Genomic DNA, 57,671 nt, shown 5'->3' with positions numbered 1-57,671 from the left:
CGCAAGTGCGATGCACTCGCCTATGCTGGTCAATCCAGCATGCAGATCGTGTCGATCGACGCCGTGCATGGTGGAATGCCGGCGTTTCGAACGCGTGGATTCGCGCGGGCCGGCGCAGCTGTCATCCTATGCGGCATGCCCGCCTCCGCCAGCACCGACGCCGCATTCGACGGCGCCTCGACCGCGCCGTCCGGCCCGCCGGACACCGCCCTCGTCCTCGTGAACCTCGGCACGCCCGACGCGCCGACGCCGGCCGGCGTGCGTCGCTACCTCGCGCAGTTTTTGTCCGATCGCCGCGTGGTCGGCCTGCCGCGCTGGCTGTGGCTGCCGCTGCTGCACCTGGCGGTGCTGCCGCTGCGCTCGAAGGTGGTCGCGGAGAAATACGCCAGCATCTGGATGCGCGGCGAGGACGGCGGATCGCCGCTGGCCGTGTACACCCGCCGGCTCGCCTGGGCGGTGCAGAACGAACTGCCGCACCTGCGCGTGATCGACGCGATGCGCTACGGCTCGCCGTCGCTGGCCGCGCGCCTTCGCCAGTTGCGCGAGGCCGGCGTGCGACGCGCGCTGGTGCTGCCGCTGTACCCGCAGTATTCGACGACGACCACCGCGTCGGTCGGCGACGTGCTCGCACGCGAGGCGCTGCCGACGCGCATGGTCGAGGAATACCACGTCGACGCCGGCTGGCTCGACGCCGTCGCCGGCTCGATCCGCGAGCACCGCGCGCAACACGGCGCGGGCGAGCACCTGCTGTTCTCCTTCCACGGCCTGCCGCAGCGGCTGGTGGACGCGGGCGATCCCTACGCACGCCAGTGCGAGGCCGGCGCGCGCGCGATCGCGCAACGGCTGGGCCTCGCCGACGACGCGTGGACGCTGAGCTACCAGTCGCGGTTCGGACGCGACAAATGGCTGGAGCCGGGCACGCAGCAGACGCTGCATGCGCTTGCCGCACGCGGCGTGCGCAAGGTCGACGTGGTTGCGCCGGGCTTTGCGGTGGACTGCATCGAAACGCTGGAGGAGGTGGCGATGATGCTTGCGGAGGACTTCGCCGCGCACGGCGGCACGCTGCGCTACATCCCCTGCCTCAACGACACGCGCCCGCATGCGCGCGCGCTGGCCGACATCGCGCGCGTCGAGCTGGAGCGCTGGACCTGATGCCCGCGCGCGGCCTGCACGAATTCACCCTCGACACGCCCATCGGCCGCATCGCCGGCCTGCGCGGGCAACCCGGCGGCCCGCGCGTACTCGCGCTGCACGGCTGGCTCGACAACGCGGCGAGCTTCGTGCCGCTGGCCGAACACCTGCACGGCATCGAACTGGTCGCGCCCGATCTGCCGGGCCACGGCGCCAGCGCGCACCTCGCGCCCGGCGCGGACTATTCGTTCGCCGCCGCGGTGAACGCCGTGCTCGACATCGCCGACGCGCTGGGCTGGGACCGCTTCTCGCTGCTCGGCCATTCGATGGGCGCGGGGATTTCCAGCCTGGTCGCCGCCGCGTGCCCGCAGCGCGTGGAGCGGCTGGTGGCGATCGAAGCGCTCGGCGCGCTCGCCGAGGTGCCCGAGCGCACGGTGTCGCGCCTGCGCGACGCCATCGCCGCGTATCGCGCGCTGCGCGGCAAGTCGCTGCGCGTGTTTCCCGACCTCGCCATCGCCGTGCGTGCGCGCATGGCGGCGGGCGCGCAGGTCGGTAGCCGGCTCGAGGAGCGCGCGGCGCGATTGCTGGTCGAACGCGGCGTCGTGCCGGTGGAAGGCGGCTTCACCTGGTCGAGCGACCCACGCTTGACGCTGCCGACGATGCATCGCATGACCGAGCCGCAGATCCGCGATCTCGTGTCGGGCATCGAGTGCCCGGCGCGCGTGATCTTCGCCGAACCGGCGCAGCCCTATCTGCCGGATCCGCTGCGGCGCGACCGCGCCGGATTGCTGCCGGCGGGCGAGCTGATCGTCATCGACGGCGGGCATCACCTGCACATGGAACAGCCGGAGCGGATCGCCGACGTGATCGGGGACTTCTTCGTTCGCGGGTGATCGCAAACCGCTGTCGTAGCCCGGGTAAGCGAAGCGCACCCGGGGTGACGACGCGGATACGCGAACCCGGATGCGCTTCCAAAAGGGCGACGGCGTTACGTCTTACCGCACAACGCGCGCAGCGTCGCCTTCAACCGCCGCCCTTCGGCATGGAAATAATCGCGCTCCTCGCGCCACTGCGGGCAGCGCGATTCGACTTCGCGCCAGAACGCGCGCGAATGATCGGCATGGATCAGATGGCAGAGTTCGTGCACCAGCACGTACTCGAACGCACCCGGCCGCGCGAGCACCAGCGAGAGATCCAACGCCATCGAGCCGTCGGGCGCGAGCGAGCCCCACTGCGACGACATGATCTTGAACGTCACCCGGCGCGGCGCGCGCGGCAATGCGGGCAGGTAGCGCGGCATCCAGCGGCCGACGTCGGCGCGGCCCTGCGCTTCGAGGAAATCGCGCACCGCGCGGCGCACCGCGGTGTCGCCGGCGCGCGCCGGATGGGTGAACACCAGTTCGCCGCTGCCATCGCCCGCATGGTCCAGCCGCGTGAAACGTCCGGCTTCCCAGCGCACGTCGTGCAGCTCGCCGCGCAGCGGCAGTTGCGTCGCGACGCCGGGCTCCAGCGTCGGCATGCCGTCCACGGCGAAACGCTCCAGCTGCGCGGCGAGCCAGTCGCGATGCTGCGCGACGAAGCGGTCGGCGGTGGCGAGGCTGGCGCGCATCGGCACGGTGAGGCGTGCGCCGCGTTCGTCGACCGACAGTTTGATCCGGCGCGCACGCGGATCGCGCACGCGCTGCAGCGGGATGGTGCGCCCGTCGCCCAGCTCGATGTCGAGTGTTTCGCGCTCCACCGTGCGCGGCGTGGGCGCGAACAGGCGGGCGAGGGGGCGGGGCGGCGATGGCATGGGTGCATCTTAGCGATGCGAGGTGACGATGCGGCGCGAAACGGCGTCGCGCCTCGCATTGCCATGTGCGGGACGCGAACCGGAGCGGCGGACGCGGCGGCGCGCCCGCATCCGCGTGCCGCGTCGGCAGGCTCAGGCTTCGGCTTTCGACAGCTTCAGCGCGCCTTCCAGCACCGTGAACAGGCGGCGGAACTCGCCGGCCATCAGCACGAAACGCGCGTCGAGCTCGGCGCGCAGGTCGTCGCGCTCGGTCGATTCCAGCTCGTCCACCGCGCCGTCGAGCAGCTTGAACTTGCGCACGACCAGGTCCTCGCCGAGCACGAACGACACGTGGTCGTCCAGGTTCAGCGCCAGGCGCGTGACCTGCTTGCCCGATTCCAGGTGCTTGGTGATCTCGTCGCTCTGCAGCTCCATGCGCTGCACCTTCACCACCGCGCCCTGGTCGATCGGATCGCGCAGCTCGCATTCATCGCCCAGCGACAGGCCTTCCGGCAGCGGCTCGCCCGCGACCCAGCCGGTCAGGATCGAGCGCGGCGCGACTTCGGCGTTCAGCGGCAGCGCCGGGAAGCTGCCGAGCGCGCGGCGGATCTCGCTCACCACGTTCTCGCCGGACTTGCGGCTGGAGGTATCCACCGCGACCACGCCCAGCCCCGCGTCGATCAGGGCGTCGGTGCGGCTGGGCTTCACGAACGCGCGCGGCAGCAGGTCGGTGATGAGTTCGTCCTTGATGCGCTTGCGCGTCTTGCCGCCGGGCTTGCGGCCTTCCTTCTGCTCGATCTCCGACAGCTTCTTGTTCAGCATGTCGTTGACGACCGAACCCGGCAGGATCTTGTCCTCGCCGCCGACGGCGAGCCACGTCGCATCGCTGCGGTTGTGCAGCATTTCCTCGGAGCCGCGCCCGAACGGCGAAATGAAACCGCGGCTGGACAGTTCCAGCGGGCCGACCGGCTTGAGCTGGCATTCGCCCAGGCCGCTTTCCAGTTCGTCGAGTTTGGTGGTGGTGGGGAAGCGGAACAGTGTCAGGTTGCGAAAGAACATTCGGGAGCCGGAAATAGGGAATGGGGAATCGGGAATCGGAACAGCAGGCGCGGGGAGCGTGAGCGTTGGTCGGCTTCTACGATTCCCCATTCTCCATTGCCGGTTCCCGGGTGTCGCCCGCCAGCCACGCATGCGCGTCGGGCATCGGCGCGTCGCCATGGCGACCGAGCGCGAGGAAATCGAACAGCTTCGGATCGCTCAGCTGCGACGGGCGGATGTCGCCCAGCGCGCGCGCGATGGTTTCGATGCGGCCGGGCGTTTCGCGTTCCCAGGCATCCATCATCCTCGATACCTGCTTGCGCTGAAGGTTTTCCTGCGAGCCGCACAGGTTGCACGGGATGATCGGGAAGCCCTTCGCTTCGGCGTAGGCACTGATGTCGTCCTCGCGCACGTACGCGAGCGGTCGGATCACCACGTGCTTGCCGTCGTCGCTGAGCAGCTTGGGGGGCATGCCCGAGAGCTTGGCGTGGAAGAACAGGTTCAGGAAGAACGTCGCGACCAGGTCGTCGCGATGGTGGCCGAGCGCGATCTTCGTGAAGCCATTCTCTTCGGCGTACGTGTACAGCGCGCCGCGCCGCAGGCGCGAGCACAGTGAACACATGGTCTTGCCTTCGGGCACGACGCGCGTGACGACCGAATACGTGTCCTGCTCGATGACGTGGTACGCAACGCCGATCGATTCCAGGTACTGCGGCAGCACGTGCCCGGGGAAATCCGGCTGCTTCTGGTCCAGGTTCACCGCGACCAGTTCGAACTTCACCGGCGCCTTCTGCTGGAGTTGCAGCAGGATGTCGAGCATGGTGTAGCTGTCCTTGCCGCCGGACAGGCAGACCATCACCTTGTCGCCGTCCTCGATCATGCCGAAGTCGGCGATCGCGCGGCCGACCTGGTGGCGCAGGCGCTTGGCGAGCTTGTTGTTCTCGTGCGCGCGACGCTGCGCGCGGGGCTGGGGTTCCAGCAGGGGCAGGACGGTACTCATGGACCGGCCATTCTACCGGCGCGGGCGCGGTGACGCTGGTCGCCGCGGCGCGTTAAGCTTCGGGGATGACCGAAAGCGACGATCCCGCCGTGCTAGCGCGCCAGCTGGCCGAACTGCGGCTCGAACACCGCGACCTGGACGCGGCGATCGAACGTCTGGGCCAGGCGTCCGACGTGGACGAGCTGACGGTCAAGCGCCTGAAGAAGCGCAAGCTGTGGCTGAAGGACTGCATCGCGCGGCTGGAGAGCGCGTTGATTCCGGATGAGCCGGCGTGAGGGCCGGTCGGATCTGACGCATCTTCTTGCGTAGCCCGGGCAAGCGAAGCGCACCGCGCCTCGGTGCAACTCAGTTGCGGTGGCGATGAACGCGCCGCAGCGCGCTGCACCATCAACGTGCACGTGTCCTTGTGGAACTCGCCATGGCACCCCGGGTGCGCTTCGCTTACCCGGGCTGCAAACGCAGCGGAAGGTATTTACGCCTTGTCGCCCGGCGCTTCTTCCGCCGAAGGCTTCACGCTCTCCGGGCTGATCTTCTCGATCGTGTGCCGCAACTCGCGGCCGAGGATGAACTTCGCGTCCTTCGCCCAGGTGTCCAGGCGGCTGTCGAAGGCGAGCTTGCTGTTCTCGTCCAGCCACACCAGCTTCATCTCGCGCAGTTTCTGGATGAAGCCGCGGAACAGCGTCTTGTCGAAGAACTCCGGCGCGGCCGGCGCGTACAGCAGCGACAGGCGCTGCGCGGCGAGCTGGCACAGGCTTTCCAGTTCGGCGGCGGTGAGCGTGCCCGGGCCGTTCTTCACCAGCACGCTGATGGCGATGTAGTAGCGCTCGAACGCCTGCTGCAGCGAGTGGCCGATCGCGCGAAGGCGGAACACTTCGTCGGTCTGCCCGGCGTTGCGCGCGAGGATGCCGCCTTCGTCCTCGCTGATCCGCTCCAGCAGGCCTTCGCGCACGAACACGTCGACCGTGCGGGTCAGGCGGTCGGCGAATTCCTCTTCCGTCCACGGCAGGAACAGCTCGGCCTGCAGGAACGGATACACCGCGCGGCCCAGGCGCAGCACGCCGTTCATGCTCATGCGGCGGTTGTTCTGGAAGCAGCAGGCGATCCACGACGCCGCGGTGAACAGGTGCAGCACGTTGTTGCGGAAGTAGCTCAGCAGCACCGCGTTGTCGCCGCTCACGCCGAGCACGTCGCCCAGCGGGTGGCGGATGCGCGTGAGCACGGCGATCTCCTCGCCGTGGGCGATGATCTCCTCGACCGGATGCGGCGTGACCGTCACGCGGTCCGAATACGGAAGCTCCGCCAGCAGCGTCTTGCTCAGCGCGATCTGCGCGCGCAGGTCGGCCTCGCCCATCGCGTGCTTGGGCGTGGACAGCAGCGCCAGGGCGAGCAGGTTGATCGGGTTGACGTCGGCGGCGCGGTTGACGTTCACCTGGATGCGCTGCGCGAGCGCGTCGACGGTGTCGGACAGCCACGCGGGCTTTTCCTCGTCGCTGACCGGCTGGCCGTTCCAGTCCGGGGCATGCTCGGCGAGCACGTCGTTCAGGCGGATCGGTTCGCCGAAGTTCACCACCACCTGGCCGTAGTTGCTGCGCAGCACCTTCGGGATGCCCATCAGCAGCTGCCAGATCGATTCCTTTTCCTTCGGTTTGCCGGACAGCTCGTCGAGGTAGCTGTTGCCTTCCATCAGCTTCTCGTAGCCGATGTAGATCGGCTGGAACAGCACCGGCCGCGTGGGCTGGCGCACGAAGGCGCGCACCGTCATCGCGACCATGCCGCCCTTCGGCGGAAGCAGCCGGCCCGTGCGCGAACGGCCGCCTTCGACGAAGTATTCGATCGAATATCCGCCGGCGACCAGCTGCGCGACGTATTCGCTCAGCACCGCCGAATACAGCGCGCTGCCGCGGATGCTGCGGCGGATGAAGAACGCGCCGCCCTTGCGCAGCAGCGTGCCGACGACCGGCAGGTTGAGGTTGATGCCGGCCACGATGTGCGGCGGCACGATGCCGCGCGTGTACAGCAGGTAGCTCAGCAGCAGGTAGTCCATGTGGCTGCGGTGGCAGGGCACGTAGACCACTTCGAAGCCGGGCGCGTCGTCCTTCAGCTTGTCCAGGTGGTGGACCAGCACGCCGCGGTAGATGCGGTTCCACACCGGCGTCAGCAGGAAGCTCGCCGAACGGACGACCGGGTGCGAGTAGTCGGCGGCGATCTCGTAGGCGAAGCCGTGCGCCTTCTTCCAGGCTTCGGCGAGCGAGCTCTTGTCGCGCGCGGCCTGGTCGGCGATGGCTTCCTTCACCGTGGCCGAGGACAGCACCTGGTCGACCAGCAACCGCCGCGTCGACAGGTCCGGCCCGATCACCGCCGCGCGGATGCGGCGGAAATGCGCGCGCAGCACGCGCGAGAGCTTGCGCACCGTGCGTTCGGATTCCAGGCCTTCGTCGACGATGTCGCGCAGGCTCACCGGCGGGGCGAAGCGCACCAGCGTGTCGCGGCCGTTGAGCGCGATCGCCAGCAGCCGGCGGAAGCGGCCGACCAGCGTCCAGTTTTCCGAGAACAGCACCGAGAACCAGCCGCTGTTCTTGTCCGGCGCGCGGCCAACGAAGATCGACACCGGCACCAGCTGCACGTCCAGCGACGGATCGGCGCGGTGCGCGTCGAGCAGGTGCGCGAGCGAGCCCGAATGCGACTTCGGCGAGGCCGGCGCGGTGCCCAGCGACTGCTGCAGCTGCGCCAGCGTGTTGACGTTGCGGCGCGACAGCGCGAGGTAGGCGCGCTTGCGCCTGAGCGGATCGCCCGGCAGCGGCTGCAGCGGCGAGGGCAGGCCGGCCTCGCGGCAGGCGCGTTCGAGGATCAGCGCGTTGGACAGGCCGTAGTCCTCGAGCACGTAGCAGACCGGCCGGCCGCTCCATTCCTCGGGGATCTCGGCCGCCGGGTTGCGCGGTTCGACGGTGATCTGCACCCACGGCGCCATGATCCGGCCAAGCAGCTTCGCCCACCACGGACGGCGGGCGGCCGAAGCGGGACGACGCGGGCCGCCGCCGCGGCGATCGTCGCCCGGCGTGCCGGCGGGGGCGGCGATGGGGAGTTCGGCCTGGGCCGGATCGGGTTCCGGACGCCCGGCGTCCACGGGATCCGCGTCGAGTGCGGCGGTCGGGTCGGTCGCGTCCTGCGCCGGTGCGTGCGGAGGCGTTGCCGCGTTGTCGCGGCTGGACGGAGGGGCGGCCGTCGCGTCCTTGTCGGCGTCCGGAAAAGGCAGGGGCGTCTGGTTCGGCATCGCGGGCATTATGCCCTTCACGCCTTGGGCGCGTTCAGGGCGCCGCCGGCGCGAGCGGGGCCTTGGCGGCCGGCGGCAGGACCTTCGGCGCCTTGCCGCTCGCAGCCGCGGGGCGTGCGGCTTCGACCTCGGCGTGGCGCAGGGCGTCGGTGAGATACCAGTGGCCGTCGCGGCGCTCGACCGTCAGTTCGGCCTGGATCGCCTGCCCGGCCAGCGTGTAGTCCAGGCGGATGCGGGCGCGGTCGCCGTCGCGTTCGAGCAGGGTGGCGCGGGCGGTCGCCAGGTCGGCGTCGATGTCCAGTCCGTAGGCCAGCAGCACCCGCTTCATCCGTTCGAAGAACGGGCCCATGTGCTCCAGGCTGCGCTGCATGCCGAGCTGCCGGAAGCGCTCCGGCCCGCCGGCCAGCCCGGTGTGGCGGGCGCCGGCGACCAGCGAGGGGATGGCCTGCCGCGCGAGCTGCACATCCCCCAGCGGCGCCTTCTGCGCCCAGCGGCTGATCGCGCCGACCAGCTGCACGTAATGGGCGCGTTCCTCGTCGCTGTAGTCGCCTTCGCGGCGCAGGTACTGGGTCGCGAACAGCCCCAGCGTGGCGGCGGCCGAGCGCAGTTCGGCGTTCGCGCCGGAGAACTGGCGCTGGTAGACGGTGAGCAGCTGCTTCTCGGCGCCCGGCGCGGACAGGGCGTCGATGAAGGCGGGCAGGCGGTCGTCGAGCGGCAGGTCGGTCAGCGGCCAGCGGGTGCGGCCTTCCTTCCATGCAAGATCGAGCCGCGCGTGCAGCTCCGGTGGGACGGCGTGGCGCGAGTAGCTCACCAGGTCGTTGCGGCGCAGGTCGCGGATGAGCTGCTCGACGGCCTGCGTCGGTTCGGTCGGCGTGGGCTCGACCACGGGCGCGGGCGCGCGCTGGCAGCCCGCCGCCATCAGGGCGGCCAGCAGCGTCAGCGCGGCGGTGGCGCGTGCGATCGATGTCATGCGGGTGCGGCTCCCCCCAAGTCGCTGCCGGCATCTTGGCGGCGAGGCCGGATGCCGGCAAGCCAAGGCGGTCTCGGAATCGGAATGCGTCGGAATATCGGCACCACGTCACAAATCAATGGGTCAAAAACTGACGTTGAGTGTCAAAATCATCAAAAACTGTGATCAGTATCGCGTTGGATGTTGGCTGATCCTGCCCTTTCACATCCCCGTAACGGGCCGCAGGTCGTTTTGAGACGGTTGGCACAGTTTCTGCTTTCCATGCCCAGACCCGGCCGCGTGTCGCCGCCGGCGGACACCATACAGGGACTCATTCCATGAAGAAGCTTCTTCTCGTCGCGGCCACCGCCGCCGGCCTCGTTTCCATTGCGCCGGCCTTCGCCGCCGACGGCACCATCACCGTGACCGGCACGGTCGCCGCCAACACCTGCCGCATCGCCGGCACCAGCGGCACGAACGTCAACGTCGCGCTGCCGAGCGTGCCGACCACCGCGCTGGCCGCCGCAGGCGAGACCGCCGCGACCACGCCGTTCGCGATCAACGTCAGCGGCTGCACCGGTGGCACCTCGGCGCAGGCCTTCTTCGAGCCGAGCGCCTCGATCGACCCGACGACGCACGGCCTGCGCAACAGCACCGCCGCCGGCTCGGCGAGCAACGTGCAGGTCAAGCTGCTCAACAGCGACCTGACCCAGATCCAGCTGGCCGGCGTGCGCGGCGCGCAGGCGTCGCAGTCGGTCGTCACCGACACCAACGGCGCGGGCACGCTGAACTACTACGCCCAGTACTACGCCACCGGTGCCGCCACGCCGGGCAGCGTGAACACCAGCGTGCAGTTCACGATGATCTACAACTGAGCACCACCCCGCGGGCGCGGCCTGGCCGCGCCCGCCTCCGGCATTCGCCCGGCCGCTTCCAAGGCAATCCCATGAACACTTTCCTTCGCGCCATCGGCATGGCGCTGCTCGCGGCGTGCGTCTTCGCGCCGGCGAGCGCCAACGTGCTGATCGGCGGCACGCGGGTCGTCCTGCCGGCCAGGGAAGGCGAAGTCACCGTGCGGCTGAGCAACGAGAACGACCGTCCCGCGCTGGTGCAGGCGTGGATCGATCGCGGCGACGCGAAGTCCACGCCCGATACCGTCGACACGCCTTTCCTGGTCACGCCGCCCATGTTCCGGATGGAAGGCGGGCGCGACCAGAGCCTGCGCATCCTCTACACCCGCGAGCCGTTGCCGGCCGACCGCGAGTCGCTGTTCTGGCTCAACGTGCTCGAGGTTCCGCCCAAGCCGGCCGACCTTGAAGCGGCGGGTGCGAACTACCTGCAGCTGGCCGTGCGTTCGCGGCTGAAGCTGTTCTTCCGGCCGCAGGGGCTGTCCGGCGATCCGCTCAAGGCGCCGGGCGAGCTGACCTTCCGCGCGACCGCCGGCAACGCCGGCACCGTGCTGCTGGTCGACAACCCGACGCCGTACCACGTCACGCTGAACGACTTGGCCGTCGAAGTGGCCGGCAAGTCGTACAAGGCGACCGTCGGCATGGTCGCCCCGCTTTCGCAGCTGCGCATCGACGTGCCGGGGCTGGCCAAGCCGCCGGGCGCCGGCGCCGTCGTCCGCTTCACCGCCATCAACGATTACGGCGCGATCGCCCCGTTCGAAGGCGTGCTGGCTCCATGAGATCCGCCGCCGGCCCGCTCCCGCCGGCCCTCCTGCGAGTGCCCGCGCGTGCGCTGCTGGGTACCGCGATCGCGTGCTCGCTGCTGACCGGTGCGGCGTACGCCGCACCGACCACGCCGGCGGACGCCGAGTTCGACATGAGCCTGCTGGCCGGCGCGCGGCAGTCGTCGGTCGACCTGTCGCGCTTCGAGCGCGGCGAAGTGGTCCTGCCCGGCGTGTACCGCGTGGACGTCTATCTGGACGGTCGCTGGAGCGGTTCGGGCGAAGTCCGCTTCGAATCGCCGGAGCCGGACGCCAACGCCGTGCCCTGCTTCACGCCGGAACTGATCGAACTGCTCGGCCTGCCGCTGGAGAAGATGGACGCCGACGCGCGTGAGCGACTGAAGGCGCAGCCGGGCTGCCTCGCGTTGTCCGACCTGATCCCGGGTGCGACCGCGACCTATGACCAGTCCGCGCTGCGCCTGGACGCGACCGTCCCGCAGGCATGGCTGGGCTACCGCGCGCGCGGCTACGTCGCGCCCTCGCAGTGGACCGAAGGCGTCACGGCGGGACTGCTCAACTACAACGCCAACGTGTATCGCACGCGTTCCGGTGGGGTGGAGCAGACGTCGGGCTACGTCGGACTGAACGCCGGCCTGAACCTCGGCGCCTGGCGCCTTCGTCATGGCGGCAACTACACCTGGCAGTCGGGGCTGGACGGACGCCCGTCGGATCACCGCTACCAGGCCACAGCGACCTACGTGCGCCGCGACATCACCGCATGGCGCGCGCAGCTCACCCTGGGCGACACGTTCACCAGCGGCGAACTGTTCGACAGCGTCGGCGTGCGCGGCGTGCAGTTGACCACCGACGACCGCATGCTCCCCGAGTCGCTGCGCGGCTACGCGCCGACCGTGCGAGGCGTGGCGGAAACCAACGCGCGCGTGACCATCCGCCAGAACGGCGTGCTGCTGTACGAAACCACGGTCACGCCGGGGCCGTTCGCGATCAACGATCTCTATGCCACCGGCTACGGCGGCGACCTCGATGTCGTGGTCACCGAGGCCGACGGTCGCGTGCGCGAATTCTCCGTGCCGTACGCGGCGGTTCCGCAGCAGCTTCGCCCGGGGTCGTCGCGTTTTTCCGTCGCCGCGGGCGTGATCAGCGACGACGCCTTCGAGGGCGATCCCGCGCTGGTGCAGGCGACCCTGCAGCGCGGGCTGACCAACACCGTGACCGGCTACGGCGGCGTGCTGGGCAGCGAGGGCTACGTCTCCGCGCTCGGTGGCGTCGCGCTGAATACCCGCGTGGGCGCGATCGCGCTGGACGTGACCGCCGCGCGCACCAAGCTGCCGGGGCAGGCGGCCAGCGACGGCCAGAGCGTGCGCGCCACCTACAGCAAGATGTTCCCCGATACCGGGACGTCCTTCAGCCTCGCGTCGTACCGCTATTCGACCAGCGGCTTCTACAGCCTGCGCGAAGCACTCGCGGCGCGCGACTTCGCGCAGGGCCGCGCCGCGGACAGTTTCCTGGACGAGACCGATCCCTTCGCCAACCTGCTCACGCCCGAACAGCGTGAGGCATTGCGTGGCGAACGCGAGGTCGACGTGCTGGCGAACAACGATGGCCTGGATCGCCAGCGCAACCGTTTCGATCTGAACCTCAACCAGCAGCTCGGCGAGCACGGCGGCACGCTGTACGCCACCGCGTCGGCGCGCGACTACTGGACCCGGACCGGCACCGACGTGCAGTTCCAGGTCGGCTACAACCATCATTTCCGCACGCTCAGCTACAACGTTTCGGCCACGCGGCTGCGCGACATCGACGGCCGCTTCAGCAACCAGTTCTACCTGAGCCTCAGCGTGCCTCTGGGGAGCGCCGCGCGTGCGCCGAGCCTGACCGCGGGCGTCGTGCGCGACGATGCCGGCCGCACGCAGACCCAGGCCAGTTTGGCCGGCACCGCAGGCGCGGACGGACAGGCCACGTACGGCGCGACGATGAGCCACGACGAGGACGTCGGCACGTCCGGCTCGCTCAACGGTACGTACCGGGGCGGCTACGGCATCGCCAGCGCGAGCTATGGCGAGGGCGAGGGTTACTGGCAGGCTTCGCTCGGCCTGTCCGGCGCGCTCGTCGCGCACCCGCGCGGCGTGACGCTCGGTCAGCCCGTGGGCGACACCGTCGCCATCGTATCGGCGCCGCACGCCACCGGCGCGCGCGTGCTCAACGGCCAGGGCATCCGGGTGAACCGCTTCGGACAGGCGCTGGTGCCGTACCTCACGCCGTACGCGATGAACACCATCGAGCTGGATCCGAAGGGCCTGCCGCTGAACGTCGAGCTGGCCTCCACCAGTGCGCGCGTCGCGCCGCGGGCGGGCTCGGTCGCCCTCGTCACCTACGCGACCTCGCACGGCAACACCGTGCTCGTGCGCCTGCACACGGCGGGCGGCCAGCCGCTGCCGTTCGGTGCGGAAGTGAACGACGCGACCGGCCGCAGCCTGGGCTTCGTCGGCCAGGGCGGGCGCGCGCTGCTGCGTGGCGTCGAACCGGCCGGGCAGCTGCAGGTGCGCTGGCAGGAAAACGGCGAAACCGCCCGCGCCTGCCGCTTCGAATACACCGTGCCCGACGTCGACGGCCAGGGCGCGGACGCGCTGCCGCGCACGCAGGCCACCTGCACGGACGTGGCCGTGCCGACCGAAACGAGGAAGAGCTGATGCCCGTCACGTCCCTGTTCCGCGCTCGCATCGCGCTGGCGATGCTCGCGTTGCTGCTGCTGATGCCGTGGGGCCAGGCCTGGTCGCATTGCCCCTACAACGGCAGCGGCGTCGATGTGCGCTTCAGCGTGCCGGACACGATCGTCGTGCCCTACGACGCCCAGGTCGGCGACGTCCTGTACGAAACGCCGCAGGTGCCTCCGGCGGAGCCGCTCAGGCTCAGCTGCTCCGGCAATACGGATTACGGCATCTCGAACTCGGTCGGATCCACGCCGAACACCCGCACGGCGATCTATCCCACCGGCGTGGACGGCATCGGCTACCGGCTCCTGCACGGCGACAACAGTCCGTCCAACTACATGTACCCGTTCCCGTGCTGCCGCCTGAGCAGCGGTACGTACGACTTCTCCGTGAGCACCGCGCTGCAGTTCGTCAAGACAGGGCCGATCGCCAACGGCAGGAGCCTGCCGAGCGGCAGGCTGGCGCGATGGCTGTACGAACGGACCGCTTCGGGCAACACGGCATCGGTGCAGAACTACGTGCTGGCCAACCGGGTGACCTTCGTGCAGGCCGCCTGCCGGCTGAACACCGCCAACATCGCGGTGACGCTCCCGACCGTGCCGTCGCTGTCGCTGCCCTCGGTCGACGCGACCACCGGCAGTACGCCGTTCCGCATCAACCTGACGTGCAGCGCCGGTTCCAGGCTCAACATCATGTTCGACACGGACGCGGCGGTGCCCGGCAAGACCGGCGTGATCGCATCGACTACCGGCAACGGGCGCGCAACCGGCGTGGGCGTGCAGATCGTCGATTCCGGCGCGGTGCCGGTGGACTTCAAGCGCGAGTACCTCGTCGGCGCCACGCCGCAGGGCGCGCTGGAACTCACCTACAACGCGCGCTACTACCGGACCGGCACCGCGATGCAGCCGGGCACGATCAGCGCGACGGCGACCTTCACGCTCAGCTACGACTGACGCGCGCGCTAAAGCCGCGCGCGTCGCGGCCGTAAACCCTTCCGCTCAGTCGTAGGTCTGCGTCGCCACCCAGACCGGAGCGCCGCCGGCGGCCTGCACGTAGCCGGCGTAGTAGCTCACCAGTTGCGAGCGCGCGTGCGACGCGGCCGGTTCCAGCCGCAGGGTGTACGGCACCGGAGCGGACGCTCCCGGACACTGCGTGCGCAGGTGTAGCGGCACCGTCTGTGCAGGGGTCCGGATCGCGGCCGGGGCGCAGGTGGGTGTCGCCACGCTGCCCGAGAACGCGATGCGGCCGTCGGCCGCGTGCGCGTTCGCGCCCGCCGTTGCCGCGGTTACCACCAGTGCGCAGAGCACGGCGCCCACCGTGGCTCTGACTCGTTTCATGGCCTTCCCTTGCGCCTGCATGCGCGTAGTTCGCCTGTTCGCTCCATCGGCCGCGCTGAACCTTTCTGAAGAGGATCGCGTCGCCGGTGATGTGGAACTGGAAGCGGCGTCACACTTCCTCGGCCGAGTCTCCCGGGGAGTGAAGCGCGGTGCAGGTGGTGGCGGCGTGTTCGCCGAGGTGTCGCGGCCTGCAATCTCCGGCGTGGGCGCGCCGGGCGAAGAAAAAGGAGGCCGGGGCCTCCTTCAAATCCGGCCGAAACCGGAGGACTTCGAGTTGTGGCATGGCTCCGGCTCGCGCCGGACGGAAGGCAGGTTAGCGGCCCTTCGAACTTAACGCAACCCCTTAAGAGTTGCGCTGCAAGTATTTGAATCGAAAGGCGCAGAAGTGAGTGGACAGGAGTGAGAAACGAGGGGACGGCTCCGCTCTGCCCACTCCTTCCTGGGAACTCATTCCGGCCGCAACGCAGCCCGCTTCGCCTCGCGGCGCGATTCGCGCGGCTGCGCCCACTGATTGTTGAATACCGCTGGCTCCCAGCTGCCGTAGCTCGGGTTGGGCAGCATGAACCAGCGTTCGCCGAACCAGTCGCCGTATTCGTCCAGCAGCTGCGCACGACCTTCCGGCGTGTTCGCGGTGATCTGCACGAAATCGCCCAGCTGGTCGCCGAACTGCATCAGCACGCGATACTGCTGGCCGGCGAGGCGGCGACGGCAGTTCTTCTCGCTGCCGTTCTGCTCGCAGCCTTCCACCACCGTGCCCAGGCCGAGGAACACGCTGTCGTCCTTCACCGGCATGCCGACCGCCTTGAGGTTGGCGATCGTCGCGTCCTTCAGGTGCACGGCGCGATTGGACAGGTACACGATGGTCACGCCCTTCGCGGACGCAGCCTTGGCGAATTCGACGACACCCGGCACGGCGCGGGCCTTCTTCTCGGCGACCCAGCCGTCCCAGGTCACTTCGTCGTACTCCTTGCCCTCGCGCACCAGGCGCGCCTGGTAGGGCGAGTTGTCGAGCACGGTCTCGTCCACGTCCATGATCACCGCCGGCGGCAGGCCCGTGGCCGCGTTGCCGCGTTCGTCGGTGACCAGCGCGTCCCAGTGCTTCTCCTTCAGCGCGGCATCGAGCTTGTCCGCCGCGGCGCGATAGACCGTGGTCGTCACCGCCGGGTACTCGGCGCTGGCCTGCATCCAGAGCACCGCGTTGAGGTTGTCGTCGGCGGGCGTGGCGGGCTTGGCGACGGCCGCGGGCGCCGCTGTCGGCGTCTCGCCGGGCGCGAGCGTGTCGGCGCGTTTGCAGCCGCCCAGCGCAATCGCGCAGGCGAGGACGGAAAGGGTGAGGACGCGAGGCGACATGGCGATCCGGACTTCGAACAGGACGCGCGATTCTAGCCGAGCCATGCGACGCCGCCGTTTCACGGACGGGCGGTTCGCCTCACGCGCGCGCCACCTGCAGCGACACCTGTTTGCGCCCATCGGCGACCCATTGCGAACCGACTTCCTCGAAGCCGAATGCCGCATGGAAACGTCGCGAGGCTTCGTTCGGCGGCACGGTGTAGAACTCGCAGGCCACGGTGTCGACATCCGAGGCGCGCGCGAACCCGAACAGATCGCGATACATCAGCGGGCCGAGCTTGCGCCCCTGGTGCGTGCCCGCCACGACGATCCGGTCGACGTACAGGAAGCGCGGATAGCGCTGTGCGAACCAGACGTAATTCGGGCTGTCGTACGCCACGCCTTCGCGGAACGCGAGCAGGAACGCGACGACCGCATCGCCTTCGCACGCAACGCGGTGGTACGCGGCCATCGCATCGAGTTCGCGCAGGCGCGTCGCGTCCATCGGGCTCAGCATCTCCTCCGATTCGAGGTTCAGCGCGAGGATGCGGGTGTGGTCGGCGGCGGTCGCCGGACGCAGGGTGAAGCTCATGCGGCGGCCTCGTAGAGCTCGATCGGCAGGCCGTCCGGATCGGCGAAGAAGGTGAAGCGCCGGCCGGTGTATTCGTCCACGCGCAGCGGTTCGACGTCGATGCCCTGCGCCTGCAGTTCCGCTGCGCCGGCGGCCACGTCGGCCACTTCGAATGCGAGGTGGCGCAATCCGCACGCCTCCGGTCGGGATGTGCGCGGCGGCGGCGACGGGAAGGAGAACAGTTCGATCTGCGTGCCGTCCGGCAGCGCGAGATCGAGCTTCCACGAATCGCGCGCCTCGCGATAGACCTCGGCGACCACGCGCAGGCCGAGCACGCGCGTGTAGAAGTCCTTCGAGCGTGCGTAATCGGACGCGATGATCGCGACGTGGTGGATGCGATGGAGGTTCATGCGCGCATCGTCCCGTTCACGCCTCGCCCAGCAACGCCTTGATCGCCGCGAAGCCCGCCGCCGCGCGCTCCTGCTTGCGCGCGGCATCGGCCACGGGGTCGGCGCCATCGCGCTGGATTTCCGCCGTCGGCAGTTCGTCGAAGAAGCGGCTCGGTTTCAGGCGGATCTTGTCGCCCCACTTCGACGCCTCGCGCGAATGCGACAGCCACAGCTGTTCCTTCGCGCGCGTGATGCCGACGTACAGCAGCCGACGTTCTTCTTCGAGCGAACCTTCCTCCAGCGCCATCTCGTGCGGCAGCGTGCCGTCTTCCATGCCGACGATGAAAACGTAGCGGAATTCCAGGCCCTTGGCCGCGTGCAGCGACATCAGGCGCACCTGGTTGCCGGCCTCGCCCTTGTCGGCGTGCGACAGCAGCGCGAGCTGCGCCGCGAGCTCGCCCGGGCCCGAGCCCTTGCCGCCGTCGAACCATTCGGACAGCTCCTCCAGGTTCTCCTTGCGACGCTGGAAGCTGGCTTCGTCCTTGCACTGCGCGCGGATCGACGCGAGCAGGCCGCTCTTCTCGGCCAGCACGCGTACCAGTTCCGCCGGCGAGATCCTGAACGCCTCGCCGCGGAGATGACGCACGATGTCGACGAAGCCGTCCAGCGCGTTAGCCGCACGCGGCTGCAGTTGCTTCAGCACGCCGATCTGCTCGGCCGCGCGCGACATCGGCATGTGCGCGTGCTGCGCCAGTTCGGCGAGCTTCGCCAGCGTGGTCGCGCCGACTTCGCGCTTGGGCGATTGCACCGCGCGCAGGAATGCCGCGTCGTCGTCGGGATTGGCGATCAGCCGCAGCCATGACAGCGCGTCCTTCACTTCGCCGCGTTCCAGGAACGCCGTGCCGCCGCTGAGGTGGTACGGCACGCGCAGCAACTGCAGCGCCTTCTCCAGCGCGCGGCTCTGGAAGTTGCTGCGGAACAGGATGCAGAAATCGCTCCATGGCGCCTGCTTGGCCGCGGCGAGGAAATGGATCTCCGCGGCGACCTTCTCCGCCTCGTGCGCGCCGTCGCGGCATTCCCACACGCGGATGCGCTCGCCGTCGGCCTGGTCGCTCCACAGCGTCTTGGGATGCTCGTGCGGGTTGTGCGCGATCAGCGCGTTCGCCGTGCGCAGCACGCGGTTGGAGCAGCGGTAGTTCTGTTCGAGCTTGATGATCTCAAGCGTCGGATAGTCCTTGCCGAGCTGCAGCAGGTTGTCCGGATTCGCGCCGCGCCAGGCGTAGATCGACTGGTCGTCGTCGCCCACGCAGGTGAACAGGCCCTTGTCGCCGGCGAGCGCCTTGAGCAGGCGGTACTGCGCGTCGTTGGTGTCCTGGCATTCGTCGACGAGCAGGTAGCCGATGCGCTCGCGCCATGCCAGGCGCAGGTTCTCGTCGGCTTCCAGCATCTGCACCGGCAGGCGGATGAGGTCGTCGAAATCCACCGCGTTGAACGTGGAAAGCCGCGCCTGGTAGCGCTGGTACATCAGCGCCGCTTCCATCTCGCGCGGGCTTTTCGACACCGCCAGCGCCTCCTCCGGCGACAGCCCCGCGTTCTTCGCGCGCGAGATGAGGTTGCGCATGTCGTCGATCGCGTCGGGCTTGCTGCCGGCGGGCATCAGGTCCTTGATCTGCGCCGTGCTGTCGTCGCTGTCGAACACCGAAAAGCCGCGACGCAGGCCTGCCTTGGCGTGGTCGATCTGCAGGAACTTCAGGCCGAGCGCATGGAAGGTGCACACGGTCAGGCCCTCGGCCGCATCGCCCTTGATGCGCTTGGCGACGCGTTCCTTCATCTCCTTCGCCGACTTGTTGGTGAAGGTGATGGCGGCGATGCGTTTGGCCGGCATGCGGCCGGAGGCGATCAGGTGCGCGATCTTCTCGACGATCACGCGCGTCTTGCCGCTGCCCGCGCCGGCGAGCACGAGCAGGGGGCCGTCGGTGTGCAGGACGGCGGCGCGTTGCGGAGGGTTGAGACCGTGCATGGGGCGTGTTTGCGGCCTTGGAGGCGGCGGCGTATTGTGCCGCAAGCGCCCCGCGTCCGCCGCCCGGCGGACCAAAGCCGCCCTTTTTTGCCCGTACTGGCGAAATCGCGAGGAGTTAACGATTTCATCCCACGGTATCACCTGTCGCGGGGTAGCTTCGCGATGCCGGGCCAAGGCCGGCGGCCTGCAGGGGGGACGTCCGGATCGGGCGCCCGAATCCCGCCCGCGCTGTTGAAATGGACTCATCGACAGGAGACGCCATGGAACTGCTGACTTCGATCCTCCTCGCCGCCGGACTTGCCGCCGGACCTGCCGCGCCCGCTGCGTTCGAGGCGGTCGTCGCGCCGAGCGACCGCATGCACGCCAGCGAGCTCGACGAGCGCACGCGCAAGTCGATCAACTTCCCGAACGAGCTGCATCGTCTCTACGGCAGCGAGAGTGCCGCGAAAGGAGACTGGAGTGACGCGCTGCGCCAGTTCTCGAAGGCGGCGCGATATGCCGACAAGTATTCGCAACACCGCATCAGCCTGATGTACTGGCACGGCGTTGGCGTCCCGCGCGATCCCGCGGTGGCCTACGCCTGGGCGGACCTTGCCGCCGAACGCATGTATCCGGCGTTCCTCGTGTTGCGCGAGAAGATGTGGATGGAACTTGACGAAGCCGATCGCGCACGCGCGCTGCGCGAAGGCGAGGGGCTGTACGCACAGTACGGCGACGCGGTCGCCAAGCCGCGGCTGGCGGCGGTGATCATGCGCCAGAACACGCAGATCACCGGCACCCGCACCGGAAGCATCACCAGCAAATTGTCGACGCACGCAGGGGAGCCGGGCGAGGTCAAGATGTGGAAGTCCACCGGCACCGACATGCGCGACATGTACGCCTCCTGGCGCTTGAACCCCGATCGTTACTGGGCCGTCGAGGACGCGATCTGGACCGACGGCAGCGTCGAAGTCGGCGAGATGGAGACCACCGGGCGCTGACGGCCCTACGCCGGCGCGGTCGGCCGTGCACGAAGGAGGCTGCATGGACGTTCATCTTGCAATCGCCCTGGCCCTGGCCGCCGCGGCCGGCCCCGCCCCTCCGGCTTCGTCCGACACGCAGGGTGTGGTCGCGACCACCGACCGCATGGCCGCGCGCGAGTTCGACGAACGCACGCGAATGTCGCGCGAATTCCCCAACGAACTGTGGCGCCTGTACGGCAGCGATGCGGTCGCCAAGGGCGATTACGGCGACGCCGTCCGGCATTTCAGGCACGCGGCGCGCTACGGCGACAAGTATTCGCAGCATCGCATCAGCCTGATGTACTGGCACGGCGTGGGCGTCGAACACGATCGCGCGCTGGCCTACGCGTGGGCGGATCTCGCGGCCGAGCGCATGTACCCGAGCTTCGTCGTGCTGCGCGAGAAGATGTGGATGGCGATGGACGACGCCGAACGCGCGCGCGCGCTGCAGGTCGGTCAGTCGCTATACGACGAGTACGGCGACGAAGTGGCCAAGCCGCGCCTGGCGCAGGTCATCGCCGCCAGCACGCGCGACATCACCGGCAGCCACACCGGCTTCCATGACGAGCGCCTGCAGGTCATCGGTCCGAGCAGGGGCGGCGGCCTGATGGGCGACCTGGGCAACTTCGACCTCTCGCCGATGTACGCCAGCTGGCGTCGCGATCCGGCCCGCTACCGGGCCGTGGAAGACGCGGTGTGGTCGCACGGCCATGTCGAGGTGGGCGAGGTCGAAACCGACGGGCGCTGACGGATGCGGGGCCGGCGTGTCTCGCCGGTTCCGTTGATTGCGACTCCGGCGACAGCCGCGGCTAGACTGCGCGTTCCGCCTGTCGACGACGGATTTCCCATGCGCCTGGGCTTGGCCGCCAACCGCCTGCACCACCTTCGCGAAGATTCCGCACTGTTCCGCTGGCTGCATGCCTGCGAGCCGGGCATCCGCGAACTCGGCCTGGAACTGCACACGGTCGGGCGCACCTTCGACGCCATCGCAGCGGCCGGCCTGCTTCCCGGCTACACCGGACTGCGCCGCTATCCGTATGGCCGCGAGGGCGGGCTGATGAAGCTGGTCGCCGAAGTCGTGGGCCTCGGCAGCCCCGAACGCACGCTCGACGGCGCGATCTACCTGATCGACCCGGTCGATCCCTCGTCGGTGTTTCCCGAAGCCGTCGCGCTCAAGCGTCAGTGCGTGATCCACGGAAAGCCGTTCATCTCGACCGTGGCATCGGCGCGCGACTGGATCGAAGTGGAGCGCATGCATGCCGGGTTCGCGCCGGACCCGGGGATGGACGCGCTGCACGCGTTCGAAATCCAGACGCTCGCACTGATCGCGCACGACGCGATGAAGCCGCAGATGATGGCTTACGCCGCCGAGCACTTCGACGTGCTGTCGCGCTTCCAGCGCCGCGTCGCGACCGGCACCACGGGCCAGCGCCTGAACGAACTGGCGTGGAGCCGCGGCTGGCCGCAGGGGCAGGCGTGGGTGCAGCGGTTCGAGAGCGGCCCGATGGGCGGCGACGCGCAGATCGCCGACCTGGTGCTGGAACGCCAGTGCCAGCGCGCGATCTTCTTCGAGGACCCGCACGTCGCGCGGCAGCACGAAGCCGACATCCAGCTGCTCGAACGCGCCGTCACCACGGTCACCTTCGACGCGGTCTGCATCACCTCGCCGGCGGTCGCGCAGCGCTGGGCGACGGCGGTGCGGTTGCGGTCGCAGCGCGGCGGCTGAATGCGTGGCGGCGCCCGCGCCGCGCGGCGCCGACATCGCATCGACGCCTGATTTCAAGCCTGTGGCGCGTGCCGCGCGCGCCGTACACTGCGCGCATGGCGAAGCTCTACTTCTATTACTCGGCGATGAACGCCGGCAAGACCACCACGCTGCTGCAGTCGGCGCACAACTATCGCGAGCGCGGCATGCGCGTGGCGATCCTCACGCCGCGCCTGGACGATCGCGCCGGCGCCGGCGTGGTGGCCTCGCGCATCGGCTTGCGGTCGGAAGGCATCGCGTTCGAACGCGACGACGACCTGGAAGCGATCGTGCGCCGCGACATCGCCCAGCACGGCGCGCTGCACTGCGTGCTCGTCGACGAAGCGCAGTTCCTCACCCGCGCGCAGGTGTGGCAGTTGAGCGAAGTGGTGGATGCGCTGCGCATCCCGGTCCTGTGCTACGGCCTGCGCACGGACTTCCGCGGCGAACTGTTCGAAGGCAGCCAGTACCTGCTCGCGTGGGCGGACGAGCTCACCGAGATCAAGACCATCTGCCACACCGGCAAGAAGGCGACGATGGTCGTGCGCGTGGACGCGCAGGGCCGCGCGGTGCGCGAGGGCCCGCAGGTCGAGATCGGCGGCAACGACCGCTACATCTCCGTCTCGCGCGCCGAGTACAAGAAAGTCATGAGCGGCGAGGGCACGATCGAGCCGTTGCAGCCGCCGCTGCCGTTGTAGCCAAACGCCGTTGTAGCCAAACGCTTTTGTGGCCCGGGTGAGCGGCGTACCCGGGCTGCCGTGGCGAGTTCCACAAGAACGCGTGCACGTTGATGGTGCGGCACGCTGCGGCGCGTTCATCACTACCGCAACCGAGTTGCACACAGGCGCGGTGCGCTTCGCTTACCCGGAAAACTACCGGCGCGTGATGCCTTACGCCCGCAGCAGCGTCGCCGCGCGGGCGAGCGCTTCGATCGCGCCCCATTCCTCCGCCGCGACCAGTCGCGACGGCGTCAGCCACGAGCCGCCCACGCAGGCGACGTTCGGCGTGGCGAGGTAATCGCGCGCGTTGTGCGCGCCGATGCCGCCGGTCGCGCAGAAACGGATCTCCGGCAGCGGACCGTGCAGCGAGCGCAGCGCGGGCGCGCCACCGGCGGCTTCGGCCGGGAAGAACTTCTGGAAGATGAAACCGTGCTCGGACAGCGTCATCGCCTCGCTCGCGGTGCCGGCGCCGGGCAGCCACGGCAGCGCGGAATCCTTCGCGGCGGCGATGAGGTCCGGTGTCGAGCCCGGCGAAACGGCGAAGCGCGCACCGGCGGCTTCCGCATCCTTCAAGTCCTGCGGCTTGCGCACGGTGCCGACGCCGACGATCGCGCCGTCGACCTCGTTGGCGATCGCGCGCACCGCATCGAGCGCGGCGCGCGTGCGCAGCGTGATCTCGATGGCGGGAATGCCGCCGGCCACCAGCGCGCGCGCCAGCGACACCGCGTGCTTGGCGTCTTCGATCACCACCACCGGCATCACCGGCGCAACGTGCAGTACGGATTCGAGCAGGCCCATCTTGTTCTCCGAAAGGTAAGTGCTGGCGTCTCCCGGGTGCGCTTCGCTTGCCCGGGTTACAAAACGATCAGGCAGGCGGATTGAAAATCCCGCCGCCCAGGTGCGCGGGCGCGGCTGCGTTGCGGAACACCGCGAACAGCTCGCGCCCCATGCCGAAATGGCTGGGCGTGAGGTCCGTCGTCGCGTTCTCGCGCGAGGCCCATTCGTCCGCCGGAACCTGCAGCTGCAACGTGCCGGCCACCGCATCGACGCGAATGACGTCGCCGTCGCGGACCTTCGCCAGCGGTCCGCCGACCGCCGCTTCCGGGCTCACATGGATCGCCGCCGGCACCTGGCCCGAGGCGCCCGACATGCGGCCGTCGGTCACCAGCGCCACGCGATGACCGCGCTTCTGCAGCACGCTCAACGTCGGCGTGAGCTGATGGAGTTCCGGCATGCCGTTCGCGTGCGGCCCCTGGAAGCGCACCACCACGACGACGTCGCGATCCAGTTCGCCGCGATCGAACGCCGCCTTCACCTGCGACTGGTCGGAGAACACCCGCGCCGGGGCTTCGACGATCCAGCGGTCTTCCGGCACCGCCGACACCTTGATCGCCGCCGTGCCCAGCGGCCCATGCAGCACGCGCAGGCCGCCATCGGGACGGAACGGCTCGGCCACCGGACGCAGGACCGTGGGATCGCCACTGCGTCCGGTAGCCGGCACGTATTCGATGCGTTGTTCAGGCGCCAGGCGCGCTTCGACGCGATAGCGGTCCAGGCCCGGTCCGGCGATGGTTTCCACGTCGCCATGCAGCAGCCCGGCGTCGAGCAGTTCGCCGATGAGGAAGCCCAGGCCGCCGGCCGCGTGGAAGTGGTTCACGTCCGCGCTGCCGTTCGGATACACGCGCGCCAGCAGCGGCACGACGGAGGACAGCGCGTCGAAATCCTCCAGGCGCAGCTCGATGCCCGCGGCGGCGGCGATGGCGATCAGGTGCAGCAGGTGGTTGGTCGAACCGCCCGTCGCATGCAGGCCGACGACGCCGTTGACGATCGCGCGTTCGTCGATGATGCGGCCGACCGGGCGGTAATCGTCGCCGAGTGCGGTGATCTGCGCGGCGCGTCGCGCGGCCTCGGCGGTGAGCGCGTCGCGCAGCGGGTTGTCGGGGTTGACGAAGCTCGAACCCGGCAGGTGCAGGCCCATCAGCTCCATCAGCATCTGGTTGGAGTTCGCCGTGCCGTAGAACGTGCACGTGCCCGGACCGTGATAGCTCTGCGCTTCGGCTTCCAGCAGTTCCTCGCGCGTCGCTTCACCCACGGCGTAACGCTGGCGGACGCGGGATTTCTCGTCGTTCGGCAGACCCGACGTCATCGGCCCGGCGGGCACGAAGATCGCCGGCAGATGGCCGAAGCTCAGCGCGCCGATCAGCAAACCCGGCACGATCTTGTCGCACACGCCCAGGTACAGCGCGGCGTCGAACATGTCGTGCGACAGCGAAACGGCGGTGGACAGCGCGATCACCTCGCGCGAGAACAGCGACAACTCCATGCCCGCGCGGCCCTGCGTCACGCCGTCGCACATCGCCGGCACGCCGCCGGCGACCTGCGCGGTCGCGCCGACGTTGCGCGCGGCGTTCTTGATCAGGAACGGGAAGCGCTCCAGCGGCTGGTGCGCGGAGAGCATGTCGTTGTACGCGTTGACGATCGCGAGGTTCGGCGACACGCCACCGCGCAGCGCCGCCTTGTCGGTGCCGCACGCGGCGAAGCCGTGCGCGAGGTTGCCGCAGGAAAGCGTGGCGCGGTGCGGACCGCGCCCGCACGCGGCTTCGATGCGCGCAAGGTACGCGGCGCGGCGATCGTGGCTGCGCTTGCGGATGCGCTCGGTGACGTCGGCGATGACGGGATGCAGGTTCGGCATTTCGATCTCGTGTGTGGCTTTCCTTCCGCGGACGGAAGGATGGCTACGGACTCCAGTACAGCATCGGCACCACCGGTGCGCCGGACAGCACCGAGCGGATCGGCAAGGTCGAGCGCGGATCGCGCGCGGCGTTGTCGAGGACTTCGCGCTTCTTCGCGCCTTCGATATGCAGGTACAGCGACGGTGCGGTGAAGATCGCGCTGAGCGTGAGCGTCATGCGCGGTTCCGGCTGCGATGCGGTGCGGATGGCGAGCACCGGCGCGCGACCGCGGGGTTGCAGGCCGATGTCGCGACGCACCAGGTCGGGGAAGAGCGACGCGACGTGGCCGTCGTCGCCCATGCCGAGCACGACGACGTCGAGCGGCAGCGCTTCGTTCGCCACCTGCGTGAGCACCGGCAGCAGCGCGGCTTCCGGCGTCGCGGTCGGACGACGCAGCGGGAGCAGCGTCGCCTGCGCGGCAGCGCCCTGGAAGAGCGTTTCGCGCAGCAGCCGCTCGTTCGAGCGCGGATGGTCCGGCGCGACCCAGCGATCGTCCACCGGCACCACCGTCACGTGCGCCCAGTCGAGCGTCTGCTTCGACAGTTCGGTCAGGAACGCGCGCGGCGTGGTGCCGCCGGACACCGCCAGTCGCGCGGCGCCGCGACGCGCGATCGCGCCGCGAAGATCGGCCGCGACGGCTTTCGCCAGCGCGGTCGCGAGCTCCGCCTTGTCGTCGAACAGGTGCTCGCGCACGGGCAACGGATCGGGTGTCAGCACGGTCAATCGCTCCGCCAGCGCGCTCTTAGACTGCGTCCTCATGCCACGTCCTTCCGTCGCGTTCGATCAGGGCCACGGCCGAGCTGGGACCCCAGCTGCCCGCGGTGTACGCCTTGGGTGATTCGTTGCTCGACTGCCACGCGGCGAGGATCGGATCGATCCACGACCACGCGGCTTCCACTTCGTCGCGACGCATGAACAGCATCGGATTGCCGCGCACGACGTCCATCAGCAGGCGCTCGTACGCTTCGGGCTGACGCCCGCCGAAGGTCTCGGCGAAGCTCAGGTCCATCGGCACGCGGCGCAGGCGCAGCCCGCCGGGGCCGGGGATCTTGTTGACGATCCACAGCTTCACGCCTTCGTCGGGTTGCAGGCGGATCACCAGCTGGTTCTGCGCGACCGGTTCGTCGCCGAAGATCGAATGCGGCACCTTGCGGAAGGTCAGCACGATTTCCGACATGCGATCGGCCAGCCGCTTGCCCGTGCGCAGGTAGAACGGCACGCCGGCCCAGCGCCAGTTGCTGACTTCGGCCTTCAGCGCGACGAAGGTTTCGGTGCGCGAAGTGTTGGTGCCGAGCTCTTCGAGATAACCCGGCACCGGCCGGCCTTCGACCGCGCCGGCGCGGTACTGGCCGCGCACGGTGAGGTGCGAGGTCGCGCCGTCGGCGATGGGCTTGAGCGAATGCAGCACCTTGAGCTTCTCGTCGCGGATCGCGTCGGCGGCGAGCGACGACGGCGGCTCCATCGCGACCAGGCACAGCAGCTGCAACATGTGGTTCTGCACCATGTCGCGCAGCGCGCCGGACTTGTCGTAGTAGCTCGCGCGACGCTCAAGGCCGACGGTCTCGGCCACGGTGATCTGCACGTGGTCGATGTGCTCGGCGCGCCACAGCGGCTCGAACAGCGCGTTGCCAAAGCGCAACGCGGTGAGGTTCTGGACCGTTTCCTTGCCGAGGTAATGATCGATGCGATAGATCTGCGACTCGGCGAACACCTGCCCGAGCGCGTCGTTGATCGCCGCCGCGCTGGCGCGATCGTGGCCGATGGGCTTTTCCACCACCACGCGCGTATTCGCGCCGGTCAGGCCGTGCGCCTGCAGTCGCGCGCCGACGCTGCCGAACAGGTCGGGGCCGACGGCAAGGTAGAACACGCGAACGCGCGATTCGTCGGCGAGTTCGCCCGCCAGCTCGCTCCAGCCGTCCTCGGCCTGCAGGTCGATGCGGCGGTACGAGAGCAACTGCAGGAACGGCTCCAGCATCGTTGGCGCGCGCAGGTCGAAGGCGAGGTGCTTCTGCAGCGCTTCGCGGACGCGTTCGCGATAGGCGTCGTCGCTCTGGCTGTCGCGCGCCAGACCGAAGATGCGCGTGCCGGCGACGATCTGGCCGTCGACATAGCGATGGAACAGGGCCGGCAGCAGCTTGCGCAGGGCCAGGTCGCCCGTGCCGCCGAAGATGATCAGGTCGAAGGGCGCCATCGGCGCGATGGAGGGGCTCACGGGGCGTTCCGGAAGGAAGGGGTTTTGAAGACCACAGGCATACCAGTGAAGATACCAGTCAGATACCACTGGTGCAAATGCAGTGGACATGGTCGGACAGCGGGCCGTCAGTGCGGCCGTTTCACAGTCCGGCCTTCAATTTCAACGACTTGAGGTTACGTTCGCGCGAAATCCGGGCCGCGAAGTGCCCAGGGGCGGCCCGATGCGACTTTCGTCGTAATCCCGGCATCCGGAGCCGGGAAGGGCGGCGGGGCGCATTTGCCCGAACTGGTATTCGACTGGTATTCTCATCCGGATGCAGGACTACCTGGTCAACGAGTTCCGCCGACAGGCCGACGCGCGCCGCGCGCCGGCTTACCAGCACCTGCGCCGGACGCTCCAGCACGCCATCGAGAACGGCGAACTCACGCCGGGCCAGGCGCTGCCCAGCGAGCGCGAGCTGACCAAGCTGCTCGACCTGTCCCGCGTCACCGTGCGCAAGGCCATCTCCGGCCTGGTCGCCGACGGCCTGCTGATGCAGCGCCAGGGTTCGGGCACGTTCGTCTCCGAGCGCATCGTCAAGTCGTTCTCCAAGCTCACCAGCTTCACCGACGACCTGCGCGCGCGCGGGCTCGATCCGAAATCGCGCTTCATCGAGCGCGGCACCGGCGAGGTCACGCCGGACGAAGCGATGGCGTTGAACCTCTCACCCGGCGCGCAGGTCGTGCGCTATTACCGCCTGCGCATCGCCGACGACATGGCGCTCGCGCTGGAGCGCACCGTCGTGCCGCAGACCGTGCTGGCCGATCCCTCGCTGGTCGAGAATTCGCTGTACGAAACCTTCCAGAAAATGGGCCTGCGCCCGACGCGCGCGCTGCAGCGGCTGCGCGCGATCGCATTCGACGCCGAACAGGCCCGTCTGATGAACCTGCCCGAAGGCAGCCCGGGACTGTTCATCGAACGTCGCACCTTTCTCGACGACGGCCGCGTCGTCGAATACACCCGATCCTTCTACCGCGGCGATGCGTACGACTTCGTCGCCGAACTCCAGAGCGAGTAACCCCGTGAGCGAAACCCTGACCGTCACCGCCACGCGCATGCATGCCGAGGCGGCCGAAACCGCCGATGCCGTCGCGCGGCAGTTCGAAGCCAATGCGCCGATCATCGACGCACTGGTGCAGCGCCTGAAGGCGCAGCCGCCGGCGTTCATCGTCACCTGCGCGCGCGGCAGTTCCGATCACGCGGCGACCTACGGCAAGTACCTGTTCGAAACCACGCTCGGCCTGGTGACCGCGTCCGCGTCGCCGTCGGTCGGTTCGGTGTATGCGGTGCGCCCGCATCTGCAGGGCGCGTTGTTCGTGGCGATCTCCCAGTCGGGCAAGAGCCCGGACCTGGTACGCAATGCGGAAATCGCGCGTGCCGCCGGCGCGCTGGTCGTCGCGCTGGTGAACGTCGAGGATTCGCCGCTGGCGCAGATCGCCGACACCGTGATCCCGCTGCGCGCCGGCCCGGAAAAAAGCGTCGCGGCGACGAAGAGCTACCTGTGCTCGCTCGCCGCGCTGCTGCAGCTGGCCGCGCGCTGGAGCGGCGACGCGAAGCTGCTCGCCGCCGTCGACGCGCTGCCCGCCGCGCTGCGCGAGGCGTGGAAGATGGACTGGTCGCCGGTCGTCGATGGTTTGAAGGACGCACGCAACCTCTTCGTCGTCGGCCGCGGCCTCGGCCTCGGCGCAGCGCAGGAAGCGGCGCTGAAGTTCAAGGAAACCTGCGGCCTGCACGCCGAAGCGTTCTCCTCGGCGGAGGTGAAGCACGGACCGATGGCGATCGTGGGCCCGGGCTTTCCGGTGCTCGCGTTCGCGCAGGACGACGACACGTGCAGCAGCACGATGTCGGTCGCCGAGGAATTCCACCAGCGCGGCGCGCCGGTGTGGATCGCGCTGCCCGGCGCGCAGGGTCCGGACGTGCTGCCGATGCCGGCCTCGCCGCATCCCGCGTGCACGCCGCTGCTCACCGTGCAGTGCTTCTACAAGGCGGTGAACGCGCTGGCCGTCGCGCGCGGCCACAATCCGGACGTGCCGCCGCATCTGAACAAGGTGACGGAAACGGTGTGATGTCCCGTGATTCGTGATTGGAGATTCGTGATTCGCGAAAGCAGAAGCGAGCCAGCCCCATTCACCGTCACCAATCACGAATCGCAAATCACGAATCACAAATCACGACCATGACCATCGCCTTCAGTAACGGCCGCATCCTCACCGACAACGGTTTCGAGTCGAACGTCAGCGTGCTCGTCGAGGACGGCCACATCGTCGCCGTCGTGCCGGGCGAGCCGCCGAAGGGCGCGCAAGTGGTCGACCTCGCCGGACGTTATCTCGTGCCCGGTTTCATCGACACGCAGGTGAACGGTGGCGGCGACGTGTTGTTCAACGACGAACCCACCGCCGACGGCCTGCGCCGCATCGCCAGCGCGCACCGCAAGTACGGCACGACCGGCATGCTGCCGACGCTGATCAGCGATGACGTCGACGTGATGCGTCGGGCGATCGACGCCACGCGCGAGGCGATCGCACAGCGCGTGCCGGGCGTGCTCGGCGTGCATCTGGAAGGCCCGTACCTCAACGCCGCGCGCAAGGGCGTGCACGATCCGTCGAAGTTCCACACGCCCGACGCGGCCGAGCTCGACCTCGTCGCCTCGCTGGGCAAGGACGGCGTGACGCTCGTGACGCTCGCGCCGGAGCGTTTCGAATCAGCCACGTTGCGCGCGCTGACCCAACGCGGCGTCATCATCGCGGCCGGCCATACCGCCGCGACGTACGAACAACTGCGCGACGGCTTCGCCAACGGCATCACCGGCATCACGCACCTGTTCAACGCAATGACGCCGATGAATTCGCGCGAGCCCGGCGCGGTCGGTGCGGCGCTGGAAAATCCCGACGCGTGGTGCGGGATCATCGTCGACGGCTACCACGTGCACGACGCGTCGCTGCGCGTGGCAATCAACGCACGCCCGCGCGGGAAGATGATGCTGGTCACCGACGCCATGCCCCCGGTGGGCGGCGAGCGTGAGGCGTTCTCGCTCTACGGCGTGGAGATGATCTGCCGCGACGGGCAATGCACCACGACCGACGGCACGCTCGCCGGTTCGGCGCTCGACATGGCCTCGGCCGTGCGCAACACCGTGCAGCGCCTCGGCCTGCCGCTCGACGAAGCCTGCCGCATGGCCTCGCAGTACCCGGCGCAGTTCATCGGCCTGGGCGGCGAGCTGGGGCGCATCGCACCGGGGTATCGCGCCGACCTCGTGGTGCTGGACGACGCCTTGGACGTGCAGGGCACCTGGATCGCTGGGCAACCCTGAGCCGTTGTAGCCCGGGTAAGCGCAGCGCACCCGGGTTGAGGTTTCCGCCACGTTCCCCGGGTGCGGCTCCGCCTTACCCGGGCTACAAAAGCGAACGGCGCCGCGTCGTCTTGATGAACAGGGCGCCCCGCGTCACCTCCCGCCCCTTCCCAGCACCCGCCGGGCGGTCGAAGCGTGCCCAACTGCTACAATTCCGAGTCTTTGCTCGGGATTCCGACCTCGCGGCCACGTGCCGTGAGGCGTGACGCCGGGCGTCCGCAGCCACCCCCGCGACCCCCGTCGCGCCGGAGCCACGCATGACCAGCACCGCCGAACTCAGCTCGCCGTCCTCGGCGAACCTCGCGCTCACCAACTCGGTGCTCGACACCGACTACACGCTCGAACACAAATACAGCCGCGAGAAGGGCCGCATCTACCTGTCCGGCGTGCAGGCGCTGGTGCGACTGCCGCTGATGCAGCGCCTGCGCGACGAAGCCGCGGGCCTTAACACCGCCGGTTTCATCTCCGGCTATCGCGGTTCGCCGCTGGGCGGTTTCGACCTGGAGCTGTGGCGCGCGCGCAAGTTCCTCGAGAACGCCGGCGTGAAGTTCACCCCGGGCCTCAACGAGGACCTCGGCGCGACGATGGTCTGGGGCACGCAGCAGACCAACCTGTTCCCCGGCGCGAAAGTGCAGGGCGTGTACGGCATGTGGTACGGCAAGGGCCCGGGCGTGGACCGCACCGGCGACGTGTTCAAGCACGCCAATGCCGCCGGCACGTCGCACTACGGCGGCGTGCTCGCGCTCGCGGCCGACGACCATGCCTGCCGTTCCTCGACGCTGCCGCACGGTTCGGAAGACGAATTCGTCAGCGCGATGATGCCGATCCTCAACCCGGCCGGCGTGCAGGACATCCTCGACATGGGCCTGGTCGGCTGGGCGATGTCGCGTTACACCGGCCGCTGGGTGGGCTTCAAGACGATCGCCGAAACGGTGGAATCGTCGGCCTCCGTCGACGTCGATCCGATGGCCACGCGCATCGTGCTGCCGGAAGACTTCGAGATGCCGGAAGGCGGGCTCAACATCCGCTGGCCCGATCCGCCGATGAACCAGGAAATGCGCCTGCACAAGTACGCGGTGAAGGCCGCGCAGGCGTTCGCGCGCGCCAACGGCATCGATCGCGTCGTGATCGACTCGCCGCGTGCGCGCCTGGGCATCGTCACCACCGGCAAGTCGTACCTCGACGTGCTGCAGGCGCTGGAATACCTCGGCCTGGACGAGCAGGCCTGCGCCGACCTCGGCATCCGCGTCTACAAGGTCGGCATGACCTGGCCGCTGGAGCCGGTGGGCATCACGCGTTTCGCGCAGGGCCTGGAGGACATCGTCGTCGTCGAGGAAAAGCGCGCCTTCATCGAGCGCCAGATGAAGGAGTACATGTACAACTGGAGCGGCCAGCGCCCGTCCATCGTCGGCAAGTACGACGAGAACGGCGAATGGATCCTGCCTTCGACCGGCGAACTCACGCCGGCCACCATCGCCGGCGTCATCGGCCGCCGCATCCAGCGTTTCCACGATTCCGAACACATCCGCAACGTCATGGCCTGGATGGCCGAGAAGGAATCCGAACTCGCTCTGCCGCGCGCCGTGTTCCCGCGCGTGCCGCACTACTGCTCGGGCTGCCCGCACAACACCTCGACCGTCGTGCCGGAAGGTTCGCGCGCGCTGGGCGGCATCGGCTGCCACTACATGGTCACGTGGATGGACCGCAGCACCGACACCTTCACGCACATGGGCGGCGAAGGCGTGACGTGGTCGGGCCAGGCGCCGTTCACCGATACGCCGCACGTGTTCCAGAACCTCGGCGACGGTACGTACTTCCACTCCGGCTCGCTGGCGATCCGCCAGTCGGTCGCGACCGGCGTGAACATCACCTACAAGATCCTCTACAACGACGCCGTCGCGATGACCGGCGGCCAGCCCGTCGACGGCACGCTGTCGGTGCCGCAGATCGCGCACCAGGTGCGCAGCGAAGGCGTGCAGACGATCATCCTGGTGTCCGACGACATCGCGAAATGGAGCAAGCGCGAGATCTTCCCCGGCGACATGGAATTCCATGACCGCAAGGAACTCGATGCCATCCAGAAGCGCCTGCGCGAGACCAAGGGCACCTCGGTCCTCATCTACGACCAGACGTGCGCGACCGAGAAGCGTCGTCGCCGCAAGCGCGGCAAGATGGTCGATCCGCAGAAGCGCGTGATGGTCAACTCGCTCGTGTGCGAAGGCTGCGGCGATTGCGGCAAGAAGTCGTTCTGCGTCTCGGTGCTGCCGAAGGAAACCGAGTTCGGCCGCAAGCGCGAGATCGACCAGAGCAACTGCAACAAGGACTACAGCTGCGTCAACGGCTTCTGCCCGAGCTTCGTGACGGTGGAAGGCGGCGGCCTGCGCAAGGGCGCGCCGAATAAGAGCGGGGGCTCATCCGCGAAGGATCGCCTCGCTGATCTTCCGATGCCGAAGATCGCCAGCGACCTCTCGCAGCCCTGGAACATCCTCATCACCGGCGTCGGCGGCACGGGCGTGGTGACGATCGGCGCGCTGCTCGGCATGGCCGGCCACCTGGAAGGCAAGGGTGCGACCGTGCTCGACCAGACGGGCCTGGCGCAGAAGGGCGGCGCGGTGACCACGCACATCCGCATCGCGCGCACGCCGGACGACATCCACGCCGTGCGCATCGCCGCGGGCGAAGCCGACCTCGTGCTCGGCTGCGACATGGTGGTCGTCAACGATTACTGGGCGCTGTCGAAGGTGCGCGCGGGCCGCTCGAACGTCGTGCTCAACAGCTATGAGGCGATGCCCGGCACGTTCACCACGCGTCCGGACATGCAGTTCCCGGCGGCCGACATCATCTCGGCGGTGAAGGTCGCCCTCGGCGGCCACGATCCGCATGTCGTCGATGCGACGCAGCTGGCCACCGCGCTGATGGGCGACGCGATCGCGACGAACCTGTTCATCCTCGGCTACGCGTGGCAGCACGGCCTGGTGCCGCTGTCGATGGAGTCGCTGATGCGCGCCATCGAGCTCAACGGCGCCGCCATCGAAATGAACAAGACCGCGTTCGCGTGGGGCCGCCTGGCGGTGATCGATCCCAACGCCGTGATGGAAGCGGCGGGCCTGATCCGCAACGCGCCGACACTCGCCGAAGCGACGCCGGGCGCGCTGCCGATGCTGTCGCCGGGCGCGTGGGAAGGCAACGAGTGGGGCGCCACCTCCGCACCGCGCACGACGCGTCGCGAGGACGAACTGCGCCACGTGCCGGCCCATGGCGGCGACAACGTGGCCTTCATGCCGCTGGACGACGAGCGCCTGTCGCGTTCGCTGGACGAGATCGTCGAGCGTCGCGTGAAGTTCCTCACCGACTATCAGGATGCGAAGTACGCCAAGCGCTATAGCGATTTCGTCGCGAAGGTGCACGCGGCCGAACGTAACGTCGCCGGTACGACCGACCTGACCGAAGCCGTCGCGCGTTACGCGTTCAAGCTGATGGCCTACAAGGACGAATACGAGGTCGCGCGCCTGTACACCAGCGGCGAATTCCAGCGCCGCCTGGAGCAGCAGTTCGATGGCGACTACAAGCTGAAGTTCCACCTCGCGCCGCCGCTGCTGGCATCGAGGGACGCGCAGGGCCGCCTGATCAAGCAGGAATTCGGCCCGTGGGTGTTCACCGCGTTCAAGTGGCTCGCGAAGCTGCGCTTCCTGCGCGGCGGCACGTTCGACATCTTCGGCAAGACCGAGGAGCGCAAGATGGAGCGCCAGCTGATCGAGGACTATTTCCGCACGGTGGAAGGCCTGCTCGGCAAGCTGGACCGTTCGAACGTGGACCTCGCGGCGGAAATCGCGAGCATCCCGGAACACATCCGCGGCTACGGCCACGTCAAGGAAGACCACCTGCACAAGGCCAAGGCACGCGAAGCCGAGCTGCTGAAGGAGTGGAGCAATCCGCTGCGGATCGTGAAGGTCGCGTAAGCGGCCGCGCCATCGTCAGACGACAAAGGGCCCGCCTCGCGCGGGCCCTTTGCGTTTCCATGGAATGCCGTCGCTCACGCGGCCTGGCGCAGTTCCGCCAGCACGTCGCGCAGCGCCACTTCGCCGACGAAGCCGCCGGCGCTGGTCGCGGGCCGCCGGTCTTCGATGGCATGGGCGAACACGACGGCCGGATCCGCTTCGAGCTTGTCGAACAGGCGCTGCAGGTTCGGGAACTCGCGGCGGTCGACGGCCTGGTGGTACTCGTTCCATCGCGCGATGCCGATGAAGTAGGCGTCGGCCAGCGTGCGGTGTTCGCCCAGTAGCCACGGCTTGTCGCCCAGCATCGCCGACAGATCCTCGTGCACCTTGCGCACCTTCGCGCGGCCGAAGTCCGTCAGCGCTTTCTGCTCGGCCTCGTCGCCACCGTGTTCCAGCGCGTACCACAGCGGTACGTAGGCGCCGAAGAAGCTGGTGTTGAGGAAGGCGAGCATGTGGTTGAGGCGGTCGAATTCCGGCGTGCCCTGCGCGAACGCCAGCTTCGTCCCGATGCCTCGCGCGCCGAGGTGGTTGAGGATGGCCATGCTCTCGCTCAGGAACTCGCCGTCGGCGGTGCGCAGCGTCGGGGTCTCGCCGACGGCGTTGATGCGGCGGTAGTCCTCGCCGGTCACTTCCCCGGGCATGCCGACGCGGGCCAGGCGATAGGGCTGGCCCAACCACTCCAGCGCGACGATGGAACCGAAGGAACAGCCGGACGGCACGCCGTAGAACAGGATCGGGGTCATGGGGAATCTCCTCTGATGGGCTCCGGCCAGCGGCGCTGGCCAGCCGGAAAGGTAGATCTGTGGACTTTGGGCGAGTAGCCGGCAGAATCGGGACTTATCGTCCACATGCATGGATGTCGGCCGCGTGCTCAACCTCAACGACCTGGTGTTCTTCGTGTCCGCCGTCGAGCACGGCGGTTTCGCCGCGGCCTCGCGCCGCCTGGCCCTGCCCAAGTCGACGATCAGCAAGCGCGTGGCGGTGCTGGAGGAACAACTGTCGGCGCGCCTGATCCATCGCACCTCACGCAGCTTCACCCTGACCGAGCTGGGGCGCGATTTCTACGAGCACGCGCGCGGCGCACTGATCGAGGCCGAAGCCGCCGAGGCCATCGTGCGCGACCGCCAGGCCGAGCCGAGCGGCACGGTACGCATCAGTGCCTCGGTGCCGGTGGCGCAGTTGCAGCTGGCCGCGTGCCTGCCGCGCCTGGCGCGCCTGCACCCGAAGCTGCGCCTGCAACTGGACGTGTCCGACCGCTTCGTCGACCTGCCGCAGGAAGGCGTGGACATCGCCATCCGCAGCCATTTCGCGCCGCTTCCCGATTCGGGCCTGGTGCAGCGTCGTCTGTCGGAAGAGGCGGTCGTGCTGGTGGCGTCGCCCGCGTATGTGTCATCGCGTTCGCCGATGCGATCGCCCGACGATCTCGCGCAGCACGACGGCGTGCTGTCGGGCGCCTTGCTGACCACGTGGACGCTGTTCGATCGTTCCGGCCGGCGCGCGCTGGTCGCGCCGCAGGCGGTCATGGTCGCGAACGAATCCACGGTGCTGATCGCCGCCGCCGAAGCCGGCCTTGGCATCGCCTGCCTGCCGGAGCGGATGTGCCGGGCGTCCATCGCGTCGGGCGCGCTGGTGCGCGTGCTGCCGGACTGGAACGCCGGCACGGTGACCACCACGCTGGTGATGCCGCACCGGCGCGGCCTGCTGCCCGGCGTGCGCGCGACGGTCGAGTTCCTGGTCGATCACTTCCGCGAGGACGGCTGAACGCGGATGGCTGCTGCCGGCAGGCTGTCAGCAGACACGCGCGAGAATGCCGCCATGGACACCGCCCGGCTCAAGCGCTACTGCGCGTCGTTTCCCGCAGCGAAGGAAGTGCTGCACGGCGAACCGTCGAACATCCTCGTCTACTCGGTGGGCGGCAAGACCTTCGCCTACTTCAAGACCAGCGAGCCGGAGCGCTGGCGCTTCAGTTTCCGCACGACGCCGGAACGCTTCGTAGAACTCACCGACCAGCCCGGCATCAAGCCGGCGCGTTGGATGGGACGCTGGTACTGGGTGACCGTCGTCGACGTGCGCCGCGTGCCGGAGGATTACCTGCGCGAGCTGGTGACGTGGTCGTATCGGCGTGCGTTGGGGACGCTGAGTGGGAAGCGTCGGCGTGAGCTGGTGGGCGATGCGGCGTTCGTGGACCGCTGAGGCGCGGGCGTGCGCGGACGACACTGGCACAGGCGAAGCACCGAAGCGATCGCCAGGCCCACAAACGACAACGCCGGCACAAGGCCGGCGTTGTCGCATCCAACGATCGAACCGCGATCGATCGAACGTCACCCGGTCGAGCGTCGATCAATCGTACGCGGTGATATCCACATCCTTCGTCTCGCGCAGGAACAGCGAGCCGATCACGAAGGTCATCAGCGCGATGATGATCGGGTACCACAGGCCGTAGTACATGTTGCCCGTGGCCGCCACCAGCGCGAAGGCGATCGTCGGCAGGAAGCCGCCGAACCAGCCGTTGCCGATGTGGTACGGCAGCGACATCGAGGTGTAGCGGATGCGCGTGGGGAACAGCTCCACCAGCCACGCGGCGATCGGGCCGTAGACCATCGTCACGTAGATGACGAGGATGGTCAGGATCAGCAGCACCATCGGCTTGTTGATGCGATCCGGGTCCGCCTTCTCGGGATACCCGCCGGCAGTGAGCGCCTGCTTCAGTGCGGTGCCGAACGCGTCGGTCTTCGCCTTGCTGTCGTCCTTGCCCAGGCCCGCGCCTTCGAAGCTCTGGACCTCGACGTCGCCCACCGTCACGCGTGCCACCGTGCCTGCGGGAGCCGCCTGGATCGTGTACGGCACGCCGGCCTTGGCGAGCGCGGCGGTGGCGATGTCGCACGAGTTGGTGAAGACCTTCTTGCCCACCGGGTCGAACTGGAACGAGCAGGTGCGCGGATCGGCGTGCACCACGGCCGGCGCGTTCGCGCTGGCTTCGGCGATGGCCGGGTTGGCGTAGTGGGTGAGGCCCTTGAACAGCGGGAAGTAGGTGATCGCGGCGATCAGGCAGCCGGCCATGATGATCTTCTTGCGGCCGATCCTGTCGCTGAGCCAGCCGAAGAAGATGAAGAACGGCGTACCGATGGCGAGCGCGGCGGCGATCAGCAGCCACGTCGTCGTCGCATCCACCTTCAACGACTGCGTCAGGAAGTACATCGCGTAGAACTGGCCCGCGTACCACACCACCGCCTGGCCTGCGGTCGCGCCCAGCAGCGCGAGCAGCACGATCTTGCCGTTCTTCGAGAAGAAGCTTTCGGTGATCGGCGCCTTGGACTGCTTGCCTTCGGCCTTCATCTGCTGGAACAGCGGCGACTCGTTGAGCTGCATGCGGATCCACACCGACACGCCCAGCAGCACGATCGACAGCAGGAACGGAATGCGCCAGCCCCAGGCCTCGAACGCCTCGGTGCCCATCCACGTGCGCACGCCCAGGATCACCAGCAGCGACAGGAACAGGCCGATCGTCGCGGTGGTCTGGATGAAGCTGGTGTACAGGCCGCGCTTGCCGTGCGGTGCGTGTTCGGCCACGTACGTGGCCGCGCCGCCGTACTCGCCGCCCAGCGCCAGGCCCTGCAGCAATCGCAGGATGATCAGGATCGCCGGCGCCGCGAATCCGATCGACGCGTAGTTCGGCAGGATGCCGACCAGGAACGTCGACAGGCCCATGATCACGATGGTGACCAGGAACGTGTACTTGCGGCCGATCATGTCGCCGAGGCGACCGAACACGATCGCGCCGAACGGACGCACCGCAAAGCCCGCGGCGAACGCGAGCAGCGCGAAGATGAAGGCGCTGGTCTCGTTCAAACCGCTGAAGAACTGCTTGGCGATGATCGCCGCGAGCGAGCCGTACAGGTAGAAGTCGTACCACTCGAACACGGTGCCCAGGCTGGAGGCGAAGATGACCTTCTTGTGCCCCTGGCTGAGCGTGCCCTCTTTCGAGGTGTTTGCGGTAATGGTGGACACGTTCTCGCCCCCTTAGAAGTTGTACTTGACGTGCGTCTGCAGGCGGTTGAGCTCGCCGCGGTCGCCGTTCTCGAGTTCACGCTGGCCCCAGATCAGCTCCGCGCCGAGGTCGAGCTTGGGCAGCGGCGAATAGATCAGGTTCGCGTGCGCGGACTGCGCGCCCCGGGTGATGCCAAGGCCGGTGAGGTCGACGTCCTGGTCGTATTCGGCGCGCGAATAGAACAGGTTCATGCGCAGCTTCGGAGTGAACACGTGGCGCCAGCCGACGAAGCCGGCGATGACGTCGATGTTGTCCAGGTCGCCCGTGGAATCGAGCACCGCGTCGTTGTTCAGCGCCAGGCCGATGTAGCGGCCGATGCCGCTGCCGCCGGTGACCATGTAGCGGATGTCGTCGTTCTTGCCGAGGTTGAACTTGCCCGACACGCTCAGGCCGTAGCCGGTGCTTTCGTCCTCGATCGACGGAAGCGCCGGCGTGGTCGGCGTTCCGGCGACGCCCGCGGTCTGGTACTTCAGCTGCCGCACCAGGCCCGCGACGCCGAAGTGGCCCCAGTCGCCCTTGGCCGTGTAGCGCGCGGTGAAGTCGGGCATCGGGCCGTCGTCACCGGCGATCTGCGCCATGTTGCCGTTGAACGGCGTGTAGACCGTTTCCGGGTTCTCCATCGAGAACGACCACGGCCCGTTGGTGTAGCGCAACTGCGCCTGGCGCACGAACACCGTGCCTTCCGTGGGGCCGAGGAAGTCGACCGTGTCGGGCAGCGCGGCGGTGTCCTGGAAGTTCGTCCAGGTCTGGCCGGCCAGCCAGTTGTTCCACTGCACGTAGGCCTGGCGCAGGGTGAGCGCGTAGGTGTTGGTCGCGACCTCGTTGCCGGTGAAGGCCGTGCTGCCGCCGCCGAACAGGTCGAACTCCAGGTACGCCTTCAGCTTGTCGTCGTTGTCGGTGACGCTGTCCACGCCGAACCAGAAGCGCGAGAAATTGGCGCCCATGTCGGTGTCGGTGCCGCCTTCGCGCAGGTCGCCCTGGCCGACCGGAATCGCCTTGGGCACGTAGAACAGGCGACCCACGGTGCCGTCGGGAATGTCGCCGTCGTTGGTCGAGGTGACCGACGCATCGAGCTTGATGAAGCCACCGTAGGAGAACTTCGAGTTCGGATTCGCGGTCGGCGTGATCGTCGTGCTCTGGATCGGTGCCGCCGCGCCCGTGGCCGCGGTCGCCGTCGCGGGCGTGGCCGGTGCGGCGGGCGCGGTGGCCTGGGCCGTCTTCACTTCGCTGATCTGGCTCTGCTGTTGCTGCTGCTGCGCCACCAGTTGCTGGACCATCGCTTCGAGCTGGGCGACGCGCGCTTCCAGCTCCTTCTCCTTCGCGGTCTGCGCGAAGGCCATCCCCGGCAACGCGAGCGCGACGAGCAATGCGGCGGCGAGCGGGCGGCGACGCGGGGACGCGGCCTTCGACGTCGGGGCAATGCTTGCGGACATGATTCCCTCCCAAAGGAACGCCGGACCGGATGCCCGACATGGCCCGAGCCTGCGGCGCCATCGCGCTGCACAACCATTCCCCATTGGTCGTAGGCGCGGGCCGTCTACGACCATCGTCTACACCCCCGTGGATGAGGCCCGACAGCGAATGCGGCACACTGGCCGTTCCGGCCGCCTGCTTCGGCCGGAACGCCTTTCACGCCGTCCCGGAGCCGCCCGCCATGAACCATCCCGCCGCCGTCTATCCGATCGATCCGGACTTCGCCGCGAAGGCGCTCGTGACGCGCGAGGACTACGAGCGCCTGTACGCCGAATCGGTGCGCGATCCGGCCGCGTTCTGGGGCAAGGTCGCCGACCGGCTGGACTGGTTCGCCAAGCCGACGAAGATCAAGGACGTCAGCTTCGACCTGGAGGATTTCCGCATCCGCTGGTACGAGGACGGCGAGCTCAACGCGAGCGTGAACTGCCTGGACCGCCACCTCGCCACGCGCGGCGACAAGACCGCGCTGATCTTCGAGCACGACGATCCCTCCAGGCCGGCCGAGCACATCACCTACCGCGACCTGCACGCGCGCGTGTGCAAGCTGGCCAATGCGCTGCGCTCGCTGGGCGTGCGCAAGGGCGATCGCGTCACCATCTACCTGCCGATGATTCCCGACGCCGTGGTCGCGATGCTCGCCTGCGCGCGCATCGGCGCGATCCACTCGGTGGTGTTCGGCGGATTCGCGCCGCAGTCCATCGCCGATCGCGTCGCCGATTGCCAGAGCCGCATCATCATCACCGCCGACGAAGGCCTGCGCGGCGGCAAGAAGGTGCCCCTGAAGGCCAACGTCGACGCCGCGCTGAAGATGGGCGGCACCAACACGGTCGAGACCGTGCTCGTCGTGCGCCACACCGGCTCGGCGGTGGAGATGCAGATGCCGCGCGACCGCTGGTACGACGCGGTCGTCGACGGCCAGCCCACCGAATGCGCGCCCGAGCGCATGAACGCCGAGGACCCGCTGTTCATCCTCTACACCTCCGGCTCGACCGGAAAGCCGAAGGGCGTGCTGCACACCACCGCCGGCTACCTGGTCTACGCGAGCTACACGCACGAAGTCGTCTTCGACCTGCGCGAAAACGACATCTACTGGTGCACCGCCGACGTCGGCTGGGTCACCGGCCACAGCTACATCGTGTACGGGCCGCTCGCCAATGGCGCCACCGCGCTGGTGTTCGAAGGCGTGCCGAACTACCCGAGCGTGTCGCGTTTCTGGGAAGTGATCGACAAGCACCAGGTCACGCTGTTCTACACCGCGCCCACGGCCATCCGCGCGCTGATGCGCGACGGCGACGAGCCGGTGAAGAAGACCTCGCGCGCGTCGCTGCGCCTGCTCGGCACGGTCGGCGAGCCGATCAATCCCGAGGCGTGGCGCTGGTACTACGAAACGGTCGGCGATTCGCGTTGCCCGATCGTCGACACATGGTGGCAGACCGAAACCGGCGGCATCCTCATCACGCCGCTGGCGGGCGCGATCGATCTCAAGCCGGGTTCGGCGACCAGGCCGTTCTTCGGCATCCAGCCGGCGCTGGTCGATGCGAACGGCGCGCGGCTGGAAGGCGAAGCCGAAGGCAACCTGGTGCTGACCGATTCCTGGCCGGGCCAGATGCGCACCGTGTACGGCGACCACGCCCGCTTCATCGACACGTATTTCCGCACGTATCCCGGCACGTACTTCACCGGCGACGGCTGCCGCCGCGATGCCGACGGCTATTACTGGATCACCGGCCGCGTGGACGACGTCATCAACGTGTCGGGCCACCGCATCGGCACGGCGGAAGTGGAAAGCGCGCTGGTGTCGCACCCGAAGGTCGCCGAGGCGGCGGTGGTCGGGTTCCCCCACGACATCAAGGGGCAGGGCATCTACGCCTACGTGACGCTGATCGCCGGCGAGTCGCCCACCGACGACCTGCACAAGGAGCTCATCGCCCATGTGCGAAAGGAGATCGGGCCGATCGCCACGCCCGACCACCTGCAATGGGCGCCGGGCCTGCCGAAGACGCGCTCGGGCAAGATCATGCGCCGCATCCTGCGCAAGATCGCCGAGAACGCACCGGACCAGCTCGGCGACACGAGCACGCTGGCCGATCCGAGCGTGGTCGAATCGCTGGTGCGCGAGCGGCGGGTTTCGTAACTCCTTCCCTCCCGGAAGCACTCCCTCCCGCGTGCAGGGGAGGGACGGGGAGGGATGTATCGCCGGCCGTCATTGCGTCACTGGCGCCCGAGCCGCTTACCCTCCCAACCTCCCCTGACAGCAGGGGAAGCAGAAGCCCGACCAGATGCCCACCCTCCTCATCGCCGACGACCACCCGCTCTTCCGCGAAGCCCTGCGCGGCGCGGTCGCGCGCGTGCTGCCGGACGCGCAGCTGCGCGAGGCCGACAGCGTCGAGGCGCTGTACACGCTGGTCGAAGCCGAACCCGACGCCGACCTGCTGCTGCTCGACCTCAACATGCCCGGCGCGCAGGGTTTCAGCGCGCTCGTGCACCTGCGCGCGCTGCATCCGCAATTGCCCATCGTCGTCGTCTCCGCGCGCGAGGAGCCCACGGTGATGCGCCGCGCGCTCGATCACGGCGCGGTCGGCTTCATTCCGAAATCCGCCGATGCCGCGACGCTCGGCGAGGCGATCACGCGCGTGCTCGATGGCGATCGCTGGGCGCCGTCGGTCGCGCTCTCCGCACCGGCGGCGCACGCCGACGAACACGACGCCGCGCAGCGTTTGCGCGATCTCACGCCGCAACAGTTCCGGGTGTTGCAGATGCTCGGCGCGGGGCTGCTCAACAAGCAGATCGGCTACGAACTCGGCGTGTCGGAGGCAACGGTGAAGGCGCATGTCACCGCGATCCTGCGCAAGCTCGGCGCCAGCAATCGCACGCAGGCCGTACTGATCGCCGGCCGGCTCGCGCTGGACCCGGGCGCGATCGTGCCGCCGCCGGAAGAGGCCGACTGAGCCCGGCGACACGCTCGTCGTCCGGCGCCCGGAGGCAACTCACGCCCGATCCACCGCCGCTGCGGTACTACAGCGTGCGGAACAGTCGCAATGGAGTCCCGTTCTCCATGAACCTGGCGCTTCGGATCGCCACGCTCGTGCTCGCTTCGACACTCGCCGCCTGCGGCGGCCAGGCGAAGCTGCGTGAAGGCGAGGACACCGGCGCCAACCCGCGGATCGTGCCGCCGCAGACGTCGGCGTTGCCGGTGGTCGAAATCGCGCCCGCGCGCGGCTGGGACGGCGTGGAAACGCCGACGCCCGCCGCGGGGCTCGAAGTGAAGGCGCTCGCGACCGGACTCAACCATCCGCGCTGGCTGCATGTGCTGCCCAATGGCGACGTGCTGGTCGCCGAAAGCAACGCGCCGCCGGGCAAGCGCGGCATCAAGGGCCTCAAGGGCAAGGTGATGGCCGCGGTGATGAAGCGCGCCGGCTCCGGCGTGCCCAGCGCGAACCGCATCACGCTGCTGCGCGATGCCGATGGCGACGGCGTGGCCGAAATGCGCAGCGCCTTCGCGGAAAACCTGACCTCGCCGATCGGCATGGCGCTGGTCGGCGACACGCTTTACATCGCGAACGCCGACGCGCTGGTGCGCCTGCCTTACGAGACAGGACAGACGCAGGCGAACGGCGCGCCGGAAAAAGTCGTCGACCTGCCCGGCGGCGGCGACCAGCTCAACCATCACTGGACCAAGACGCTGGTCGCATCGAAGGACGGCACGCGGCTGTTCGTCGGCGTCGGTTCGAACAGCAACATCGCCGACAACGGCATGCAGGCCGAGGTCGATCGCGCGGCCATCCTGGAGATCGATCCTGCCGCGCGCACGCGCCGCGTGTTCGCCAGCGGCCTGCGCAATCCGGTCGGCATCGCGTTCGAACCCCACACCGGCGCATTGTGGGCCGTGGTCAACGAGCGCGACGAACTCGGCAACGACCTCGTGCCCGACTACCTCACGCACGTCGAGCGTGGCGCGTTCTTCGGCTGGCCGTACAGCTACTGGGGCCAGCACGTCGACACGCGCGTGAAGCCGCAGAACCCCGACCTCGTCGCCACCGCGCGCGAGCCCGACTTCGCGCTCGGCGCGCACGTCGCGCCGCTCGGCCTCACGTTCGCGCAGGGGCAGAAGCTCGGCGATGGTTACTCGAACGGCGCCTTCATCGGCCTGCACGGTTCGTGGAACCGGCAGCCACTGTCGGGCTACAAGGTTGTGTTCGTACCCTTCGATGGCGGACGGCCGACCGGCACGATGGTCGACGTGCTCGGCGGTTTCCTCGATGCCGACCTCAACGCGCGCGGACGTCCCGTCGGCGTGGCGATCGCACGCGACGGCGCGCTGCTGGTCGCCGACGACGTCGGCAACGTGGTGTGGCGCGTCAGCGCGTCGAATCGCTGATGATCGCGCGCGTCGTCAAGGCAATCACGCGTGCACGGCCTGCCGCTGCGCGGCGAGGAATGCGCGCAAGGACGCCGGCTTCACCGGTTTGGTCAGCACGCGGCAGTCGTGCTCGCGCGCGGCGAGCTTGAGCGCGTCGCTGCCGTCGCCGGTCAGCAACGCCGCCGGCAGCGGGCGGCCGTAATGCGCTCGCAGTTCGTCGATCACGCCCAGGCCGTCGAGCCGGTCGTGCAGGTGATAGTCGACCAGCGCGACGTCCGGCCGCTCGTCGAGCCGCGCCAGCGCTTCATCCGCGTTCGCGGCGGTGAGCGCGACGACGCCCCAGCGTTGCAGCAGGCTGCGCATGCCGTCGAGGATCTCGCGATCGTTGTCCACGCACAGCACGCGCAGGCCGGCGAGCGAATCGCCGCCCATCGTCACATGCGGCGACGGCAGCGGCGCGGCGTGCATCGCGCGGCCGAACGGCACGGTGATCGAGAACACGCTGCCCACGTTCACGCGCGAGCGCACGCGCAGCGGATGCTCCAGCGTGCGCGCGATGCGCTGGCAGATCGACAGGCCCAGGCCGAGGCCGCGTTCGCCGGCATCGGAAGGCGTCTCGAAGCGGCGGAACTCATCGAAGATCTGCGCCAGGTGGTGTTCGGAAATGCCCGGTCCGGTGTCCCACACCTGCAGTTCGACCGCGCCCTCGCGCATGCGCGCGGCGATCAGCACGCCGCCCTCGCGCGTGTAGCGCAAGGCATTGGCGAGGAAGTTCTGCAGGGCGCGACGCAGCAGGCGACGGTCGCTGCGCACCGGTCGCGGCGTGTCCGGCGCGCGCACGCGCAGCTGCAGTCCGCGTCCGGCGGCAACCGGCGCGTACTGCGCGACGAGTTCGCGCAACAGCTCGTTGACGTCGAAATCGGTGATGGCGATGCGCAGCGCGCCTGCGTCGAGACGTGAGATATCGAGCAGGCCGTCGAGCAGGTCCTCGGCGGCGCGCAGCGATGCATCGACGCGTTCGGCCAGGTGCGCCTGCTCGGCGACGTCGCTGGTTTCGCGCAGCGCGCTGGCGAACAGTCGCGCGGCGTTGAGCGGTTGCAGCACGTCGTGGCTGATCGCCGCGAGGAAGCGCGTTTTCGACTGCTGCGCGGCCTCGGCCTCGCGCGTGCGCAATTCGACGCGCTGTTCGAGCGTTTCGTTGACTTCGCGCAGGCCCTGCTCGGCGCGCTTGTAATCGGTCACGTCGGAATACGTCGTGACGTAGCCGCCGGGCAGCGGACGGCCGCGCATCTCGATCACCTGTCCGTTCGCGCGCACGCGTTCGAACACGTGCGGCACGCCGGCGCGAAGATGCTTCAGGCGGCGACGCACCTGCTCGTCGATGTCGCCGGGGCCCATCTCGCCGCGTTCCGCGTTCCAGCGGATGAGATCGCTCACCGGGCGACCCACGTACAGCATGCCGTCGGGATATTCGAACAGCTCCTGGTACCGGCGATTCCATGCGACCAGGCGCATTTCCGCATCGACCACGCTCACGCCCTGGCTGATGTTCTCCAGCGTGGTGGAAAGGATCTGCCGGTTGAAGCGCAATTCCTGGTTCGCTTCGTCGAGCAGCGCCACCACTTCGCCCAGTTCCATGCCCGAGCCGCGCAGCGCGGTGGTGAGCGTGAGGCGCGCCGAAGCCGCGCCGATCGCCGAGGCGAGCAGGCGTTCGGTGAACTGCGCGAGTGCGCGGTCGGCCGGTTGTTCCGGCTGCCACGTGCGGCCCTGTTGCAGTGCGTACTCCTCGAAGGCGCGGCGCGCATGGCGTTCGCCGACGATGCGTTCGGCGAGCGCGAGCAGTTCGCCGCCGCGCACGCTGCCGGCCCAACCGCCGGGGCCGAGCGCGGGACGCTGCACGTAGGGATCCAGGAACGGCGCAGCGAGCAGTTGCTCCTGCAAACGCGGACGCTGCCGCACCGAGACGAACAGGAACACGCCGACGTTGAACAGCAGCGACCAGAACGCGCCGTGCGTGAGCGGATCCCAGCCGTGCAGGCCGAACAGCTGTTCCGGCCGCAGCCAGTCCACGCCGAGCGGCCCCTGTTCGATCCAGTGCGTGCCGAACCAGCCACCGCGCGCCAGCGCCGGCAGCAGCAGCGTGTACAGCCACAGCACCGTGCCGGCGAACAGGCCGGAGAACGCACCGGCGCGGCTCGCACCGCGCCAGTACAGGCCGCCGATCAGCGCCGGCGCGAACTGCGCCACCGCCGCGAACGCGAGCAGTCCGTGCTGCGCGAGCGTGTCCTCGCCGCCGCCGTAGTACGCCGAGCCGCGGTGGTAGCCGTAGGCCATCATCGCCAGCACGAAGATGGTGATGCGGCGCACCCACAGCACCTGCTTGTCGATGCCCTGGCTTTCGTGCAGCGCGCCACCGCGCAGCAGCAGCGGCATGATCAGGTCGTTGCTGACCATCGTGGAGAGCGCGACGCTGGCGACGATCACCATGCCCGTCGCCGCGGAGAACCCGCCGATGTAGACGATCAACGCCAGCGTCTCGTGCTGCAGGGCCAGTGGCAGCGCGAGCACGTAGGTGTCGGGCGACGCGCCCGTGCCGGCGAGCAGCGACTGCCCCGCCAGCGTGATCGGCACCACCAGCAGCGAGATCAGCACCAGGTAGGCGCCGAACATCCAGCGCGCCGACCGCAGGTCGGCCGGGTCCTGGCATTCGACGACGGCGACGTGGAACTGGCGCGGCAGGCAGACGATGGCGGTGAACGCCAGCAGCGTCTGCGCGACGAAGCCCGCCGGCAGGCCCTGCGCCGTCACCACCGGCGCGGCCTGCACCATCCGCTGGACCAGGTTGCCCGTGCCCGGCAGGTGCGCCAGCGCGAACAGGCCGATGGCGAGGAACGCGAGCAGCTTCACCAGCGATTCCAGCGCGATGGCGAGCACCATGCCGCGATGGTGTTCGGTGGCGTCGATCTGGCGCGTGCCGAACAGGATCGCGAACGCGGCCAGCATCAGCGCCACGTAGAACGCCGGGTCCGACAGCAGGCCGGCGTCGCTGCGTACGTCGGCCAGCACTTCCACGCTCATCGCGACGGCCTTGAACTGGAGCGCGACGTACGGGACGGCCGCGGTCAGCGCGACCGCCGCCACCAGCGCAGCGAGGCCCGGCGCGCGGCCGTAGCGGGACGACAGGAAATCGGCGATCGACACGATGCGGTGCTCGCCGGAGATCAGCACCAGCCGTTCCAGGATGCGCCAGCCGAACAGCAGCATCAGCAGCGGGCCGAGGTAGATCGGCAGGAATCCCAGCCCCGTGCGCGCCGCCGTGCCGACCGCACCGTAGAACGTCCACGACGAGCAGTACACCGCCAGCGCCAGCGAATACACCGCCGGCCGCAGCCAGCGCGCCCGCGGCGTGGTTTCGCGCTGGTCGCCGAAATAGGCCACCGCGAACAGCACGCCCACGTAGGCCGCCGAAACCAGCAGCAGAATCCAGCCTGGGATCACGTAAGCCGCCCTGCAGGGAACACGCCGCGAGTGTAGAACGCCGACGGCCGCCCGCGTCCGGCCCGGGTCGCTGAATGCGCCGGCCCGCCTACATCAGCGAGTCGGCCAGCCGCGCCATGCCTTCCAGGCTGCGGTGCCAGCGTGGACGGCGGCGCCATTCGTGCAGCTCCAGTTGCCGCGCATCGGCGAGGTAGTCGGCCTCGATCCTGCGCAACCGGGCGACCACCTCCGCATCGAAGCACAGCAGCCCGGCTTCGGCATTCAGCGCGAAGGAGCGGATGTCGAGGTTGATCGAGCCGATCAGCGCGACCTCGTCGTCCACGCTCAGGTGCTTGGCGTGCAGGAAGTGCGGGCGGTACAGCGCGATCCGCACGCCCGCCCGGAGCAGTTCGTCGTAATAGGACCGCTGCGCCCAGCGCGTCAGCGTCTGGTTGTTGCTCATCGACAGCACCAGCTGCACGTCGATGCCCGACAGCGCCGCCACGCGCAGCGCGCCGAGCGTCATGTCGTCCGGCACGAAGTAGGGCGTGACCAGCACCACGCGCCGACGCGCACGCTGCACCAGCGCGACGACCAGGTTGCGCGCGTTCTCGAACGGATACGCCGGGCCGCTGGGCAGCATCTGCGCGGGCGTGCGGCCCGCTTCGCCGCCTGGAAAATCGCCGATCTCCAGCCGCTCGCCGGTCTCGATCAGCCAGTCGCTCGCGAACAACGCCGCGATCTGCCGCAGCACCGGCCCGCGCACGCGCGCGACCAGCTCGCGATTGGGATGGCCGGGCACGAAGCCGGCGTCGGCGAGGTTCTGCGAGCCGACGTAGCCGATGCGCCGGTCGATCAGCGCGAGCTTGCGGTGGTTGCGCAGGTCCATGCGCGAGAGGCTGCGCCACCTCAGGCCGCCGGCGAGCATCGCGCGCACGTCCACGCCCGCGTTCCCCAACGGCCCGGCGAATGCCCGGAGGCCGGACTTCGCACCGACCGCATCGAGCAGCAACCGGCAGCGCACGCCGCGCCCGCTGGCGCGCTGCAGCGCCTCGCACACGGCGCGGCCGACGACGTCGTCGAACATCAGGTAGTAGAGCAGGTGCACTTCCTCGCGCGCCGCGTCGATGTCGGCAACCAGCGCGTCGATCGACGTCGCGTAATCGTCCAGCAGTTCGACGGTGTTGCCGTGCACCGGCATGAAATCGCCCAGGCGTTCGGCGAGCCGCGCGATGTCGGAGGTGAGGCCGTGCGCGGCCGGCGTCCAGCGAAGCATCGCAAGACTCGCCTGGCGATCGCGGATCAGCTGCGATGCGAGCGCCTGCCGTTGCCGCCGCTGCGTCGCCAGCCATGGATGTCCGAGCAGCAGGTACAGCGGCAATCCGAACAGCGGCACGAAGCCCACCAGCAGCAACCAGCTGCGCGCCGCCGCGGGCGGGCTGCGCACCGGGATCCACGCCAGTGCGGCGAGACGGATCAACCAGTCGAACAGGAAGAGCAAATAGCCGAAGTGGATTTCGAAATTCATTCGAGCGCTCCTGGCAAGACATCAGCTCCGCATCGATCAACGCGTCGAGCAGAAACTGACCAGCGAATGAATCCTATGGAGTGTCGTGGGAATGTCCTCATAGCCTGCCCCCACCAGACGCAGGAATAAATAACCATGGATAAGGCAAAGTGGGCAGACCGGGGACAGCTATTGCGCATCGGATCGGCGCAAGGACAGTGGGCACGATGCATCGGTGCCTCCCGCCTGGGCAGCGTGGAGTACCACGGACAGGACCTCTCGATCTGGATCCAGATGCGCGGTGGCGCCTGGGTCGAAGCGAAGGAAGGGCGGTTCTATCTTCGCGCCGGCGACTGGATCGCGTTCGCGAAGGATTCGGCGCCACTCGTCCAGGCCGACGCGCAGGGGCTGACCCTCGGCATGGCGATCTCCGAGGATGCGCTGAAGTCGATGACGCGCTTCGGCAACTTCGATCTGCATGTGGGACTCGGTCAGGTCGCGTCCGGTGAGGCGTGCGACATCGCCCGCCACTGGTACCGCATCGCCCGCCATCGCGACAACATGCTGGGTGCGACCGCCTACCAGGCGCGCGTGCGCTCGCTGCTGCTCAACCTGCAGGACATGCAGGCCGACGATCGCAGCCGCATCCCGTTGTGCCCGGGCGCATCGCTGGCGCGCAAGCGGCAGGTGTTCGAGCGCATGCAGCGCGCCCGTCTCTTCATGGAGGGCAACTGCGACCGCATCATCCGCATCTCCGAGCTGGCCGAACGCACCCAGTTCTCGATGTGGTACTTCTCCAAGGTGTTCCATCGCCTGTACGGCGAAAGCCCGCAGGCCGCCTGCGCGAACCTGCGCCTGAAACACGCGGCGAACCTGCTGTCCACCACGCCGATGACCATCGGCGAGGTCGCCATCGCCAGCGGCTTCGACAACAACTGCAGCTTCGCGCGCAGTTTCCGCGCCCATTTCGGCATGACCGCGTCGGACTACCGCAGCTCCACGCCGGGCACCGATGGACAAAGCGCGCAAACGTGCGCTCCCGCGCGCGCAAACCACATTGCCGCCGGTCGCGAATCTCTCCGCTTCGCACGGGAAACCGGCTCGGACCACCCGGGCCCTAAGGTTTTGCAGCGCCCTTAACGCGCTCATAACAGAACTCTGGAGAGAGAAATGAAGCATCGCAACATGCGCGCGGTCGTGCGCGTCGGCTTGCTGCCGGCGGGCATCGCGGTCGCGCTCGCGCCGACGTTCGCCCTGGCGCAGGAATCGGGCAAGGACGCGACCACGCTGGACAAGATCGAGGTGACGGGGTCGCGTATCCGTCAGGCGAGCATCGAGACTGCCAACCCGGTCATCATGATGACCCGCGAGCAGATCCAGAAGCAGGGTTTCACCAGCGTCGGCGACATCATCCAGAACATCACCACCGCCGGCTCGCCGGCGATCAGCCGCGCCAACGCGCTGTCGTCCGGCGAAGAAGTGGGCGGGCAGTACGTCGATCTGCGCAATCTTGGCCCCGAGCGCACGCTCGTGCTGCTCGACGGCAAGCGCCTTGGCATCACCTCCAGCGGATACGCCGACCTGGCCTCGATCCCGACCGGCGTGGTCGAGCGGATCGAAGTGCTGACCGACGGTGCATCGGCAATCTACGGTTCCGACGCGATCGCGGGCGTGATCAACATCATCACCCGCAAGAACTTCGATGGCGCCGAGGCCAGCGCCTACATCGGCCAGTACAGCCAAGGCGACGGCGAAGTACAGCAGTACAACATGCTGCTGGGCAGCTCGGGTGAGCGCAGCTCCGTGATGCTGGGCGCCGAATACTCGCAGGAAGAGCCGGTCAACGCGCGCGATCGCGAGTTCTCGCACTTTCCCAACGGCCCTTATCACCGTTTTCCGGAAAGGCGCGTCGATGAGGATGGCAACACGATCCTCGACTCCAGTGGCTGGAGCGGCAACACCTACAAGGGACGCATCAACCTTCCGGATGGTGGTGGTTCCTGGACCCTGGACCCGGGCGCCGATCCGAGCGATCCGGCGAACTACCACCGTTACGGTGAGGGCGAGAACTTCGATCTGGTCAACACGAATGAAGCGATGTTCCTGCGCACGGGCATCGAGCGTCGTTCGGTGTTCGCCAACGGCGGCTTCGACTTCACCGACCGGGTTCGCCTGACGGCCGATGCGCTCTATACGCACCGCGACACGCTGCAGCAGATCGCCGGCTATCCGTTCGGGTCCACCAGCAGCAACGATGGCGTCCGCAACATCTGGTCGGCGGACAATGTGTACAACCCGTTCGGCACCGACGCGCAGTTCGTCCGCCGCACCTGGGAAGTGCCGCGGCAGACGCATAACGAACTGACCACGTACCGTTTCGGCACCACGCTGCAGGGCGCGTTCGAGATCGGCGACAAGCCGTGGGACTGGGATGCCGGTTATCTCTACAACCAGAACAAGGGACTGCAGGCGGGCACGGGCAATCTCTTCATCCCGAACGCGCGCACGGCGCTCGGCCCGAGCTTCATCGACGCCGACGGGGTCGCGCGCTGCGGCACTGCCGACAACGTGATCGCCGGATGCGTTCCGTGGAATCCGGCGCTGCCCTATGGCCAGGCCGGCGCGGGTGGCCTCACCGGCAATCAGGCGTTGGAGGACTACCTGTTCCTGCCGACGCACGATACGTCGGAGACCACGACCCACGTCTACAGCCTCAACCTGAGCGGCACGCTGGCGACCCTGCCGGCGGGCGACCTCAACATGGCCATGGGCTACGAACACCGCAAGGAAGAGGCCCGGTTCGAACCCGACGCGCTGAAGCAGTCGGGCCTGAGCACGGACCTGGCGGGCGCGGTAACCGCCGGTGGCTACTCACTGGACGAGTTCTACCTCGAGTTCAACGTACCGATCCTGGCCGACATGCCGTTCGCCAAGGAGCTGTCGATCGACGTGGCGGGCCGCTACTCCGACTACGACACGTTCGGCGACACGGTCAACGGGAAGTTCGGTCTGAAGTGGCGTCCTATCGACGACCTGTTGATCCGCGGCACCTACGCGACCGGCTTCCGCGCTCCGGCGCTGGACGATCTGTACGGTGGCGACTCGCAGACCTTCGCGTTCTACACCGATCCGTGCGATACGAACTTCGGCTCGGCCGCCAGCAATCCGCAGGTGCTCGCGCGCTGTGTCGCCGATGGCGTTCCGGCGGATTTCCGGCAGATCGCCTCGGGGAGCACGGTGGCCGCGGGCCCGAACACGCAGGCCGATTCGCCGTTCCTGGTGACGTCCAATCCGAACCTGAAGCCCGAAACCTCGAAGTCTTCCACGTTCGGTTTCGTGTACAGCCCGGGCTTCGCCGAAGGGCTCGACATCAGCCTCGACTGGTGGAAGATCCGCATCGACGATGTCATTGCCGCCGAAACGATGACGGCCATCCTCAATCGCTGCTACGTGCTGGGCATCGCGTCCTCGTGCTCGGGCTTCACCCGCGATCTGACCGGCACGATCGGAACCGCTCCGGGTGAGATCGTCGATGCCACCGTCACGCTGGTCAACGGCGGTTACCAGGAGACGGCAGGTTACGATTTCAACCTCCGCTACCGCTTGCCCCAGACGTCCATCGGCAACTTCACGATCGACTGGAAGACCTCGTACATCGATTACTGGGAATACAAGCGCGACAACGAGGCGGTCACGCCGGTCGAGCAGAAGAACAGCTGGTCGGTGGACAGCGACGCGTACTTCCGCGTTCGTTCGAACCTGAGCCTGGATTGGAACCTGGGCGATTTCGGCGCAACGTGGAGCACGCGTTATTACTCCGGCATCAAGGAAGCGTGCGCGTACGACGGCGAGTGCAACAATCCGGACTTCTACTCGTCGTACACGCTGGCACAGGCGACGAACGAGACCGGCGCCAACACCTTCCATGACGTGCAGTTCCGCTACAACACGCCGTGGAACGCGACCGTCTCGATCGGCGCCAACAACGTGTTCGACCATCAGGGCACGTACCTGTACACCAGCCCGAACTCGGACTTCGGCATGTATGGCGGCTTCGATATCGGCCGTTTCTACTACCTGAAGTACGCACAGCGGTTCTGATCGACGATCCAGCGTGATGATTGCTACGGCCCCGAAAGGGGCCGTAGCTTTTTGAGTGGTGCGGGCATCAGTGCGCAAAGCCCAGAAGCGGAGCCGTGTCGACCGCAGACAGAAGGAGCACTCGTCCAACACGTCGACCCGACGCCCAAACAAAAACCCCGCCTTTCGGCGGGGTTCTTGCTGAAGCTTCGAACAAGCTGGAAGGCGCTGGATCCCCGCTTCGCGGGGATGACGTTCCGGCAAAGCCACACGCGCTGCGCGCGTGCGGGCCGTCACGTCACTTGATCTTGCCTTCCTTGTAGATCACGTGCTTGCGAACGACGGGGTCGTACTTCTTGACCTCCATCTTGTTCGGCGTGTTCTTCTTGTTCTTGTCGGTGGTGTAGAAGTGGCCGGTGCCGGCCGAGGAGATCAGGCGGATCTTGTCGCGCTTGGAAGCCATGGGTCAGTTCTCCTCAGATCTTCTCGCCGCGGGCGCGCAGGTCGGCGAGGACGGCATCGATGCCGTTCTTGTCGATGGTGCGCAGGGCGGCACTGGAAACACGCAGCTTGATCCAACGGTTCTCCGAAGCCACCCAGAAGCGGCGCTCGTGGAGGTTGGGAAGGAAGCGGCGACGGGTCTTGTTCATGGCATGCGAGACGTTGTTGCCGGTCGTCGTTCGCTTGCCGGTTACTTGGCAGATACGGGCCATACGCACCTCGAAAGGTATTGGGGTGTCGCCCTTGGCCAGGGCGGCGGCGGCCCCTCCGCGCCCGGACATCCGGTGGCGGCGCACGATACGGGTAGTGAAATCCTGGCTGCCGGCGGCGGGACGGAATCGTGCTTCCGGACCCCGCCCGGTCGAGTCCTGATGGACAGACCGGACGCAGCGAGCCGCGCATTATGCCCGGTATCCGGGCCTCGGGCAAGCACTTATCCACAGCCGCGGCGATCGCAGCAACCGTAGGCGGGGCGGGCGTTCGGGGGTCTTGGCGCGCGCCCCGAAGAACCGTCATCGGGGGCGGGAGAGGCGAAGCCCGCTTGCAGCGTGCCCTCAGCGCCGCGCATCGTCCGTCCTGCCTGGCGGAGCCGGCGCCAGCGCGCCCGCCCCCCATCAGACCTCAGTAAACCTCGTCGATCTGGGCGACCTTCCCGTCCCGGATCGTCACGAACAGCGTCTTGTCGTCGCGCCGGAATTCCCAGCGCTCCGCCTCATGGGCGCCGAATTTGTTCTCCACCGGCTCCTTGTGGACCGGGGTGCCGGCCAGCTCTACCAGCTTGCCGGCGCTGTCGCCGACGGTCAGCACCCGGTTGCCGAAGGCATACGACTCGGCGGCGTGCGCGCCCGCCGCGCCGAACAGGGCGACGGCGAACACCATGGCAATCGCGATACGCATTGGAAAAACCTCCATGTGGGAGGCCCACTCTGCTGAGTGGGCCCGTCCGGCGTCAACGCCCTGCCGCCGCGCCGGTTGACACGTTTCCGCCGGCGCCCTCGGCGGCGGACTTCGCGATGAACGCCCGCACCTGCTGCTCCAGCACCGGCAGCGGCACCGAACCCTCGCTGAGCAGCGCGTCGTGGAACGCCTTCACGTCGAACTTCGGGCCCAGCGCCTTTTCGGCCTCCCCGCGCAGGCGGACGATGGTGATCTCGCCCAGCTTGTAGCTCAGCGCCTGCGCCGGCCAGGAGATATAGCGATCGACCTCGGTCGTCACCTCATGCTCGCTCAGCGCGGTGCGATCGCGCAGGTAGGCGATCGCCTGGTCGCGCGTCCAACCCTTGTGGTGCACGCCGGTGTCGATGACCAGGCGGCAGGCGCGCCACATCTCGTAGGTCAGGCGGCCGAAATCCTCGTACGGCGTCTGGTAGATGCCCATCTCCACGCCGAGCTTCTCGCTGTACAGGCCCCATCCTTCGCCGTACGCGGAGATGTACGTCTCGCGACGGAATGCCGGCAGTTCCCCCTGTTCCTTCGCCAGCGAACCCTGCAGCGCATGGCCCGGCGCGGACTCGTGCAGCGTCAGCGCGGGCAGGTTGTAGAGCGGGCGCGAAGGCAGGTCGTAGGTGTTCACCCAGTACGTGCCCGCGCCGCCGCGACCGCTGGTCCAGAACGGCGCGATGTCCGGCGGCACCGGCACGATGGTGAAGCGCCCGCGCGGCAGCGTGCCGATGAACTTGCCGACCTCGCCATCCACGCGCTTGGAGATCCATGCCGCGCGATCGAGCAGTTCCTGCGGCGTCGTCGCGTAGAACTGCTTGTCGGTGCGCAGGAACTTGAGGAAATCCGCGAAGCTGCCCTTGAATCCGACCTGCCTGATGATCGCGTCCATCTCCGCCTGGATGCGCGCGACTTCCTTCAAACCGATCTGGTGGATCTCCTCCGGGCCCAGGTCGAGCGTGGTGTACTCGCGGATCTGCTGGCGATAGAACGCCTTGCCGTCGGGCATCTGCTCGGCACCGAGCGTCTTGCGTGCGTGCGGCACGTAGTCGTTGCGGAAGAACGTCAGCAGCTTCGCGTAGGCCGGGACCACGCGATCGGAGATCGCCGCCGCCGCGGCCTCGCGCAGGCGCGCCTGCTCGGCGGCGGGGATGCTCGACGGCATCTTCTTCAACGGTTCGAAGAACGTCGACGCCTGCGGGTCCTTGACCTCGGCGACGGAGGCGATCGACACATCGCGTCCATCCAGCACCGCGCGCGGCACGCTGAAGCCGCGCGCCAGGCCGGCGCGCATGTTGACGATGTGCTGGTCGAAATAGCGCGGCACGTCGCGCAGGCGATCGATGTAGGCCTCGTAATCGGCGACGGTGCGCATCGGCCGGCGCGTCATGAAGCCCAGGTTCGACCAGAACGAGGAATCCGAATTGAACGGCATCTCGTAGGTGCGCAGGCGCACCTCGGCGGCGAGGTTCTCCACCTGCGCGCGGTAGACGGCGAAGTTCACCTGGTTCTGCGCCTCGAGCTTCGCGACGTCGATGGCGTCGAGCTGCTCGAGGACGTCCTCCCACACCTTCAGCCGCGCGTGCTGGCTGGCGGCATCGACGGATGGCAGGTCGTGGCGGTCGCTGGACCCGTCGTTGTCCTCGTCGGCGCTGCCGGTCTGCTCCTGCCGCCACTGCCATTCCTTGCTGTAGATGGCCTGGAAGCGGTCGTCGACCGGGCCGGCGAGGGCGGCGGACGAGACGAGGGCGAGGTGCGCCGAAAGCGCGGCGGCGAGAAGCAGTCGTTTCACGGGTATCCCCAGGGCGAGCGAACCGGCCGATCATCGCATCCCGTACGCGCGCGCGGCATGCGCCGGATGGCCTATGCGACGGCGGTCGCGTTGGCGCGGCAGCACCGCGTGGTTGCGGCCTCGCCACGGCAGGTCTGCGGGCGGACGGCGCAAAGTCGATGGTGCGCAGCGGCATGCCGGCGCGAATGAGGGCTCTGAAGCCCCTCTCCCATCGGGAGAGGGGTTGGGGTGAGGGGCGGGGTGGTCGGTGCGTTGGAGCCCACTCACGCCGCCGTTCTCACCAAGACGAAGAGCAACATGGGCTCCAGCTTTCGCTGGAATGACGGTGAGAGATGGTGCGACGGGCGAGGGAGTGCCCGCGCGTTTACGGGCCAGGATCCCGGCCTTCGCCGGCATGACGGACTTCAAAACGAGCCGGTGATTTGCTTTCCCGATTCCCGATTCCCGATTCCCGATTCCCGATTCCCGATTCCCGATTCCCGATTCCCGATTCCCGATTCCCGATTCCCGA

45 protein-coding genes are annotated in these 57,671 nt (G+C 68.4%); 22 read left to right on the top strand and 23 right to left on the bottom strand.

Annotated elements, in window-relative coordinates; genetic code table 11:
* Positions 1 to 135: 135 nt before the first annotated feature.
* Positions 136 to 1,152, top strand: a complete 1,017-nt coding sequence (gene hemH, locus I4U41_RS14255; RefSeq protein WP_206861840.1) for a ferrochelatase — start codon at positions 136 to 138, stop codon at positions 1,150 to 1,152.
* On the top strand, positions 1,152 to 2,024 hold the full coding sequence (locus I4U41_RS14250; protein ID WP_206861839.1) for an alpha/beta fold hydrolase: 873 nt from the start codon (positions 1,152 to 1,154) through the stop codon (positions 2,022 to 2,024). The genes hemH and I4U41_RS14250 overlap by 1 nt, the downstream gene beginning before the upstream one ends.
* Positions 2,025 to 2,119: 95 nt before the next feature.
* Here I4U41_RS14250 and I4U41_RS14245 read toward each other — a convergent pair whose 3' ends face one another.
* The 3 genes from I4U41_RS14245 to ttcA all read right to left on the bottom strand — a co-directional run bounded on the left by I4U41_RS14245 (position 2,120) and on the right by ttcA (position 4,940).
* Positions 2,120 to 2,923, bottom strand: a complete 804-nt coding sequence (locus I4U41_RS14245) for a M48 family metallopeptidase (protein ID WP_206861838.1) — start codon at positions 2,921 to 2,923, stop codon at positions 2,120 to 2,122.
* Positions 2,924 to 3,055: 132 nt separating this feature from the next.
* Complete coding sequence (locus I4U41_RS14240) at positions 3,056 to 3,961, bottom strand: recombination-associated protein RdgC (RefSeq protein WP_206861837.1); 906 nt, start codon at positions 3,959 to 3,961, stop codon at positions 3,056 to 3,058.
* Between the two features lie 76 nt (positions 3,962 to 4,037).
* Positions 4,038 to 4,940, bottom strand: coding sequence for a tRNA 2-thiocytidine(32) synthetase TtcA (ttcA, locus tag I4U41_RS14235; protein WP_206861836.1), 903 nt, complete (start codon positions 4,938 to 4,940; stop codon positions 4,038 to 4,040).
* Between the two features lie 65 nt (positions 4,941 to 5,005).
* Here ttcA and I4U41_RS14230 point away from each other — a divergent pair, with 65 nt between their 5' ends.
* A complete protein-coding gene (locus I4U41_RS14230) occupies positions 5,006 to 5,215 on the top strand; it encodes a YdcH family protein (RefSeq protein ID WP_206861835.1) in 210 nt (69 codons plus the stop codon).
* A gap of 197 nt (positions 5,216 to 5,412) precedes the next feature.
* On the opposite strand, the gene plsB is transcribed toward I4U41_RS14230, so the two are convergent.
* Positions 5,413 to 8,220, bottom strand: a complete 2,808-nt coding sequence (plsB, locus tag I4U41_RS14225) for a glycerol-3-phosphate 1-O-acyltransferase PlsB (RefSeq protein WP_206861834.1) — start codon at positions 8,218 to 8,220, stop codon at positions 5,413 to 5,415.
* A gap of 25 nt (positions 8,221 to 8,245) precedes the next feature.
* The gene (locus I4U41_RS14220; protein WP_206861833.1) at positions 8,246 to 9,181 is read right to left on the bottom strand and encodes a hypothetical protein; all 936 of its coding nucleotides are present in this window, start codon (positions 9,179 to 9,181) and stop codon (positions 8,246 to 8,248) included.
* 317 nt (positions 9,182 to 9,498) lie between these two features.
* Here I4U41_RS14220 and I4U41_RS14215 point away from each other — a divergent pair, with 317 nt between their 5' ends.
* The 4 genes from I4U41_RS14215 to I4U41_RS14200 all read left to right on the top strand — a co-directional run bounded on the left by I4U41_RS14215 (position 9,499) and on the right by I4U41_RS14200 (position 14,514).
* Entirely contained in the window at positions 9,499 to 10,035 is a 537-nt protein-coding gene (locus I4U41_RS14215; RefSeq protein WP_206861832.1) for a fimbrial protein, read from the top strand.
* Positions 10,036 to 10,106: 71 nt separating this feature from the next.
* The gene (locus I4U41_RS14210; protein ID WP_206861831.1) at positions 10,107 to 10,847 is read left to right on the top strand and encodes a fimbrial biogenesis chaperone; all 741 of its coding nucleotides are present in this window, start codon (positions 10,107 to 10,109) and stop codon (positions 10,845 to 10,847) included.
* Positions 10,844 to 13,540, top strand: a complete 2,697-nt coding sequence (locus I4U41_RS14205) for a fimbria/pilus outer membrane usher protein (protein WP_206861830.1) — start codon at positions 10,844 to 10,846, stop codon at positions 13,538 to 13,540. The genes I4U41_RS14210 and I4U41_RS14205 overlap by 4 nt, the downstream gene beginning before the upstream one ends.
* Complete coding sequence (locus I4U41_RS14200; protein WP_206861829.1) at positions 13,540 to 14,514, top strand: fimbrial protein; 975 nt, start codon at positions 13,540 to 13,542, stop codon at positions 14,512 to 14,514. The genes I4U41_RS14205 and I4U41_RS14200 overlap by 1 nt, the downstream gene beginning before the upstream one ends.
* 45 nt (positions 14,515 to 14,559) lie before the next feature.
* On the opposite strand, the gene I4U41_RS14195 is transcribed toward I4U41_RS14200, so the two are convergent.
* From I4U41_RS14195 to I4U41_RS14175, 5 genes are all read right to left on the bottom strand, one after another.
* Positions 14,560 to 14,898, bottom strand: coding sequence for a hypothetical protein (locus I4U41_RS14195; RefSeq protein WP_206861828.1), 339 nt, complete (start codon positions 14,896 to 14,898; stop codon positions 14,560 to 14,562).
* Between the two features lie 447 nt (positions 14,899 to 15,345).
* The gene (locus tag I4U41_RS14190) at positions 15,346 to 16,248 is read right to left on the bottom strand and encodes a 5'-nucleotidase, lipoprotein e(P4) family (RefSeq protein ID WP_206861827.1); all 903 of its coding nucleotides are present in this window, start codon (positions 16,246 to 16,248) and stop codon (positions 15,346 to 15,348) included.
* 79 nt (positions 16,249 to 16,327) lie between these two features.
* Complete coding sequence (locus I4U41_RS14185) at positions 16,328 to 16,819, bottom strand: GNAT family N-acetyltransferase (RefSeq protein ID WP_206861826.1); 492 nt, start codon at positions 16,817 to 16,819, stop codon at positions 16,328 to 16,330.
* The gene (gloA2, locus tag I4U41_RS14180) at positions 16,816 to 17,208 is read right to left on the bottom strand and encodes an SMU1112c/YaeR family gloxylase I-like metalloprotein (RefSeq protein ID WP_206861825.1); all 393 of its coding nucleotides are present in this window, start codon (positions 17,206 to 17,208) and stop codon (positions 16,816 to 16,818) included. The genes I4U41_RS14185 and gloA2 overlap by 4 nt, the downstream gene beginning before the upstream one ends.
* 16 nt (positions 17,209 to 17,224) lie before the next feature.
* Positions 17,225 to 19,207, bottom strand: a complete 1,983-nt coding sequence (locus I4U41_RS14175; protein ID WP_206861824.1) for a UvrD-helicase domain-containing protein — start codon at positions 19,205 to 19,207, stop codon at positions 17,225 to 17,227.
* A 260-nt stretch (positions 19,208 to 19,467) separates the two neighbouring features.
* Here I4U41_RS14175 and I4U41_RS14170 point away from each other — a divergent pair, with 260 nt between their 5' ends.
* The 4 genes from I4U41_RS14170 to I4U41_RS14155 all read left to right on the top strand — a co-directional run bounded on the left by I4U41_RS14170 (position 19,468) and on the right by I4U41_RS14155 (position 22,650).
* Complete coding sequence (locus I4U41_RS14170; protein ID WP_206861823.1) at positions 19,468 to 20,187, top strand: sel1 repeat family protein; 720 nt, start codon at positions 19,468 to 19,470, stop codon at positions 20,185 to 20,187.
* Positions 20,188 to 20,230: 43 nt separating this feature from the next.
* The gene (locus I4U41_RS14165; protein WP_206861822.1) at positions 20,231 to 20,956 is read left to right on the top strand and encodes a sel1 repeat family protein; all 726 of its coding nucleotides are present in this window, start codon (positions 20,231 to 20,233) and stop codon (positions 20,954 to 20,956) included.
* Positions 20,957 to 21,055: 99 nt separating this feature from the next.
* Positions 21,056 to 21,934, top strand: a complete 879-nt coding sequence (locus I4U41_RS14160) for a methylglyoxal synthase (RefSeq protein WP_206861821.1) — start codon at positions 21,056 to 21,058, stop codon at positions 21,932 to 21,934.
* Between the two features lie 95 nt (positions 21,935 to 22,029).
* Positions 22,030 to 22,650: a thymidine kinase gene (locus I4U41_RS14155; protein ID WP_206861820.1), complete on the top strand. Its 621-nt coding sequence runs from the start codon at positions 22,030 to 22,032 to the stop codon at positions 22,648 to 22,650.
* 192 nt (positions 22,651 to 22,842) lie between these two features.
* Here the strand turns inward: I4U41_RS14155 and eda are convergent, their stop codons facing one another.
* The 4 genes from eda to zwf all read right to left on the bottom strand — a co-directional run bounded on the left by eda (position 22,843) and on the right by zwf (position 27,615).
* Entirely contained in the window at positions 22,843 to 23,469 is a 627-nt protein-coding gene (gene eda / locus I4U41_RS14150; protein WP_206861819.1) for a bifunctional 4-hydroxy-2-oxoglutarate aldolase/2-dehydro-3-deoxy-phosphogluconate aldolase, read from the bottom strand.
* A 67-nt stretch (positions 23,470 to 23,536) separates the two neighbouring features.
* A complete protein-coding gene (gene edd / locus I4U41_RS14145) occupies positions 23,537 to 25,363 on the bottom strand; it encodes a phosphogluconate dehydratase (RefSeq protein ID WP_206861818.1) in 1,827 nt (608 codons plus the stop codon).
* Positions 25,364 to 25,406: 43 nt separating this feature from the next.
* Positions 25,407 to 26,162 carry a 6-phosphogluconolactonase gene (gene pgl, locus I4U41_RS14140; protein ID WP_206861817.1) on the bottom strand — a complete coding sequence of 252 codons (756 nt, stop codon included), beginning with the start codon at positions 26,160 to 26,162 and terminating at the stop codon, positions 25,407 to 25,409.
* Complete coding sequence (gene zwf / locus I4U41_RS14135) at positions 26,146 to 27,615, bottom strand: glucose-6-phosphate dehydrogenase (protein ID WP_425492591.1); 1,470 nt, start codon at positions 27,613 to 27,615, stop codon at positions 26,146 to 26,148. The genes pgl and zwf overlap by 17 nt, the downstream gene beginning before the upstream one ends.
* A gap of 295 nt (positions 27,616 to 27,910) precedes the next feature.
* Between zwf and I4U41_RS14130 the strand changes: the two genes are divergently transcribed.
* The 4 genes from I4U41_RS14130 (at position 27,911) to I4U41_RS14115 (ending at position 34,944) form a co-directional block, all read left to right on the top strand.
* The gene (locus tag I4U41_RS14130) at positions 27,911 to 28,654 is read left to right on the top strand and encodes a GntR family transcriptional regulator (protein ID WP_206861816.1); all 744 of its coding nucleotides are present in this window, start codon (positions 27,911 to 27,913) and stop codon (positions 28,652 to 28,654) included.
* A 37-nt stretch (positions 28,655 to 28,691) separates the two neighbouring features.
* Complete coding sequence (locus I4U41_RS14125; RefSeq protein WP_206862113.1) at positions 28,692 to 29,702, top strand: SIS domain-containing protein; 1,011 nt, start codon at positions 28,692 to 28,694, stop codon at positions 29,700 to 29,702.
* A gap of 110 nt (positions 29,703 to 29,812) precedes the next feature.
* Positions 29,813 to 30,946 carry an N-acetylglucosamine-6-phosphate deacetylase gene (gene nagA, locus I4U41_RS14120; protein ID WP_206861815.1) on the top strand — a complete coding sequence of 378 codons (1,134 nt, stop codon included), beginning with the start codon at positions 29,813 to 29,815 and terminating at the stop codon, positions 30,944 to 30,946.
* A 296-nt stretch (positions 30,947 to 31,242) separates the two neighbouring features.
* Entirely contained in the window at positions 31,243 to 34,944 is a 3,702-nt protein-coding gene (locus tag I4U41_RS14115; protein ID WP_206861814.1) for an indolepyruvate ferredoxin oxidoreductase family protein, read from the top strand.
* Positions 34,945 to 35,018: 74 nt separating this feature from the next.
* On the opposite strand, the gene I4U41_RS14110 is transcribed toward I4U41_RS14115, so the two are convergent.
* Positions 35,019 to 35,726 carry a glutathione S-transferase family protein gene (locus I4U41_RS14110; protein WP_206861813.1) on the bottom strand — a complete coding sequence of 236 codons (708 nt, stop codon included), beginning with the start codon at positions 35,724 to 35,726 and terminating at the stop codon, positions 35,019 to 35,021.
* Between the two features lie 109 nt (positions 35,727 to 35,835).
* Here I4U41_RS14110 and I4U41_RS14105 point away from each other — a divergent pair, with 109 nt between their 5' ends.
* Positions 35,836 to 36,744 carry a LysR substrate-binding domain-containing protein gene (locus tag I4U41_RS14105; RefSeq protein WP_242525262.1) on the top strand — a complete coding sequence of 303 codons (909 nt, stop codon included), beginning with the start codon at positions 35,836 to 35,838 and terminating at the stop codon, positions 36,742 to 36,744.
* Positions 36,745 to 36,798: 54 nt separating this feature from the next.
* Positions 36,799 to 37,176: an MmcQ/YjbR family DNA-binding protein gene (locus I4U41_RS14100; RefSeq protein ID WP_206861812.1), complete on the top strand. Its 378-nt coding sequence runs from the start codon at positions 36,799 to 36,801 to the stop codon at positions 37,174 to 37,176.
* Between the two features lie 147 nt (positions 37,177 to 37,323).
* Here I4U41_RS14100 and I4U41_RS14095 read toward each other — a convergent pair whose 3' ends face one another.
* Complete coding sequence (locus I4U41_RS14095; protein ID WP_206861811.1) at positions 37,324 to 38,991, bottom strand: MFS transporter; 1,668 nt, start codon at positions 38,989 to 38,991, stop codon at positions 37,324 to 37,326.
* A gap of 12 nt (positions 38,992 to 39,003) precedes the next feature.
* Positions 39,004 to 40,464, bottom strand: a complete 1,461-nt coding sequence (locus tag I4U41_RS14090) for a DcaP family trimeric outer membrane transporter (protein WP_206861810.1) — start codon at positions 40,462 to 40,464, stop codon at positions 39,004 to 39,006.
* Positions 40,465 to 40,685: 221 nt separating this feature from the next.
* Here I4U41_RS14090 and acs point away from each other — a divergent pair, with 221 nt between their 5' ends.
* The 3 genes from acs to I4U41_RS14075 all read left to right on the top strand — a co-directional run bounded on the left by acs (position 40,686) and on the right by I4U41_RS14075 (position 44,882).
* Positions 40,686 to 42,638, top strand: coding sequence for an acetate--CoA ligase (gene acs, locus I4U41_RS14085; RefSeq protein ID WP_206861809.1), 1,953 nt, complete (start codon positions 40,686 to 40,688; stop codon positions 42,636 to 42,638).
* Positions 42,639 to 42,783: 145 nt separating this feature from the next.
* Positions 42,784 to 43,452, top strand: coding sequence for a response regulator transcription factor (locus I4U41_RS14080; RefSeq protein ID WP_206861808.1), 669 nt, complete (start codon positions 42,784 to 42,786; stop codon positions 43,450 to 43,452).
* A 107-nt stretch (positions 43,453 to 43,559) separates the two neighbouring features.
* Positions 43,560 to 44,882, top strand: coding sequence for a PQQ-dependent sugar dehydrogenase (locus I4U41_RS14075; protein WP_206861807.1), 1,323 nt, complete (start codon positions 43,560 to 43,562; stop codon positions 44,880 to 44,882).
* Between the two features lie 24 nt (positions 44,883 to 44,906).
* Here I4U41_RS14075 and I4U41_RS14070 read toward each other — a convergent pair whose 3' ends face one another.
* A complete protein-coding gene (locus tag I4U41_RS14070; protein WP_206861806.1) occupies positions 44,907 to 48,362 on the bottom strand; it encodes a NahK/ErcS family hybrid sensor histidine kinase/response regulator in 3,456 nt (1,151 codons plus the stop codon).
* An 88-nt stretch (positions 48,363 to 48,450) separates the two neighbouring features.
* A complete protein-coding gene (cls, locus tag I4U41_RS14065) occupies positions 48,451 to 49,869 on the bottom strand; it encodes a cardiolipin synthase (protein WP_206861805.1) in 1,419 nt (472 codons plus the stop codon).
* 135 nt (positions 49,870 to 50,004) lie between these two features.
* On the opposite strand from cls, the gene I4U41_RS14060 reads away from it, so the two are divergent.
* A complete protein-coding gene (locus I4U41_RS14060) occupies positions 50,005 to 50,988 on the top strand; it encodes a helix-turn-helix transcriptional regulator (RefSeq protein ID WP_206861804.1) in 984 nt (327 codons plus the stop codon).
* Positions 50,989 to 51,018: 30 nt separating this feature from the next.
* Positions 51,019 to 53,949: a TonB-dependent receptor plug domain-containing protein gene (locus I4U41_RS14055; protein WP_206861803.1), complete on the top strand. Its 2,931-nt coding sequence runs from the start codon at positions 51,019 to 51,021 to the stop codon at positions 53,947 to 53,949.
* Between the two features lie 277 nt (positions 53,950 to 54,226).
* Here I4U41_RS14055 and rpmG read toward each other — a convergent pair whose 3' ends face one another.
* The 4 genes from rpmG to I4U41_RS14035 form a co-directional block, all read right to left on the bottom strand.
* A complete protein-coding gene (gene rpmG / locus I4U41_RS14050; RefSeq protein ID WP_115842766.1) occupies positions 54,227 to 54,391 on the bottom strand; it encodes a 50S ribosomal protein L33 in 165 nt (54 codons plus the stop codon).
* A gap of 13 nt (positions 54,392 to 54,404) precedes the next feature.
* Positions 54,405 to 54,641: a 50S ribosomal protein L28 gene (gene rpmB, locus I4U41_RS14045; RefSeq protein WP_115842765.1), complete on the bottom strand. Its 237-nt coding sequence runs from the start codon at positions 54,639 to 54,641 to the stop codon at positions 54,405 to 54,407.
* Positions 54,642 to 55,050: 409 nt separating this feature from the next.
* Entirely contained in the window at positions 55,051 to 55,326 is a 276-nt protein-coding gene (locus I4U41_RS14040; protein ID WP_206861802.1) for a DUF2845 domain-containing protein, read from the bottom strand.
* A 52-nt stretch (positions 55,327 to 55,378) separates the two neighbouring features.
* Complete coding sequence (locus I4U41_RS14035) at positions 55,379 to 57,166, bottom strand: DUF885 domain-containing protein (protein ID WP_206862111.1); 1,788 nt, start codon at positions 57,164 to 57,166, stop codon at positions 55,379 to 55,381.
* Positions 57,167 to 57,671: the final 505 nt, after the last annotated feature.

Origin of the sequence: Lysobacter changpingensis, assembly GCF_017308985.1 — a bacterium.
Lineage (GTDB): Bacteria > Pseudomonadota > Gammaproteobacteria > Xanthomonadales > Xanthomonadaceae > Lysobacter_J > Lysobacter_J changpingensis.
The sequence above is the reverse complement of the archived record's forward strand: the minus strand, read 5'-3'. Positions and strand labels throughout refer to the sequence as shown.

Excerpts from the sequence above, each read along its gene's own strand:
- ttcA (WP_206861836.1), bottom strand. The coding sequence starts at position 4,940 with ATGAGTACCGTCCTGCCCCTGCTGGAACCCCAGCCCCGCGCGCAGCGT.
- cls (WP_206861805.1), bottom strand. The coding sequence starts at position 49,869 with ATGAATTTCGAAATCCACTTCGGCTATTTGCTCTTCCTGTTCGACTGG.
- I4U41_RS14090 (WP_206861810.1), bottom strand. The coding sequence starts at position 40,464 with ATGTCCGCAAGCATTGCCCCGACGTCGAAGGCCGCGTCCCCGCGTCGC.
- I4U41_RS14200 (WP_206861829.1), top strand. The coding sequence starts at position 13,540 with ATGCCCGTCACGTCCCTGTTCCGCGCTCGCATCGCGCTGGCGATGCTC.
- gloA2 (WP_206861825.1), bottom strand. The coding sequence starts at position 17,208 with ATGAACCTCCATCGCATCCACCACGTCGCGATCATCGCGTCCGATTAC.
- I4U41_RS14165 (WP_206861822.1), top strand. The coding sequence starts at position 20,231 with ATGGACGTTCATCTTGCAATCGCCCTGGCCCTGGCCGCCGCGGCCGGC.
- I4U41_RS14100 (WP_206861812.1), top strand. The coding sequence starts at position 36,799 with ATGGACACCGCCCGGCTCAAGCGCTACTGCGCGTCGTTTCCCGCAGCG.
- acs (WP_206861809.1), top strand. The coding sequence starts at position 40,686 with ATGAACCATCCCGCCGCCGTCTATCCGATCGATCCGGACTTCGCCGCG.
- I4U41_RS14105 (WP_242525262.1), top strand. The coding sequence starts at position 35,836 with ATGGATGTCGGCCGCGTGCTCAACCTCAACGACCTGGTGTTCTTCGTG.
- I4U41_RS14130 (WP_206861816.1), top strand. The coding sequence starts at position 27,911 with ATGCAGGACTACCTGGTCAACGAGTTCCGCCGACAGGCCGACGCGCGC.
- I4U41_RS14195 (WP_206861828.1), bottom strand. The coding sequence starts at position 14,898 with ATGAAACGAGTCAGAGCCACGGTGGGCGCCGTGCTCTGCGCACTGGTG.
- rpmB (WP_115842765.1), bottom strand. The coding sequence starts at position 54,641 with ATGGCCCGTATCTGCCAAGTAACCGGCAAGCGAACGACGACCGGCAAC.
- pgl (WP_206861817.1), bottom strand. The coding sequence starts at position 26,162 with ATGAGGACGCAGTCTAAGAGCGCGCTGGCGGAGCGATTGACCGTGCTG.
- I4U41_RS14160 (WP_206861821.1), top strand. The coding sequence starts at position 21,056 with ATGCGCCTGGGCTTGGCCGCCAACCGCCTGCACCACCTTCGCGAAGAT.
- I4U41_RS14055 (WP_206861803.1), top strand. The coding sequence starts at position 51,019 with ATGAAGCATCGCAACATGCGCGCGGTCGTGCGCGTCGGCTTGCTGCCG.
- I4U41_RS14075 (WP_206861807.1), top strand. The coding sequence starts at position 43,560 with ATGAACCTGGCGCTTCGGATCGCCACGCTCGTGCTCGCTTCGACACTC.
- I4U41_RS14215 (WP_206861832.1), top strand. The coding sequence starts at position 9,499 with ATGAAGAAGCTTCTTCTCGTCGCGGCCACCGCCGCCGGCCTCGTTTCC.
- rpmG (WP_115842766.1), bottom strand. The coding sequence starts at position 54,391 with ATGGCTTCCAAGCGCGACAAGATCCGCCTGATCTCCTCGGCCGGCACC.
- I4U41_RS14230 (WP_206861835.1), top strand. The coding sequence starts at position 5,006 with ATGACCGAAAGCGACGATCCCGCCGTGCTAGCGCGCCAGCTGGCCGAA.
- I4U41_RS14155 (WP_206861820.1), top strand. The coding sequence starts at position 22,030 with ATGGCGAAGCTCTACTTCTATTACTCGGCGATGAACGCCGGCAAGACC.
- I4U41_RS14040 (WP_206861802.1), bottom strand. The coding sequence starts at position 55,326 with ATGCGTATCGCGATTGCCATGGTGTTCGCCGTCGCCCTGTTCGGCGCG.
- I4U41_RS14245 (WP_206861838.1), bottom strand. The coding sequence starts at position 2,923 with ATGCCATCGCCGCCCCGCCCCCTCGCCCGCCTGTTCGCGCCCACGCCG.
- I4U41_RS14190 (WP_206861827.1), bottom strand. The coding sequence starts at position 16,248 with ATGTCGCCTCGCGTCCTCACCCTTTCCGTCCTCGCCTGCGCGATTGCG.
- eda (WP_206861819.1), bottom strand. The coding sequence starts at position 23,469 with ATGGGCCTGCTCGAATCCGTACTGCACGTTGCGCCGGTGATGCCGGTG.
- hemH (WP_206861840.1), top strand. The coding sequence starts at position 136 with ATGCCCGCCTCCGCCAGCACCGACGCCGCATTCGACGGCGCCTCGACC.
- I4U41_RS14170 (WP_206861823.1), top strand. The coding sequence starts at position 19,468 with ATGGAACTGCTGACTTCGATCCTCCTCGCCGCCGGACTTGCCGCCGGA.
- I4U41_RS14220 (WP_206861833.1), bottom strand. The coding sequence starts at position 9,181 with ATGACATCGATCGCACGCGCCACCGCCGCGCTGACGCTGCTGGCCGCC.
- I4U41_RS14115 (WP_206861814.1), top strand. The coding sequence starts at position 31,243 with ATGACCAGCACCGCCGAACTCAGCTCGCCGTCCTCGGCGAACCTCGCG.
- I4U41_RS14240 (WP_206861837.1), bottom strand. The coding sequence starts at position 3,961 with ATGTTCTTTCGCAACCTGACACTGTTCCGCTTCCCCACCACCACCAAA.
- I4U41_RS14125 (WP_206862113.1), top strand. The coding sequence starts at position 28,692 with ATGCATGCCGAGGCGGCCGAAACCGCCGATGCCGTCGCGCGGCAGTTC.
- nagA (WP_206861815.1), top strand. The coding sequence starts at position 29,813 with ATGACCATCGCCTTCAGTAACGGCCGCATCCTCACCGACAACGGTTTC.
- edd (WP_206861818.1), bottom strand. The coding sequence starts at position 25,363 with ATGCCGAACCTGCATCCCGTCATCGCCGACGTCACCGAGCGCATCCGC.
- I4U41_RS14060 (WP_206861804.1), top strand. The coding sequence starts at position 50,005 with ATGGATAAGGCAAAGTGGGCAGACCGGGGACAGCTATTGCGCATCGGA.
- I4U41_RS14185 (WP_206861826.1), bottom strand. The coding sequence starts at position 16,819 with ATGAGCTTCACCCTGCGTCCGGCGACCGCCGCCGACCACACCCGCATC.
- I4U41_RS14110 (WP_206861813.1), bottom strand. The coding sequence starts at position 35,726 with ATGACCCCGATCCTGTTCTACGGCGTGCCGTCCGGCTGTTCCTTCGGT.
- I4U41_RS14175 (WP_206861824.1), bottom strand. The coding sequence starts at position 19,207 with ATGCACGGTCTCAACCCTCCGCAACGCGCCGCCGTCCTGCACACCGAC.
- I4U41_RS14250 (WP_206861839.1), top strand. The coding sequence starts at position 1,152 with ATGCCCGCGCGCGGCCTGCACGAATTCACCCTCGACACGCCCATCGGC.
- I4U41_RS14205 (WP_206861830.1), top strand. The coding sequence starts at position 10,844 with ATGAGATCCGCCGCCGGCCCGCTCCCGCCGGCCCTCCTGCGAGTGCCC.
- I4U41_RS14210 (WP_206861831.1), top strand. The coding sequence starts at position 10,107 with ATGAACACTTTCCTTCGCGCCATCGGCATGGCGCTGCTCGCGGCGTGC.
- I4U41_RS14080 (WP_206861808.1), top strand. The coding sequence starts at position 42,784 with ATGCCCACCCTCCTCATCGCCGACGACCACCCGCTCTTCCGCGAAGCC.
- plsB (WP_206861834.1), bottom strand. The coding sequence starts at position 8,220 with ATGCCCGCGATGCCGAACCAGACGCCCCTGCCTTTTCCGGACGCCGAC.